This window comes from Tateyamaria sp. (assembly GCF_039945315.1).
Lineage (GTDB): Bacteria > Pseudomonadota > Alphaproteobacteria > Rhodobacterales > Rhodobacteraceae > Tateyamaria.
In genome coordinates this window covers 1-57,671 of sequence record NZ_JBDUXB010000059.1, presented here as the reverse complement: position 1 = coordinate 57,671, position 57,671 = coordinate 1, and the positions used below count along the sequence as shown (strand labels likewise).

At 57.8% G+C, this 57,671-nt stretch carries 40 protein-coding genes and 1 pseudogene (1 of these 41 running past the window's edge); 31 read left to right on the top strand and 10 right to left on the bottom strand.

Going from position 1 to position 57,671, the window contains the following annotated elements:
• From ABJD00_RS19510 to ABJD00_RS19500, 3 genes are all read left to right on the top strand, one after another.
• Positions 1-1,780, top strand: the 3' portion of a protein-coding gene (locus ABJD00_RS19510) for a hypothetical protein (protein WP_413832121.1). It extends 20 nt beyond the left edge of the window; only the last 1,780 of its 1,800 coding nucleotides appear in the window; its start codon lies beyond the left edge, outside the window; its stop codon occupies positions 1,778-1,780.
• Positions 1,781-1,821: 41 nt separating this feature from the next.
• The gene (locus ABJD00_RS19505) at positions 1,822-2,121 is read left to right on the top strand and encodes a hypothetical protein (RefSeq protein ID WP_413832119.1); all 300 of its coding nucleotides are present in this window, start codon (positions 1,822-1,824) and stop codon (positions 2,119-2,121) included.
• A 129-nt stretch (positions 2,122-2,250) separates the two neighbouring features.
• Positions 2,251-2,811 (top strand): hypothetical protein, encoded by a 561-nt coding sequence (locus ABJD00_RS19500; RefSeq protein WP_413832117.1) that lies wholly within the window; start codon positions 2,251-2,253, stop codon positions 2,809-2,811.
• Positions 2,812-2,817: 6 nt separating this feature from the next.
• Here the strand turns inward: ABJD00_RS19500 and ABJD00_RS19495 are convergent, their stop codons facing one another.
• From ABJD00_RS19495 to repA, 8 genes are all read right to left on the bottom strand, one after another.
• Positions 2,818-5,058 carry a serine/threonine-protein kinase gene (locus ABJD00_RS19495; RefSeq protein WP_413832115.1) on the bottom strand — a complete coding sequence of 747 codons (2,241 nt, stop codon included), beginning with the start codon at positions 5,056-5,058 and terminating at the stop codon, positions 2,818-2,820.
• Complete coding sequence (locus tag ABJD00_RS19490; protein ID WP_413832113.1) at positions 5,055-5,867, bottom strand: PP2C family protein-serine/threonine phosphatase; 813 nt, start codon at positions 5,865-5,867, stop codon at positions 5,055-5,057. Before ABJD00_RS19490 ends, ABJD00_RS19495 begins: the two co-directional genes overlap by 4 nt.
• Positions 5,868-5,869: 2 nt before the next feature.
• Positions 5,870-6,583, bottom strand: coding sequence for a type VI secretion system-associated protein TagF (gene tagF / locus ABJD00_RS19485; protein WP_413832111.1), 714 nt, complete (start codon positions 6,581-6,583; stop codon positions 5,870-5,872).
• A gap of 4 nt (positions 6,584-6,587) precedes the next feature.
• A complete protein-coding gene (tssM, locus tag ABJD00_RS19480; protein WP_413832109.1) occupies positions 6,588-9,797 on the bottom strand; it encodes a type VI secretion system membrane subunit TssM in 3,210 nt (1,069 codons plus the stop codon).
• Positions 9,797-11,536 (bottom strand): type IVB secretion system protein IcmH/DotU, encoded by a 1,740-nt coding sequence (gene icmH, locus ABJD00_RS19475; protein ID WP_413832107.1) that lies wholly within the window; start codon positions 11,534-11,536, stop codon positions 9,797-9,799. Before icmH (ABJD00_RS19475) ends, tssM (ABJD00_RS19480) begins: the two co-directional genes overlap by 1 nt.
• A gap of 252 nt (positions 11,537-11,788) precedes the next feature.
• Positions 11,789-12,991: a plasmid replication protein RepC gene (gene repC, locus ABJD00_RS19470; protein ID WP_413832105.1), complete on the bottom strand. Its 1,203-nt coding sequence runs from the start codon at positions 12,989-12,991 to the stop codon at positions 11,789-11,791.
• A 174-nt stretch (positions 12,992-13,165) separates the two neighbouring features.
• Complete coding sequence (repB, locus tag ABJD00_RS19465) at positions 13,166-14,155, bottom strand: plasmid partitioning protein RepB (RefSeq protein ID WP_413832103.1); 990 nt, start codon at positions 14,153-14,155, stop codon at positions 13,166-13,168.
• On the bottom strand, positions 14,145-15,344 hold the full coding sequence (repA, locus tag ABJD00_RS19460) for a plasmid partitioning protein RepA (RefSeq protein WP_413832101.1): 1,200 nt from the start codon (positions 15,342-15,344) through the stop codon (positions 14,145-14,147). Before repA ends, repB begins: the two co-directional genes overlap by 11 nt.
• 486 nt (positions 15,345-15,830) lie before the next feature.
• On the opposite strand from repA, the gene ABJD00_RS19455 reads away from it, so the two are divergent.
• Entirely contained in the window at positions 15,831-19,796 is a 3,966-nt protein-coding gene (locus tag ABJD00_RS19455; RefSeq protein WP_413832099.1) for a beta strand repeat-containing protein, read from the top strand.
• A 225-nt stretch (positions 19,797-20,021) separates the two neighbouring features.
• Complete coding sequence (locus ABJD00_RS19450) at positions 20,022-20,867, top strand: ABC transporter ATP-binding protein (RefSeq protein WP_413848804.1); 846 nt, start codon at positions 20,022-20,024, stop codon at positions 20,865-20,867.
• A gap of 83 nt (positions 20,868-20,950) precedes the next feature.
• Here the strand turns inward: ABJD00_RS19450 and tagH (ABJD00_RS19445) are convergent, their stop codons facing one another.
• Together tagH (ABJD00_RS19445) and ABJD00_RS19440 are read right to left on the bottom strand one after the other, a co-directional pair.
• Positions 20,951-22,603: a type VI secretion system-associated FHA domain protein TagH gene (gene tagH / locus ABJD00_RS19445; protein WP_413832095.1), complete on the bottom strand. Its 1,653-nt coding sequence runs from the start codon at positions 22,601-22,603 to the stop codon at positions 20,951-20,953.
• 46 nt (positions 22,604-22,649) lie between these two features.
• The gene (locus ABJD00_RS19440; protein ID WP_413832093.1) at positions 22,650-23,243 is read right to left on the bottom strand and encodes a DUF6931 family protein; all 594 of its coding nucleotides are present in this window, start codon (positions 23,241-23,243) and stop codon (positions 22,650-22,652) included.
• A 285-nt stretch (positions 23,244-23,528) separates the two neighbouring features.
• Between ABJD00_RS19440 and tssA the strand changes: the two genes are divergently transcribed.
• The 26 genes and pseudogenes from tssA (at position 23,529) to ABJD00_RS19310 (ending at position 57,347) form a co-directional block, all read left to right on the top strand.
• Entirely contained in the window at positions 23,529-24,557 is a 1,029-nt protein-coding gene (tssA, locus tag ABJD00_RS19435; protein WP_413832091.1) for a type VI secretion system protein TssA, read from the top strand.
• A gap of 73 nt (positions 24,558-24,630) precedes the next feature.
• Positions 24,631-25,143: a type VI secretion system contractile sheath small subunit gene (gene tssB / locus ABJD00_RS19430; RefSeq protein ID WP_413832089.1), complete on the top strand. Its 513-nt coding sequence runs from the start codon at positions 24,631-24,633 to the stop codon at positions 25,141-25,143.
• A 3-nt stretch (positions 25,144-25,146) separates the two neighbouring features.
• Positions 25,147-26,640, top strand: coding sequence for a type VI secretion system contractile sheath large subunit (tssC, locus tag ABJD00_RS19425; protein WP_413832087.1), 1,494 nt, complete (start codon positions 25,147-25,149; stop codon positions 26,638-26,640).
• 57 nt (positions 26,641-26,697) lie between these two features.
• Positions 26,698-27,225 (top strand): Hcp family type VI secretion system effector, encoded by a 528-nt coding sequence (locus ABJD00_RS19420; protein WP_413832085.1) that lies wholly within the window; start codon positions 26,698-26,700, stop codon positions 27,223-27,225.
• An 88-nt stretch (positions 27,226-27,313) separates the two neighbouring features.
• Complete coding sequence (locus tag ABJD00_RS19415; RefSeq protein WP_413832083.1) at positions 27,314-28,153, top strand: type VI secretion system accessory protein TagJ; 840 nt, start codon at positions 27,314-27,316, stop codon at positions 28,151-28,153.
• 3 nt (positions 28,154-28,156) lie between these two features.
• Entirely contained in the window at positions 28,157-28,654 is a 498-nt protein-coding gene (tssE, locus tag ABJD00_RS19410; RefSeq protein ID WP_413832081.1) for a type VI secretion system baseplate subunit TssE, read from the top strand.
• Positions 28,655-28,660: 6 nt separating this feature from the next.
• Positions 28,661-30,538 carry a type VI secretion system baseplate subunit TssF gene (gene tssF, locus ABJD00_RS19405; protein WP_413832079.1) on the top strand — a complete coding sequence of 626 codons (1,878 nt, stop codon included), beginning with the start codon at positions 28,661-28,663 and terminating at the stop codon, positions 30,536-30,538.
• Positions 30,502-31,548 (top strand): type VI secretion system baseplate subunit TssG, encoded by a 1,047-nt coding sequence (gene tssG / locus ABJD00_RS19400; RefSeq protein WP_413832077.1) that lies wholly within the window; start codon positions 30,502-30,504, stop codon positions 31,546-31,548. The genes tssF and tssG overlap by 37 nt, the downstream gene beginning before the upstream one ends.
• Positions 31,545-34,280, top strand: a complete 2,736-nt coding sequence (gene tssH, locus ABJD00_RS19395) for a type VI secretion system ATPase TssH (protein WP_413832075.1) — start codon at positions 31,545-31,547, stop codon at positions 34,278-34,280. Before tssG ends, tssH begins: the two co-directional genes overlap by 4 nt.
• A 79-nt stretch (positions 34,281-34,359) precedes the next feature.
• The gene (locus ABJD00_RS19390; protein ID WP_413832073.1) at positions 34,360-35,460 is read left to right on the top strand and encodes a hypothetical protein; all 1,101 of its coding nucleotides are present in this window, start codon (positions 34,360-34,362) and stop codon (positions 35,458-35,460) included.
• 214 nt (positions 35,461-35,674) lie between these two features.
• On the top strand, positions 35,675-36,613 hold the full coding sequence (locus ABJD00_RS19385) for a hypothetical protein (protein WP_413832071.1): 939 nt from the start codon (positions 35,675-35,677) through the stop codon (positions 36,611-36,613).
• A 27-nt stretch (positions 36,614-36,640) separates the two neighbouring features.
• Positions 36,641-37,519 (top strand): ion transporter, encoded by an 879-nt coding sequence (locus ABJD00_RS19380; RefSeq protein ID WP_413832069.1) that lies wholly within the window; start codon positions 36,641-36,643, stop codon positions 37,517-37,519.
• Positions 37,516-37,983 (top strand): annotated as a pseudogene (gene tssB, locus ABJD00_RS19375) (type VI secretion system contractile sheath small subunit); the annotation flags it as partial. The gene ABJD00_RS19380 and the pseudogene tssB (ABJD00_RS19375), both read left to right, overlap by 4 nt.
• A 1,593-nt stretch (positions 37,984-39,576) precedes the next feature.
• Entirely contained in the window at positions 39,577-41,760 is a 2,184-nt protein-coding gene (locus tag ABJD00_RS19370) for a type VI secretion system contractile sheath domain-containing protein (RefSeq protein ID WP_413832165.1), read from the top strand.
• Positions 41,761-42,060: a hypothetical protein gene (locus tag ABJD00_RS19365; RefSeq protein WP_413832067.1), complete on the top strand. Its 300-nt coding sequence runs from the start codon at positions 41,761-41,763 to the stop codon at positions 42,058-42,060. It begins immediately after the preceding gene.
• A 31-nt stretch (positions 42,061-42,091) separates the two neighbouring features.
• Positions 42,092-44,209, top strand: coding sequence for a type VI secretion system Vgr family protein (locus ABJD00_RS19360; RefSeq protein ID WP_413832065.1), 2,118 nt, complete (start codon positions 42,092-42,094; stop codon positions 44,207-44,209).
• Positions 44,210-44,217: 8 nt separating this feature from the next.
• Positions 44,218-44,829: a DUF6931 family protein gene (locus tag ABJD00_RS19355; RefSeq protein ID WP_413832063.1), complete on the top strand. Its 612-nt coding sequence runs from the start codon at positions 44,218-44,220 to the stop codon at positions 44,827-44,829.
• Positions 44,829-45,134, top strand: a complete 306-nt coding sequence (locus tag ABJD00_RS19350; protein WP_413832061.1) for a PAAR domain-containing protein — start codon at positions 44,829-44,831, stop codon at positions 45,132-45,134. The genes ABJD00_RS19355 and ABJD00_RS19350 overlap by 1 nt, the downstream gene beginning before the upstream one ends.
• A gap of 7 nt (positions 45,135-45,141) precedes the next feature.
• Complete coding sequence (tagH, locus tag ABJD00_RS19345; RefSeq protein WP_413832059.1) at positions 45,142-46,605, top strand: type VI secretion system-associated FHA domain protein TagH; 1,464 nt, start codon at positions 45,142-45,144, stop codon at positions 46,603-46,605.
• Between the two features lie 28 nt (positions 46,606-46,633).
• Complete coding sequence (tssK, locus tag ABJD00_RS19340; protein ID WP_413832057.1) at positions 46,634-47,974, top strand: type VI secretion system baseplate subunit TssK; 1,341 nt, start codon at positions 46,634-46,636, stop codon at positions 47,972-47,974.
• Positions 47,975-48,001: 27 nt separating this feature from the next.
• The gene (gene icmH, locus ABJD00_RS19335) at positions 48,002-49,417 is read left to right on the top strand and encodes a type IVB secretion system protein IcmH/DotU (RefSeq protein ID WP_413832055.1); all 1,416 of its coding nucleotides are present in this window, start codon (positions 48,002-48,004) and stop codon (positions 49,415-49,417) included.
• Complete coding sequence (gene tssM / locus ABJD00_RS19330) at positions 49,414-53,001, top strand: type VI secretion system membrane subunit TssM (protein ID WP_413832053.1); 3,588 nt, start codon at positions 49,414-49,416, stop codon at positions 52,999-53,001. The genes icmH (ABJD00_RS19335) and tssM (ABJD00_RS19330) overlap by 4 nt, the downstream gene beginning before the upstream one ends.
• Positions 53,001-53,669 (top strand): type VI secretion system-associated protein TagF, encoded by a 669-nt coding sequence (gene tagF / locus ABJD00_RS19325; RefSeq protein WP_108838520.1) that lies wholly within the window; start codon positions 53,001-53,003, stop codon positions 53,667-53,669. The genes tssM (ABJD00_RS19330) and tagF (ABJD00_RS19325) overlap by 1 nt, the downstream gene beginning before the upstream one ends.
• Positions 53,666-54,379, top strand: coding sequence for a PP2C family protein-serine/threonine phosphatase (locus ABJD00_RS19320; RefSeq protein WP_108838521.1), 714 nt, complete (start codon positions 53,666-53,668; stop codon positions 54,377-54,379). Before tagF (ABJD00_RS19325) ends, ABJD00_RS19320 begins: the two co-directional genes overlap by 4 nt.
• A 16-nt stretch (positions 54,380-54,395) precedes the next feature.
• On the top strand, positions 54,396-55,268 hold the full coding sequence (locus ABJD00_RS19315) for a M15 family metallopeptidase (RefSeq protein WP_413832050.1): 873 nt from the start codon (positions 54,396-54,398) through the stop codon (positions 55,266-55,268).
• A 222-nt stretch (positions 55,269-55,490) separates the two neighbouring features.
• Positions 55,491-57,347, top strand: coding sequence for a glycerophosphodiester phosphodiesterase family protein (locus tag ABJD00_RS19310; RefSeq protein ID WP_413832048.1), 1,857 nt, complete (start codon positions 55,491-55,493; stop codon positions 57,345-57,347).
• The last annotated feature ends 324 nt before the right edge of the window (positions 57,348-57,671 follow it).

Below are 57,671 nucleotides of genomic sequence, written 5' to 3'. Positions count from 1 at the left end.
AGCCCCCCGCGCTGTGCCGTGGTATGGGTCGTTCCTCGCTTCATTTTTGGGGCACGTGGGCCTTGTGTCTTTCGTGCTGTTTGGCGGAGTGATCGTGCTGGTTCCGACACCTCCAGAACCGGACGAACCTGAAATCACCGTCAGCCTCGAAATCCTCGACGCCGCCTTTGTGGAGGAACTGGAGCCGGTGGATGACACCAATCTGGTGCCAGAGGACGCAGAGGTCACGGAACCCGACGCGCTTGAGGCGGAAACACCTGACGATTTAGCTGCCCTTTCGCCAGAAGATCAGGAACTGCTCGCCCCGGAAGAAGACCTGCTGGTACCCCAAGAGGACCTCATCGAACCGGAACCCGAGCTTGCAGAACCGGAGACTGTCGAACCAGAGCCTCTGGAACCGGAAGTGACCGAGCCGGAGGTTATCGAACCAGAGCCCGTCGAACCAGAAGTCGCGGAACCCGAAGTGGTTGAACCAGAACCTCTGCCGGAACCAGAGCCTGAGGTGGTCGAAGCCGAAGTCATCGAACCGGAACCAGTGGAACCCGAGGTCACGGAACCCGAAGTGATCGAACCCGAACCGGTCGAGCCTGAAGTGGCAGAACCGGCAGTCATTGAACCTGAACCCCTACCGGAACCAGAGCCAGAGATCGCAGAAGTCCCAGAACTGCCCGAGCCAACCCCGCTGGCACCAGAACCTGCGGCACCCGTAATCGACGATCTGCTTGCGATTGACGATGGGGTGGTAAACCCGCTGGCAGAAGGCGGAAGCGCCACCTTGCCACCTGATGACGTGATTCCGCTCGAGGAAGATTTTGCAGCACTGGTTCCCGAAGAAACCAGCGAGCCAGAACCGACCATCGTGCCCGAAGTCGTAGAAGAGGCAGCACCCATCGTGCTGCCTCAGGAAGAGCCGGAAGAAGCCCCCGCCGCACCCGAAGTGGCGGCCCTCGAGCCCGAACCCACGCCTGAACCAGAGCCCGAACCCGTCGCAGAACCTGAGCCGGAGCCAACAGCAGAGCCCGAACCAGCGCCCGAGCCGGAACCTGAACCAACGGTCGAACCTGAGCCTGAGCCAGCGGCGGAACCTGAGCCAGAAGTCGCAGAAGAACCTGCAGAGCCCGCCGCCCCGGCACGCACGCCTCTGGCCAACCCGACCGCCTCAGACGTGGCCATCGGCCAGCTCTTGCGCCGCATCCGCGCCACGCCGCAGGAACAGTGCACGCTCGCCCTGCCCCGCCGTGCCAGCGGTGACACTCTGGCAGGTCTGGCCATGATCGGCGCTGACGAAGCCGTTCTGGATGCCCAAGCCGAAGCAATCCTGGCGGATCTCGAATTTTCACCCATTCAAACCCGCGAGCTGCTTGATCCACGCCAATGCGCGACACTTGATGCCTTGCGCCAAAGCGACAGCTATCCTGCCAATCGCATCGGGCTGTCACTGGACGTGACCAACCTGCTCAGCGGTGATTTTCTGACAGGCCGCATTCTTGGAGCCGGAGGGCTGTACGTGACCCTGTTGTTGGTCGATGACAACGGCGTCGTGCAGGATCTCGCCCCCTTCGTAACCCTCGATGGCAACACGCCCGTTTTCGAGGCTCCTGTGGCCCGTTCAGGCCCTTCACGCGCCACACGGCAGGTGTTGCTGGCCATCGGAACCCAAGGCGCACCGCTTGACCTGTCCGGCGATATTGGGCGCGAGGCTCAGGACGTCTTTGGCCCGATCCCAGCAGAGACTCTGCAAACAATGGTGTTTGGCGTGGCGACCTTCGACGTGCAATAATCGCTCCAAACTTCAGAACCCTCTGACCCGGAGCGCATACCATGAAACCTGCCATACTGTTGACTTGCGCCGTTTCAGCCATCGTCCTCATGGGGTGCGCCACAGTTGGATACACGCCGCCCGAAGACTCCAGCCTGATCGGCGAGCGACCCTACCCCAATGCAGACGACGTCTGTGTGGCGATTGGGGAAAACGAGCTGACCCAAGAGTATCTGGATGACAGCGCAACCCTGATAGGCTGCCCAACCCAAGAACGCGGCGCCATAAGTGACCGCATCAATGCCGGCGGCATCACTCTGGAAACCATCGGCGGCTGGGTCCTGCTCTCCGTTCCGGACTAGACGGGCCAAACCTACAAAAACGGGCACATTACCGCCGAGAACTACGGTAAACGTCAGCCCGCTGTGACGGATACTGACATCGAGTTACCCTGACCTTTTAAGGTCCCTGGGGCGCAAATTGCAGCAGGGGTGAAAGGATATTTCATTTTTCCGACTGCCGTATTGAACGCCATCACACCCGTCCTGATGGCGATGCCCATCAACAAACACCTCGAGGCCGCCTGTAAGGAGGCTGCCAAGGAAATACAGAAAAAAGCCAAGTCCACGCCCGCCAAGAAACTTTTGCAGATGGCAGACGGGATCGCGTGCAAACAGGCGGGAAAAGCGACCCAAACCGCGACAAAGGTGTTCACTGGCCTTGGTAAAAAACAACTCGATAAGATCAAGAAAGACGCCGAAAAGGACATCAAAAAGAAGGGGGCAGACACGTCTGCGGGCGTGGCACTGACCGGTCTGCGGGACGAGGCAGAAAAGTCGAAAAAGCAAAAGGAAGCGCTGGAGCAGGGCAAGCCAATGAAGCTGCCCAGACCCATGGGCGGCGGAACGCACGTCCCGATCAAATTCAGGGTGCTGACCCGTGACAAAATCGATGTCGACCTCGAACTTGTGTTCGGCGTCGACATCAAACAGATTCCTAAAGGAAAGCTGCAGTTCACCTACGGAGTCTTCGGCCCCGCCATCCGGTTTTGACCCGCCTTACCGCGTCAACTCCAGAAACGCGATGTCCACAGCCCCCTGCCCGTCCAAGGCCAGCTCTCGGGTCATCAGCGGCAGGATAACGTCTGCTGTTGTCCCGTCCTGCATCGCACCAGCACGCACAAGAGCCGCATCAGAGGCCACTGCAATCACCATCCAGATACCGGGTGCGGCCGTAGCTAGACGGAAGTCAAAACGACGCTCGTCCCCGATCGGATCATCCAATTGCTTCATCAGAGAAAACACTTGACCGTCTGGATTCACCAGCGCCAGCCAGTTCTGACGACTTGCACTACCGTGGATCGTGCCCAACACGCCGGCAGACCGAGTCATAGAGTTGTCCGACAAGGCAATCTCGATACCGCTGCCACGGGTGCCCTGGAACGCACGTGCGAAATCCAGCACCGCACATTGCGCGGCCGAAATGCCACGCGGAACCATTTGCGGGTTGCTGCCGAACTGAGCGCCAAAAGTAGAACTCAGGCCCTGCAAAGAGGTCAGATCATTGGCAAAACCCTCAATCAGACCCGCATTGGGGCCATGGGCGCGCAAACCGGCAAAGGCACAATTCTCAGGCACTGCAGTCGCCAGAAACGCCGCGCGTGTGCCCTCGACCCGAGTCAGACCCTCTTCAACGGTCTCTGCCGCTGCGGTTTCTTCGCCGCCCGCATTTCCAAGACCTGACAGAGCATCTCCACCCAGGAAGTATGCAGCAGCCCCAGCAGCGGCGATCACCAACGCGCCAATCCCAAGGATCAGCCCCTTGCCACCAGACTTTTCTTCGACCCGAGGGGTGATCGGAGGCATCGTGCTGGGCGCGCCCGTTGGCGCTCCTTTTGCGGCCGATGGCACCGATTGCAGACCCGGCACAACCCGGTCAGCCACGGGCGGTATGGTAAAGCGCAGGCGTGATCCACCCAGACCCGTTTCACCCTTCAGTACCCGCAGCTCTTCAATCACAGCCGCCATACTGGGCATGCGATCCTTGGGATCAGGCTGCAACATGTGAGCGACAAGGCCCTGAAATTCTTCCGGAAGGAAGGACAGGTCGGGCACTGTCTGACGCTTTTGTACGGCTTCGACAAAATTTGTGCCCATGGGCATCGGCGTCCCGGTCAACATCCCGATCATCAACAGACCTAAGGAATAGACGTCACTGGGCCCTTCAGCCTGCCCGCCAAAGGCACCCATCTGCTCGGGTGAGACATATTTCAGCTTGCCCGCGAATTCGTTGCCAATGGTGGCTTCCTTGACGTTGTCAGAGCGAGAAATACCAAAGTCGATCAGAACCGGCTTCGTCAGATCCCCATCCTGCAGCATCACGTTATCAGGCGACAAATCGCGGTGGATCACTCCGATATTGTGGGCGCGGTCCAGGCCATCAGCCAGCTTCATAGTCAGATCAATGACCTGATCTTGCGTCAGCGCGCCCTTTTCCTTGAGGGTGTCTGACAGCTTGGTGCCTTCGATGAACCCCATGATGATGGCGTGTAGATTCAGGGTCTGGTTCGGCGGCACATAGGCGAAATAGCGCACGATCGCATCGTGATGCAGCTGGCGCATGGTTCGCGCCTCACGCTTGAACATGGCCGTCACTTTGTCGTCTTCAGCCATTTCGGGCAGGATCACCTTGATGGCCACGTTCTCGCCGGTGCTGATCTCGCTGCCGCGGAAAACAGAGCCCATGCCGCCCTGATCAAGGCGCTCTTCGACCTTGTACATGTTGTTGATGACGGTACCCGGCTCCAGCGAGCTCAGGGGCGTCGGGGCCGCGCCGGGCACGGGCGGAGCAACGCTCAACGTGTCGGTGTGGGTTTGCGGACCCGGACCCGCGGCGGTCCCTGTCGTCGGGGGTGGCTGGGTTACGGCAGGCGCTTCTTCAGGGCGGGCCGTGCCACGGCGCACGTCGGTAACAACCACGGTGCGGTCATCATCATCTTCACCACCGGGTGCCGCCGGGGCCGCTGTTGGCGGCGGCGGCGCGGTAGGAGGCGGTGGAGCAGTCGGGACTGGGGCCGCCTCCGCAGGAGCCTCGGCGGCAGGTGCAGGCGCCTCAGGTGGCGGCGTGGAGCCTCCCGTCACTGCATCAAAATCATCAGGAATGATGTTCGGGTCCTGCCCATCATCAGCAGGTGCAGCGTCCGTTTCGGGAATAGGCTGAAACAGAACCGTTTTCTCATCATCATCATCTGACTCTGGCGGCGGCGCGTTACCCGGGCTCTGGTCTTTCTTGTCGTTCATAACTCGCCCCTGAATTCGGGATATTCGCCTTCAATCGCAAACGGCGGGAAACCGGCCTTGTGACAGCGCACCATGATCACGGATACGTTGTCCTTGCCACCCCGCAACAGCGCCATGGATATCAGCTGATCGCACAACGGTTCTAACGAGCCGTGAAGGCCCGTGTACAGCACATCTGCCAGTTCGGCGTCCTCAAAATACTCGGTGAGTCCATCCGAGCACAAAAGAAAGACATCCCCTTCCAGCAATGCCCCCTCAACCATGTCACATTCAGGCAGTTTGGTCACACCAATGGCGCGGGTGATCACGTTCTTGCGAGGGAAGTTTTCAGCTTCCTCCGGCGTGATGGCGCCGGTGTCTAGCAGGGCCTGCAGTTCAGTGTGATCGCGGGTCACGCGGGTCAACTGATCACCGCGCATGCGGTAGATGCGGCTGTCGCCGGACCAGATACAGGCAAAGTGGTCCTGCTGGATCAAGAGGGCTACTACCGTTGACCCGATAGTACCGCTGCCAAGTTCGGCAGCCTTGTTCTGAATGCGGGTGTTGGCCGCCGTCAGGCGGGACATGAACCGGGCGCGCAGGTCCATGGCACCGGTGGGCAGGCCGACAGTGTCCATTTCTGCACAGATGGTCTGACTGGCGAAATCACCGGCGGTGTGCCCACCCATGCCGTCTGCGACCACCCAAAGGCCGGCCTCCGGGGTGGCCATCACACTGTCTTCGTTCAGCGTGCGAACACAGCCTACATCGGTGCGCAGTGTCGTCTCGAATGACATCATCTCGTCTGCGGCCATCACCTGTTTCTTCATAGTTACGTCCCACTCCCTGCATCTTCTTGTTGCGACGTCTCTGCGTCGGTCGTCTCGTTCAAGCGCACGCGTTCCGCCAGTAACCAACGCAGCGCCTGTGCGTCAGGCAACCCATTCACCGACAGCCAGCCTGCCTCCCGTGCAGGCGTGCCCTCGTGCCACCAATGACTACGCCCATATTGCGCGCAATACGCATCTGCCTCACTCGCATCCGCAAACAGGCGGGACAGATCATCGTCCCCCCGCATTCCCCATAGCATACCTGCCTGCTCCGCGTCATACGGAGTTCCGCTCAGTGCCACTTCGTCAAAATCAGTGATCAGGCTCTGCACCCCGCCCTGCCCTGCCGTGTGGTTTTCGATCTCTGCCAGGTGGGCCGCTAGGTCAATGAAAGGGGATGGATCGTGCGCGGCATGCACAGGCGGTGGTGACACCCCTCCTGTGAGGCCCAGCATCAACGGATAACGCCGACCAACCCGATCTGCACTGGCGCGCCAGATGCCGGACAGAGGCAAACCCAGCACATCCGGTCCAATCCAGAACCGCAAATCTGGGGCCGTGTCCCATACACCTTCCCAGACCGTGCCCAGCATTTCGCGCGTTTGGGGCATCACATCCTGCACCCAAGCCTCCAATCGGTCGTGCACATCCCGATCCATTCCCCATGACAGGAAATCCCCGAACCCGGGATGTTTGCCATAAAGCATCACGCTCATGAGGCTATTCCAAGGCGTTTGAGCACATAATCTCCTTAAAGCTCTCGCTCAAAAATGGAACATCAGCCCCCTCGAACTCAAGCCTAAACGTCGCCGTATAAGGTCCAATGCGGTGGACAACCTGCGCAAGAGAGCCACGGGTCTGCAACGCCTCTCCACTCAAAAGGGTCAGCATAGACCAGTCGCCCCCCACCACATCGAGCGTAGGCTGGTCAGGTACGGCCAGCGTGACGGCTGAGGCATTCGTCCAGACCGCGGGCACCGCAGGACCCGCAGGGGTCAGCTCCAACAGTTGCGCGCCAAAACCAACGGTTACAGGCGAGATCGAGGGAGTCACTGTCATCAGGCGCATGGTAAAGGGCACAACTGGACCCGCAATGCCCGGCGTAAAGAAGGCCGCGCGGACCGTCTCAGATGCAGCCAACCGCTTTGTCGCGCGGGCCGATACGGGGCCTGTGACCTCCGCGGCCACCTGCTCCATCCGCCCGCCATAGCCAAACACAGACGCAAACCCAGCTCCCACAACCGGAGCACCGGGCACACATCGTGCACGATCACCCGCGACCAGTTGCGCGTCAACAAAGCTCGGCGACAGTGCCTCCTGCACCTGCCCGACCAGACGGGGTATTGGCGAAGGCACACCAACCGGCATGGCCAAGGTATCCCGCAACGACCCCTGCCCGCTTGCCGCGACGACGCCGGCGCGGCCCAGAGCGGTCAAAATAGTATCCAGCGGTCGGCCGCCCTGCGGGCCCTGAAGCAACGCGTGCCACGGTACAAAAGGACGTTCCACCAAACCGGCCTGAACTAGCATATTGGAATTTGGTGAAATTTTTTCTTTATTTTTCAATGTTTTATTTGAAATTTCGGTCAATCGGGTCTCACGATCGATCGCTCCAGCCAATGCAACCAACGGGGACGCTCCAGGATCAGCCAGCAAGGCCAAATTAGCCGCCGGATCCCCAAAGGCCACCCGGTCCAGCATCAACGACCACGCACGCTCAAAATCGCTGGCATAAAGGGCATGAACCTCTGCGGTCAACTCTGCATCCGAGGCCAAAGGCTGGGTGTCAGCAGCACCCAAAACCCAGGCATCCGCCTCCAGCTGAGCGGCGGCATCCACGATTGCGGCCTCAAAGAACCCCCAATAGCCCTCAAAGGTGAAAAGGCCCGGTACCGCCAATGTGGCGGGAGGGCGGTCATCCACTGTACCCAACGCAGTGTCCGGCAAAGCCTCCGCCAAGCGCCACGCCGGCAATGTGCCTGCCTGCGACCGGATTGCGCCATAGGCCCGGGCCGACGGGGGCACATCGGCAATGGCCTCGCGCACGCGGTCGATCAAGGCGCCATTCGCGCCGACCAGTGGCTTGACCCGTCCGTCCAGTTCCAACATAGCCGCAAGATGAGCGTTGATGGCGCGATACTCGTTGTCTGCGCCCGCGTATTCTTTGGCCCAACTCCGAGCGAAATAAGATTGAATGGCCAAATCGTCTTCGCGACCATCCTGTTCCTTGGCCAGTAGGATATAGACCTTGAGGGCGCGATAGGCATCGATCTTGCTATCCCTTGCCAAAAACCTCGCCAGATCTCTTTCCACCTGCAACATCATGCGTGGACGCAGCAACTGCTCCAGACTGTCGGAATAGGCCTGCACAGCAGCGCCGCGCAGAGCATCGCGTCGCGACAGCCCGACATCCTGCAGGAACTCCTGTGGGCGTGGGTTGGCATAGCCTGCAGGCAAAGCACGTACGGTGTTTAACGCGGGCAACAAGGCCATGGTCGCCGGGTTCTCGATGCGCTGCGTGTCGAGGAAGGACGCGGCACGCTGCTTGTAAGCCTCCGTTTGGCCCGCCACATCACGGACCAGCGTCGCGTTGCTCCAGAAGCTATAAGCCAAAATGCCCATGACAGCGCCACTTGCAACGCCAATTGCTACCTTGCCAAACCCGCGTGCAATGGCGCGGCGCATTACGCGGCCGCGGTCATATCCAACCCAGTCCCGCTCGGCAAAAACCACCTTTTTGAGCAGGTCGTGCAAAAAATAGCTGCGCCCCTTTCCGGACAGGAATCCGGTGGTCATGCCCCCTGCCCCTTCGCCACCCATCGCGCCCAGCACCTGATCAATCGGCGTGCCGTCCTGTGTACCGGAGGTAAAGTAAAACCCCCGCAAAATTGCCCGGATAGACTGTGGTTTCTCAAACACCGCGCTCAGGAACGCGGTCACATTACGTTCGAGCAGTGCCATCTGTTCGGGAAAATCAAAGATGGCGATGCGCGTCGCACTATCCTTCTCTTCGACCAGCAAGTCTGTGACTTCGTCCGACAGGCGCGACACCATTTGATCAAAGGCACGGGAGACCTCGCGATGCGTCTCTTCCTTCCGGTTCCGGGTCTGGAATGTGTGGCCCCAAACGGCCTTGCGCCGCTTTTCGTCAAAGCCTCCGAAATACTCTCGAAAGCCAGAAACCATATCCGCTTTGGTAAAGATCACATAGACAGGAACATGGGTTTTGAACGCCTCATTCAGCTCTGCCAAGCGCGCCCGCACCGTCTCTGCATGGCGTTTCAGGCCCTCAGGCGTCTCGGTCATCATGTCCGAGCACGCAAAGGCCAGAATGACCCCGTTGATGGGCTGGTCAGGACGCGCAGACTTCAGTTGCCCCAGGAAGGACGTCCAGCTGTTGCGGTCCGCCATCTCGTCACTGTCCTGGGTGGTGTAGCGACCTGCAGTGTCGATCATCACGGCCTCTTCAGCGAACCAGAAATCACAGTTCTTGGTGCCGCCAAAACCAGTAATAGAGGCGGCATGTTCGCCCGGAAATTCCAAACCAGAATGGACAAGCGCTGTGGTTTTTCCAGCTCCCGGAGGCCCAATCAGTATGTACCACGGCAGATCATACAGGGCCGCGGAACCGCCTATTTTCTTAAGACGCATCAGTGCCGCGCGCATCCGTTCTGCCAGCAACGGCCCATCGCCTGCCTGAGTGGCAAGCAAACTTTCTTCGAGTTCAGCGGCCGCCTTGCGCCGTGCCCTCCAACGAACAATCGCACCCAGAACCAGCAGTGTCAGAATGCCCGCAATCAGCCCGGCACGCACCTCGACTGTTGCCAGCCAGTCGATACCCGAAATGGGCAAGCCAAACCAGATCGCCGCACACAAGGATATCACACCCAGCGTGGTGATGAGTGCCGACAACCATGTGAAAATCTTCATCAAAGCTGCTGCTCCTTGCGCAACAGGATATCGACCCTGCGATTCTTGGCGCGCGCCTCTGGAGTATTGGCCGGATCAAGCGGTTTAGACGGTCCAACGCCAATGACGGAAAGGCGCGTTGGCTCTGTCAGGTAAGGCGCAAGCACATCTGCAACGGCCGCAGCGCGCGCCTCTGATAAGGCCTCGTTGGTCTTGAATTGCCCGCGCCCGTTCAGAGGGATGTTGTCGCTATGCCCCTCAACGATGATCCCGCCCGGCTCAGCCTCCAGAACGGTGGCGATCCGTGCGAGCAGCGGACTTTCAGAATCCAGTGTCGGTGCCCCAGATCCAAAGCTGAGCGCATCGCCAAGGCGGATTGCGATAAAATCGCCCTCTTCCTGTACCGTGGTCAGTCCCTGAGAAATGAGATCTTCCAGTTGGTTCTTGATCCGGTCAGATTGCCCTGTCGGTGGTGCTTCGTAGACGATGACCTCGACCACTTCGGGCAATTGCACCCGCGCGATGTCGACCGGTGGCACGGGACGGTGCAGGCTTATGATATTGTCTTGGGTGGCTTGTGCCTCGTTTGTGAGGACCCATGCCAACGAAGTAAAGAGCGCCACGACCATGCCTGCCGCCACACCAGCCACGATCCACAGCGGCAAGAGCGGGCGCAATCGACGACCACGAACCACAACGGGCGTCCACTTTTTGGACAGGTCCGCCGCAGGGCGCGGCACCGTATTGCGCAGACGCTCGTACCCGGCGGTGCGCAGTGTTGTGAGCGCGCGCGGGCCGTCAGACGCGCCGCGATAGTCGCCCTCAAATCCCAGCGAAAGGCAGGCCAGCATGAGTTCCAGAAGCTGCGTGCGCTTGCTCGGGTTGGTCAGGAGATACTCGTAGCGATCAAAAAAGCCGGCGCTTGAATTCGTGTCGTCGAACAGGGTTTTGACCAGCGCGTTTTCTTTCCATAAAACAGGGTCAGAGCCGGGCAGGGTGGCCGCGATATCGTCGCACGTGGCTGCAAGTGCATAGCGCCCATCTTCGATATCGTCAGGATCGTTTTTCGCGTCTTCACAACGTTCCGCAAAAGTCTGAATCTCCACGCGTAGGTGGTCGCGCAGCGGGGCGCCGTGCATTTCGACCCGACCTGTGCGCAAACGGCCGAGAAGACCCAGAATATCGCTGGCCGCCGCAAGCATCGGGTTGGCGCCCTTACCAACAGCCCGCCCAGAGTTCCGCGTGGCGGCAAGCAGCGATACTTTGTTTTCCTCTGGCGGTTTTTTGCGCAGCTTGGCTTGCCGTTTCAGCTCGGACGGCAGCAGTGGCTTGGGGGCAGGGGGCTTTGGTTCAGGAAGCTTTGCCCCGATGATCGTGCTTTCATCAGATGGCTCTGGGGCGCGGACCTGATGCAAAGGAGTCTGGACCGGCTGCGGACGGGCAGGGACGGGCGCTTCGGGAAGTTTTTGGCCAAAAACCGTGCGCTCTGCGTCATCCTCTTGTAGCGCAGAAGGTGCGGGTTTGGGCGCGACTGGCGGTGCTGGAGGAGGCCGCGCAGGCGCTGCCTCACGGGGCCGACCAATTATTGTTTTGTCGCCGTCGTCCTGAACTGGCATCGGGCGTCCGATCACCGTTCTATCGCTTTCATCCTGTATCGGCATTGGGCGCCCAATGATGGTACGATCACCGTCATCCGCAACAGGGCGTCCAATGATCGTGCGATCGCTGTCGTCATCTTTGGGAGAGTCAGTGCCGGCCATGACAACTCCTGAGCAGGATGGGTCCCAAGCCTGGATGCTGCCGTCCTATCTGCACGTGCGTGACCATTCCGCTCAGCCCTTTTGTCTGCCAGCTTAGCCCCATATTTTCATGGTGGGGTGGCGACTTATCTCCCATTTGCCGCACTGTGCGGCTTTCGTTCCCTTGGGTCAAGTTTTGAGGGGAAATCAGCGCCCTTGAGAAAAGTTGACAGCTGTCAACTTTCCCCCGGTTTTCCAGAAAGTTGACAGCTGTCAACTTTCTCGCCCCGCCACTGGTGGAGATTGAATTAATGCCATGACCACTCGGGCCACAGAGTATTTACCGATCTGTGCCTGTTCGGTCAGTTTGCGCAAGTACCCACCGGGTGCACGGATGTCATCGATGCGTTGAAGCAAGCAACACACGGTAATCCCAGCCACTTCGGCGCCCATCGCATCAACCGCGTCTTGCCATGCTGACGGGCTGATCCCGATCATACCGCGCAGGAATGCGCCCAATCGCGCGAGGTCTGCGAAGCTATTGATAGAACCTTGGGCATATTCCAAAGCCTCTGGCACAGCACGAAGGACCAGACCAAGAGGGATGGGTACCTCAGGCTTGCCGCTAGTGGTGTCCTCAGCCTTTTGAGTATCCACGTCCACCGCCCTGCTTTTTTCTAAGCAAGGTTCAAGATCAGAAGTATCTGTATTTGAATTCTGATAGTGGCGCTCAGATACAACGTCATTGCCGCTCATTTCTTCTGCTTCAGAGATAAAATGCAGGACCTGATCGAGAAGTTCTGATACATGGACGCAGACCTCCTCCAGCTCGGCCAGGGATAGCTTGCGGCGCATCAGGCGGGTCACATCCAGCAGATCAACAAGGAGGTCCTCCCATGGCCCAATGTGACCCTGTTCCTGTCCGTAGAGAGCCATTTTCTGTGCATCGCGCTTTTGCAGAGACACTTCTTCGCGCAAAGTCCGAAGCCGTTCTGCGGCCACATGCGCGACCTCGGCGGCCTGAGAGATCTCGGGCGCACGCACCAGCAGGGGGCTCAGATCAAAACCGAAGGCGCGCAGGACTTCTCCGTCCGCATCGCGACGGGCGTAGCGTTTGCCGTTGGGGCTGTCGTGGCGCAGGATCAGGCCTGCATCGACTAGACTGGCGAGGTGACGGCGCAGGGTACTTTCCGCCATGCCGTGACACCGCTCCATGAGCGCGCGGTTGGAGGGGAAAACCACCATGTCGGCGTTACCGCCCAGCAGCTTTTCAGGATGAAAGCTTAGCAGCGCTTCAAGCACACCAATTTCACGGTCCGTGATTCCAAAGGCGGCGCGTGCGGTGCACAAAGTGCGCAGCAGTTCCCATTTGTCGACGTGGGGCAGGGTGGGCGCATCATTTGCCCGCGCTGCAGCCTTGAGCAGGCCAGCCGTCATCGGCCGCTGCCCGAAGGGCGTCGTTACAAGTCGTTCCATAAGCTGTTCACAAGGCAAAAAAGTGCCGTTCACCCGCCAGGTGTTGTTGACAGCCGACTCATAGGAAGCGTAGATTCGGAGGTGCTAGAACCAAATCGGAGCCTCTCGGGTCGTTATGATCTGGGGGGCTTTGTATTTATCCGGCTATGCCTGTCTCGTGCCTCCTGTTGTTAACTACTGCTCTTGCTCATCATCAGCCCGGGTTTTGACCCAGTGCTGGTGAAGATCGGAAAGGTGTTCGACAAGCCAATCCTCGAACCCGCCTTCGCGCGGCAGGGTGAGGACAACCTTGTCATGTCCCAGCATAGCGCGCGCAATCGGAGCGCCTGAAACGGCCCCCATGATCGTGCGGCGGCTGGCCCGGGGTTTCGGCGCGCTATTCGCTTCCGTATGTTTTGGCGTCACTGGTGGGAGCTCATCCCCGGTGCGGATAGCGATTTCAAAGCGGTCATTGCTGTCGCTGTTGGTCCGGGCCCTGGCCGCGACCATGTCGATCATCGTCTCTGCGTCGACGTCGCCGGACTCCAGCTTGCCTGCCAGAGCGCTCCATCGGTCGCGGCCCACATTTGGCGCGGCCCCGATGGTGGTGATCAGATCGGGCCCAATCCGGTCCACAATTTGCAGCATGCGCGACACGACCGTCTTGTCGATGGCCAGGGCGTCGCAGATCGCAGAACGGTCATAGCCCGCATCACGCATCTGGGCGGCAAAGTTTGCTTTTTCAATAAAGCTGAGGCCGCGGCGCGCGTTGTTCTCTTGCCCCTGCGCCATCACAAGGGCGCTGTCGTCGAGCTCGCGCAGCAAAGCCTTGACCGGTTGGCCAAGGTCGCGCATCGCCAGCACCCGGCGGCGGCCGTACACGATCTGATAGCGCTCGGGGTCTTCGGGGTGGGGTCGCACAAGAACGGGCACCTGTTGGCCATAGTCGCGGATCGAGGCGAGAAGGGCAGCGTCTTCGCCGTCGTCAGTTTCCAGCCGGTCTTGCAAACCGCCCGCGTCAATCAGAAACGGGTCGATGTCCAGCAAGGCGCGCGCCTTCAGTGCCTCGATCGATTGGCTGACCGCCCCAATCGCCCCTTTGAGCGGGCGTTTGGCGGCGGGTGTGATGTCGGCGGGTTTGGCCCCTTCGGCCATTAACCCTTCGAGCAGGTTTTTACGTGCCATTGCGCCCCCATGCGGTTTGCACCAGCTGTTCAATCTCACCGTTGACCGCGTTGATAGATTCCATTGCGCGGTCATAGGTCGTGCGGGTGAATTGCCCCTTTTCGACCTCGTATAGAGTCTGTTTTGTGATCCCGGCGTCCGAGATAGCGGTGGATTTCAGCACCGTGTTGTTGAGCACGTGATCACCAAAGAGCGAGCGCATGAACGTCACCATCTGGTTTTGCGGCCCGTCCCCGGGCTCGTAGCGCGTGACCACGTAGCGCAGCCAGTCGTAAGACATGTCACCCCCGGCATCGGCCACGACCCCAAGCAGGTTCGATGTCATCAGCAGAAACTGGCACATCGACATCACGTCGAGCATTTGCGGATGTACCGTGACCAGCACGGCAGTGGCCGCAGAAAGCGCGGACATCGTGAGGAACCCCAGTTGCGGAGGGCAGTCGATGATCACCACGTCGTAATCATTTTGCACCTCTGCCAGCGCCGTGCCGACGCGAGTGAAGAACATCGCCCCTTCGCGCGCGGCCAGCGCCCGCGGCGTTTCGTGTTCGAACTCCATCAGGTCAAGGTTGCCGGGAATGAGGTCGAGATTGGTGAAGTAGGTTTTGTGGATCAGGCTTTGGATCGGGACCGGATCGTCATAGCGGATCGCGTCGTAGATCGTTCCGCCATCAAGCAGATCGAATTCCGGCTGGAACCCATGCAGCGCGGAAAACGACGCTTGTGGATCGAGGTCAATCGCCAGCACGCGGTAGCCGTCCAGCGCCATCTTCTGCGCGAGGTGGGCGGCTGTCGTCGTCTTGCCTGACCCGCCCTTAAAGTTGATCACGGTAATCACTTGCAGGTGGTTGTCGTCCCGACGGCCGGGCAGGTACGTGCCGGGAGATTTCGCCCCTTTTTCCAGCATTTGCCGCAAGCTGAGGATGTCCTGCGGCGTGTAGTGCCGCCGCCCGCCTGCGCGGATTTCAGGTTCCGGACCACGGCCATCCAGGTGCAGTTTACGCAAATATGCGTCCTTGACCCCCAGAAGGTCAGCGACTTCGCCAGACGTGAAGGTGCGCAAGGTCCGTTGCGCGTCGGGCGGGAAGAGTTGTTCGCGGTGCGCCTGAAGGCGCTCAGAGAGCCGCTCTGCATGCGCGCCGACAAGCGTGTCGATGCGGGTTTCGATGGGTGTGACATGCTTTTGCATGCGTATCCTGCCTGTTCCTGTCCGGTTCGGGTGTGGTCCGAACACCTGCCGTGTTTGGGCGTTTTGCCGCCCTTTTATCATTGTGCAGGTTGCCCTGCGGTGTCAGTGTTTCCGCGTTCGCATCCGTCCGTTTGCATCGGTTGGGTTGCGTGAGTTACGCTGGAAGGCGTTTTATTCAGTCTCTAGCGTAAATGGTGTACGGGTTTTTTGATTCCCGCAAGGTTTTTCTAAATGTTGTGTTTTGGCACAGTGTTGCCCCTAGGGCAGTTTGTCCACACGCTAAACGGGTGCATATGCGCAAAGGTCACAGTTTAAATGGTTTTCTTGCCATGAGGGACGCAAAAGATTTGCGGCAATGGGCGCGACATGGTTCTCTGCATTTAACTCAATTCTAATCAAATGCACGTGGGTATTATAATGGCCATCTTTAGCTCCGATCTGATTCAAGCGGGTATTCGCCAACGCAGCCTGCGTAAACACTGTAGGGTGGGACGCGCGACCGAACTGGTTTTTGTGCTGGCGACCGGGGTGATGCTGACCATTGGCGGGACTGCGCAGGCGCAGGTCGTATGGGACGGGGATACCGACGACGATTGGGACGTACCCACCAACTGGGATAGCGATGTGGCGCCCATTGGGACAGACGACGTGGTGATCGACGATGGAACCGCGGGCTCATTAAGTGATAACCCACGCCTGACGTCGACGACAACGGTCGCCACGGTATCCGTCAGTGGGTCTGGCAATTTGGTTGTTTTCAACAGCGGAAATCTGACCGCGAGCACGGTAACTATTGGCGGTGGTGGTGGCACTGACGGCGAGGTCACTATCGGTGCTTCTGGTTCTGTCGGGTCCATAACGGCGGCCACGACGGTAGGGGACGGGGGCTTTCTGGACATTGCTCCCGACGGCACTCACACCGGCAATGTGATCGTCCAATCCGGCGGTGCGATGGTTAGCTCAGGCACTCTCAGCGGGACCTTGAACAACAGCGGCGACTCTCAAATCTCCGGCGGCACATCCGGCGCGGTGACTAACTCAGGCACTGGCACTCTTGGTTTGGATGGCGGCGTAACAGCGTCTGTGACGCAAAGCGCGGGATCCACCATAGTAACCGGCGACGCAACCGTCACCGGCCTGACCGCCATCAACGACGGTTCACTGACCGTAGATGCAACGCGAACGCTAACCGCAACCGGCGGGGTGGACATTGCAAGCGGCGCGACGGGTGCGATCAACGGCACTGTTACGGGTGACGTCACCTCGGCCGGCGACACGGATGTGGCGGGCACAGGCTCGGTCTCGGGCACGTTCACAAACTCCGGCACCGGGTCCAGCAATGCGGGTACCGTCAACGCACTGGACAATGACGGCGGCACCTTCACCAACGACAACTCGGGCACCGTGACCACAACCACAACGGTTGATGATGGCACGGTCACCAACACGGGCACTCTAACCGGAGCAACGACGGTCAGTGGCGGCACTCTGGACGTTGACGGTGGCACCGTGGCTGCCGTGATTGTGAATTCGGGAGCGATTGACGCCGACGGCGGAACCATTGCGACTTTGGATGTGAACGGGGGCACCGCCAGCTCGGTTGCCACTGGTACCACTGTGTCTGGCAGCACAACCGTTGATACGGGTACGCTGGCTCAGGAGGGCGCAACACTGGCCAACGTGACTGTTGGGAATGGAGGCATCTTCAACGCCTCATCAGGTACCGCGACAATTGTGCAAGGCACAGGAACCGCCGACATCAACCTGTCCGGAGATGCCTCCGTCGCCTCCCTTGATCTGGATGGCGGCACCGGACACTCCATCGCCGACACAGCTGAAGTCACAGGCGCGACCACAATCGACAACGCAACCCTTACACAGTCCGGCGGAGAGCTGAACACCGTGACAGTGGGCGCAGGCGGCGCATACACAGTGTCCGGCGACGCAACGGCCAATGGCCTGATTGACATCACAGCGGGCACGATGACCGTCAATGCTGGACAAACACTGACCGCAACAGGCGGCGTCGACATTGCAAACGGTTTGACGGCCACGATCAACGGCACGGTGGAGACGGCGGGTGCGTCGGACATCGCCGGTACGGTGGACGGCTCCGGTACGTTAAGCGTGACCGGAAATACAACAACAGTCGCTGCCACCGGTGACGTCAATACCGACATGAGTATTGCGAGCGGAGCGACCGGGGTGAACGACGGCAACGTCGAAGATGTGGCAAACGCCGGGACCTTCACGAACAATGGTGGTGCTGGCGCGATCACCAACACGGGCGCTCTCACACTCAACGCAAGTACGTCGACAAGTGTCACACAGGACACGGAAGCTGGCGCGACCACCACTGTTGATGGTGCCGCAACTGTGACTGGCTTGACGGACATCGATACTGGATCATTGACCATAAACGATACGCTCACGGCAGAGGGCAACATCGACATCGCCGCGGATGGTGTGCTGACAGTTGCCGGAGGCGGTGCTGTGGCCGCTGGCACTGGCACGGGTTCGATCAACAACGCGAGTACCGCACTGTCGTCGAATGCGGGCACCGTCCTCGACATCACCAACTCGGGCCTGTTCAGCAACAGTAATATTGCGGGTGCGGTTACCAACTCTGGCACCTTTACAAACACTGGCACCGTAGCATCCCTGATCAACTCGGGCGGCGAGTTCACAAATACGGGCGGCATCATTTCTGGCACAGCAAGTGTCACCGGTGGCACGCTGGACATGGACGGCGGCACGGCTGGTGATACGACCAACTCCGGCGGTATTATTGAACTGTCCGGTGGCGCAACCATAGCGAGCCTCACACAGTCTGGTAATTCGATCACCACGATTGATGGTCCAGCCACGGTGTCCGGCGTGACAGGCATCAACGCCGGCACTTTGATCGTTGAGAGTGGCCAGACCCTAACCGCGACGGGCGGGGTGAGTATGGCAGGCGGAACCGCCCTGAATTTGCCGGGGACCATCGCCGGCGATGTGACAAGCGCGGGGATAATCGCAGTCAGCAACGGGGCCGCTGCCACTACCGGGACCGTCACGGGCGATCTGACCAGCACTGGGTCGATTGACCTTTCAGGAAACGTCGGCAACCAGCTGTCCATCGGTGGCAACGGCACACTGTCCGGCCCGGTCACAGTTGATCTTGACGCAACCGGCCCGACGGCCGCGATTGGTAGCATAAGTGCAGGTGGCACGCTGGATGGCAGCGTGGTTCTGTCCTTGGGCAGCAGTGTTGGCACGACAACAAGCCTTGATGGCGTCGTCATTGCGTCAGCCGGTGGGGCCAACACCTTGAGCGGCAGCTTTAGCAATGCCTTCAGATCCTTCCTGAACCCCGGTTTGAACCTGAGTGTCACCAACGACGGTACAAATCTGGTCTTCACTGAAACGGTCAGTAACTCGGTGAACAGCGTCGCGGCGACCGTTGGCCTGACGCAAACGCTCGTCAACACGGTCGTGAACCGTCCCACCAGCCCGTTTGTGGCTGACCTCGCTGCCGGTGCCGAAGAGGATCCGTGCGGAACTGGTGTGTGGACACGGATCACCGGCGGTACCGCCGAAGCGGATGGGACGTTTATTGACGTTCAGGCAAACGAAACCGGGGAGTCTCCGGTTAACCTGAACTATTACGGTATGCAGTTCGGTGGTGACTTTGCCTGCTTTGGTGGTCACTACAATGGTTGGGACCTCGCCTTTGGCGGCATTGGCGGTTTCAACATCGGTGACAGCAAAAGCACCGCACTGGATCAAAACGGTGTTTTGGAAGGCACGCTGTCAAGCGACTTTACGCAACGCTATGCTGGCGTCTATATGACGGCAGCCCGTGGCCGTTTCTTTGCCGACCTCCAATATCGTTATGAGGACACTGAGTTTGAGAGCTCAAACGTTGCGCCACTCGGCAGCAGCCTCGACAGCTTTGAAACTGAGTACGACAACAAGGGCCAGACGCTGTCCGGTGCGGTTGGATATTCCTGGCAGGTTGCGGATAACCCAGGCCTGACATTTGTTTCCTCTGCAGGTTTCTCGTTGTCCCGAAACGAAACGGACGACGTTGTTTTGGGAAGTGGCGGTACGCTGACTTTTGAAGACGGCGACAGCAACGTCGGCTTCCTCAGCGCCTCGATCGCGAACACGGTGATCCGTCCCGACGAGATCAGCCTGCTCAGCTACTTCGGTACCGCGACGCTGTATAATGATTTTGCCAGCGACCGGACGGTAATCTTTGACTCTGGTTCCGGCCCACGCGAACTGGCCATCGAGAACCTGGGTGCGTATGGCGAAGTCAGCCTTGGCGTGAACTACCTCACATTGCTGAGCCCCGGTCAGGCAGGCAACGCGCGTCAGCTGAACGCATCGGTGCGTGTGGATGCGCGGTTCAGCAGCGACATCGAAAGCTATGGCATCACGGGTCAGCTGCGCCTGCAGTGGTGATCAAACAACCATTGAGACAGAATGCGGGGCGTCCGGACAGGGCGCCCCGTTTTTCCTTTGGCACGACATCGTCCAAACAGATGATGGCCAAATTCAGAAATGGATTGCGCTCCTGATTAGTGAAATAATTGCCGTAACCATAACTGAGGATTTCAAGTGATTCAGCTCTATGCTGCCATTTGGCGGGTCAGTGGACCGCGCCAAATAGTTCTTATCCTTCTTTCAGTGGCCATTGCAGCACTTGCGGCTGCGCCATTGAAGTTCCAGCAGGATATCGTGAATCTTCTGACATACGGACCGTTTGAGACATCGAAGCTGTTTCTTCTTGGTGGCGGTATGATGGCCGTGATTTTGGTGAGTTTGGGTCTGAAGTGGGTCATGGGATATCGGTCTCAATTGCTTGGTGAGGATGTTATTCGTCTCATTCGGAGCAGGCTTCTTATCGGCGCCGCCAATGAAGAAAAATCGAGCGGCCGAATTCGTACCGGTACTTTGTCCACAGCAATATCGGCAGAGGCTGAAGAACTCGGGAAATTCACGGGCGGAGCCTTTTCCGAACCTGTGATGCAAGTTGGCACTTTGATCAGTGTTATTGGGTTTGTTGCCTCCACCCAGCCAGGCCTTGGCATTGTAGCACTGTCGATGATCGCGCCTCAGGTCGTCATCGTGCTTTTGACCCAGCGCAAGGTAAATACGTTGCTGGCCGAACGCGTTCGTATTCTGCGTAGTGCGACGGACCAGATCACGGCGACTGAACTAAAAGACGCCGTACAGACCGTTCTTGGGGAATTTGATCAAATCTACAATGTCCGAAGGACGATGTTCCGGTGGAAGGTATCGACCAAGTTTCTTCTCAGTTCCATCAACGGCGCTGGTACTGTTCTAGTCTTCATGCTGGGCGGCGCGTTGGTTATCGATGGGAAAACGGACGTCGGAACGGTGGTCGCTGCCACCTTGGGATTGTCCAGACTTCAGGGGCCGACCACATACCTCATTTCCTTTTATAGGGAAGTCAGTTCAAATAGGGTCAAATTTGAACTGCTGCGGGGATTGAACCTGCATCAAGAATGATCCTCCCGCTTCATTCTGTAAGGCGGGGCGTGTAACCGGACAGGTATAGAGCCATGACGGCGGCCGGTTGATCTGGCCTTGACTTACAGCGAGTCCAGCGCCTGTGCATAGCGCCGCGAGAAGGCGTCGATGAATGCATCCAGCATCCCATTTTCGCCTTGAGCGGCGCGGGCTGCCCAGCGTTTTTCATATTCTTCCCAGGACTTGCGCGCCCCGCTACCCAAACGGCCACCGCCTGCGTCTTTTTCGATTTCTTTTGGTGCCAGCCCTTCGAGCATGTCCGCTAGCGCGGGCTGGATCGCGGCCATCATCGCCTTTTGGTGTTGGCGGATGTCGGCGAGTGCGTTGTCGAACCCATCAGGCCCTGTTTGGTAGCCGTCGCGCGGTTGCACGAACAGCGCCAGAAATGCTTCATCCGGGTCAGCCATGAACTTCATCGGGTTGTTGCCGCTGGCAATCCGCATGGTCCGGTCATCGTTGGCCACAAAGAGTTTCACGGCCGAGCGGTCCTGCAGCATATGCATCATTTCCTGCGTGCCCATTCGCGCGCATTTGCCCAGCATCACGCCAAGGTCGTGCAGGTCAAATCCAAGCTGGTCGGCATCCGGGATCCCGGCGCCTTCCAAGAACCCTTCGAGCAGAGCATTGGTTGCAGGCTCTGGCGGGGGTACGGGGGCAGGGGAGGGTTCTGGTTTGGCTTCTACGGGCGCAGGAGCCGGGGGCTCGGCCGCCAGCGGGGCAGGGCGGGGCGCCGCGGTTTCCGCAAACCGTTCACCCAAACCGCGCGGCGTCAGGTCTGTGCGTTCGACCACGGGCTGGACTGGCGTCTCGATCGGATCCGGAAGGATCATTGGCGCGGCTGTGGGGTCGGTGGGCGCAAAAGGGCTGGTCCGCTCGGGCACCGGCGCTTCACCCATAGGAGTTGGCGCAGGGTCAGTTTGGGACACCGGAGTGACCTCGAATGCCGGGGTTTCGTTGACCTGTGCGGGGGTTGGTTGCACGCCGCCTGCACTAACCGAAGCAGCGGCGGATGGTGTGGGTTCGGGGATCTGAGCTGGCGCGGCAGGTTCTGGCTCTGCCGTTGTTTCCCCACCGGTCAGACCAAGTAAATCATCATCGAAATCGTCAGGGATCTGAGAGGTGGGCAGGGCCGGGTTTGCCATAGGTGGCACGGACATCCCGGGTCTCTGCACGCCAGCAGCGCCCGTGCTTCCGCCCTGAAACCGCGAGAAGTCCGGGGCCTGTGCCCCGCCGCGTCCCGGAGGTATGGAAGAGGCCGCAGGTACATTGCGTGGCGGCATAGACGTGGCGGTGGGCACATTGCGCGGACCCCCTGGCGGCAAACTCACGCCGGCGCCACCTGTGGGCGGGGCCTGCACGCCTTGGGCGCCAGTGATCTGGGGCATTGAGGTTTCTTCGAGCGCGATATCAACCGCCACGATGTAGCTGCCGATACGGATTGTGTCGCCGTTTTCCAGCTTGCGCTTGCCTTCAATCCTCGCCGTGGTTCCGTTGACGAAGGTGCCGTTCGTCGACACGTCCTCGATCATATAGTCGTCACCTTCATAAGTGACCCTGACATGGTAGCCCGAAATAAAACGGGTGTTGTCGGGCAACGACCAGTCGTTTTCCTTTTTGCGCCCGATGCTGACGCCTTTTCCGAGGACAGAAATGTCTTCGGGCAAGTCTCCTGCCACATCCGACCGGTTTTCGATTCGCAATGTCAGCCTGTCCATCGGGTGGTCGTATCCTTTGTTCAGGGTGCGCGGGCCGTGACCTGCGTTAGTTGAGGCGGAACAGCCCTGCGGCCCGATCCAGCACGAAATCAAGGCTTTCGGCCCGGTGTTCGGTGCGCATCTGCCCAACCGCACGCATAACGGCGGAGCTGATTGCGCGAGGCGCGCGCCAAGCTGGCACTGTGACCAGGTCGTTTGGCGCAAGCGGCCCACCAGACCAGCCTACACCAAGACCCAGATACACAACCGGGGACCGGCGCGGCGCGAACATGGCCATTTGTAGAGCATTCCAGCGGTTTTCAGAACTACCGTCATCAACCCAGTCTGAAACGAAGTTCATCAGCTTTGTATCTTCAGGCGCCATGTCGGGGATCAGAGAACTCACACATTCCAACCCCCACTTGATCCCGGCTTTGGCGTCCAGAGCAAAGGCGGTAAACGTCACGGCTTCTTCAGGAGTATTTGAGGCGCGCAGACGTTCAAGAAACCCCCGATAGCCTTCGTCCGCTTCGGGTGCGGTTTCGATAAACTTAGAGATCTCCGGCATTTCTGCAAAGAGATCTCCCACCCTATCAAAGCGAATGGCCCGTGCCGGAGGCAAGGTTTGTTCAGAATTCAGATCGTCCATCGCGGCCGTCATATGAAATATTGCTTAATCACGGAAACAACTGTGCGACGGGCGCGGGCGCAGGTCAATGTTTTGAACACCGATTTGCCGATCAAAAGACAAGGAATGTGATCAATCTGGCGGTTCACGCAGCATTGTTACATAGACAGGCGACAAACGCATTAAAAGGTATGAAATTCCCCCATAAGAATACATGTCCTTTCGCTAGCCATATATATTTTCTGTGATAAGCTGTTTCTTGCTCAAACACTTATGAGCACAGATATTCACAACGGCGCGAGTGACGCTGGGGGAACTATGGACTTAGACGCGCTTCTTCAAAGTCATGGAGACGACGCACCGAGCGGCGAAGATCTGGAGTATGATCCGGTCTTTACCGAGTTAGAGATCGCGGCCACCCACGGCGAAGAACGTCAAATGGGCGACGAGATTCTTCCGCCCGAAGACCCTGACTATAAAGAGGTCGCCGCCAAGGCGCTTGAGATCATGGAACGCAGTCATGATCTGCGCGCTGGCATTTTTCTGGCCGAGGCGCAATTGCGTCTTAAAGGCTTTCCCGGCTTTGCTGATGCGACATCTTATGTTGCGCGCTGTCTGGATGAATACTGGTCGTCCTGCCATCCACAACTGGACCCTGATGACGATGACGATCCAACTATGCGGATCAATGCCATCCTGACCCTGGTTGACGACGCCCGCATCCTGCGTGGTGTGCGCCGGGCGCCTCTAACCCAGAGTCGCACCTTTGGCAGCATCAGTTTGCGCGAGATTGCGGTCGCCGATGGCGAGTCTACTCCGACCTCGGACATGGAGAATGTTGTCGACGCAGGACAGGTCTCTGCCGCGTTTCAGGACACCGACGAAGAGGTGCTGCGGGGGATATCCGAAGCACTCGGCCGAGCGTTGTCGGACGTTACGGCCATCAGCGCCAAATTTGATGAAATGACACCAGGGCAGGGCCCGGATATTGATCCTCTCATAAAGCTGCTCAAGAAAGCCAACGGCAAGATTGCAAGTGCTTTGGGTGAACCCGCTGGCGATGTCGGCGGCGAAGAGGAAGGCGACACGGAAGCCGGCGGCGGCGCTCCCGCGCAGCCCGTAGGTGGCGGCGGAACAGGTGCCATTAACACTCCTACAGATGTTCAGAATGCACTTGACCGCATAATCAGTTACTATGAGCGCGCAGAACCATCGAGTCCTGTCCCGCTTTTGCTGGAACGTGCGAAAAAGCTTGTGGGCGCGGATTTTATGACCATCGTGCGCGACATGGCGTATGACAGCGTAGATCGCGTCAACATGATCGGTGGGATCAGCGACGACGAATAGAACTGAATAAATCTTTGAATCCCAGTGTTAAGGGTTCAAGCAAAGCAAGAAGTTTGCGAAGGAGAAACGGGACATGGCGAGTTCACAGAAATTCATAGCGCGCAACCGCGCACCCAGGGTTCAGATCGAATATGATGTGGAACTGTATGGTGCAGAGAAAAAGGTGCAACTGCCTTTCGTAATGGGCGTCATGTCCGACCTTGCGGGCAAATCCGAAGTGCCACAGCCCGCGATTGCGGACCGCAAGTTCCTTGAAATTGACGTGGACAATTTTGACGAGCGGATGAAGTCGATGGCGCCGCGCGCGGCATTCACCGTTCCCAACACACTCAGCGGCGAAGGCAATATGGCCGTCGACATGACCTTTGAGTCCATGGACGATTTCAGCCCGGCCGCCATCGCGGCCAAGGTGGAGCCGCTGGCCGAACTGCTGGATGCCCGCACACAGCTTAGTAACCTTATGACATATATGGATGGCAAATCCGGAGCCGAAGACTTGATCGCCAAGATCACGCAGGACCCTGCACTGCTCAAAACCCTTGCCGCCCAACCCGCCCCGAAGGCGGACAGTGAAGATCAGGAGTAAACGATGGCCGAACTTGAAACAGAAGCAGCCGGTGGTGAAGAGGCAACAGCCTTTGGCTCCTCCGACTTTGAGAACCTGCTGAAGAAAGAATTCCGTCCCAAATCCGATCAAGCCAAAACGGCTGTGGAACAAGCAGTCAAAACTCTGGCGGAACAGGCGCTGGCCAATACGGCACTGGTGTCGGACGATGCCTTGCGCACAATCGAAAGCATCGTCGCCCAGATCGACCAGAAGCTGACCGAACAGGTCAACGAAATCCTGCACCACCCTGATTTCCAGCAAATGGAAAGCGCGTGGCGCGGTCTGCATTACCTCGTCAACAACACCGAGACTGACGAGATGCTGAAAATCCGGGTCATGAACATCTCCAAAAAGGACATGCACAAGACCCTGCGCAAATACAAAGGCACCGCCTGGGACCAGTCCCCGATCTTCAAGAAGATCTACGAAGAGGAATTTGGCCAGTTCGGTGGTGAGCCTTATGGATCACTTGTCGCTGACTACCACTTTGACCACTCTCCACCGGATGTGGAACTGCTGGGCGAGATGTCCAAGATCGCCGCTGCGGCTCACGCGCCTCTGATCACTGGCGCCAACCCGACCCTGTTCCAGATGGACAGCTGGTCGGAACTGGCCAACCCGCGCGATCTGACCAAGATTTTCCAGACGCCCGAATATGCCTCCTGGCGCTCGCTTCGCGAAAGCGAAGATGCCAAATATGTCGGTCTGGCAATGCCCCGTTTCCTTGGCCGCCTGCCTTATGGATCCAAGACCGACCCGGTGGAGGATTTCGCGTTCGAAGAAGACACGGACGGGTCTGATCACAGCAAGTATGGCTGGGTCAACGCAGCGTACGGTATGGCCGTCAACATCAACCGCTCCTTCAAGGAGTATGGATGGTGTTCGCGGATCCGCGGGATTGAATCCGGCGGTGCTGTCGAAGGTCTTCCAAGCCACACTTTCCCAACAGATGACGGTGGTATCGACCAGAAGTGCCCCACCGAAATCGCGATTTCGGATCGCCGCGAGGCCGAGCTTGCCAACAATGGCATGATGCCTCTGATCCACCGCAAGAATTCGGACCTTGCCGCCTTCATCGGGGCGCAGTCACTGCACAAACCCGCTGAATACGACGATCCGGATGCCACGGCCAACGCAAACCTTGCTGCGCGTTTGCCGTACCTGTTCGCCACCTGCCGGTTCGCCCATTACCTTAAGTGTATGGTGCGGGACAAAGTCGGCTCCTTCAAATCGCGCGGTGCGATGGAGGTCTGGCTGCAGGAATGGATCAACCAATATGTTGATTTCAATTCCGAGTCGTCACCGGAAGAGGTTAAGGCCCGGCAGCCTTTGGCCGCTGCCGAAGTCGTCGTCGAGGATGTCGAAGGAAACCCAGGATATTATACGTCGAAGTTTTTCCTACGGCCCCATTACCAATTGGAAGGTCTCAGCGTCTCGTTGCGCCTGACCTCCAAACTCCCCAGTGAGAAGGGATAATCCTGCTCACTTTTTTCTTAACGACCCGACCCTTAACTCTACGAAAGGTACACTATCATGTTTGACTCATTCTGCTATTTTCTCGCCCCCCCCACTGAATGCAAGGGTGAGACCCAAGATGTGGACATGAAAGCCAAGGGCGCTTTCGAAATTCTGAGCTTTGAAATCGGCGCCGAAAACAACATCAATATCGGTTCTGTGACCGGTGGTGGTGGCGCCGGCAAGGCGACTTTCAAGGAATTGACCATCACTAAAAAGACCGACACTGCCTCTGCCGCAATGTTCAGCTCCCTGTGTAAAGGTGACCACTTTGATGACATGATCATTGAACTGCGCCGCTCGGGTGGTGTGTCCGACACGGGCAAGTCCGGTAAAACATTCCTCAAGTGGGAATTCAAACTGGTCATGATACAGGACATCAGCTGGTCTGGTTCGGATGGTGACGACATCTGCGAAGAGACTGTTGTGCTGCAGTATGGCGCGATGAAAGTGACCTACACAGCGCAGGACAAGCAAGGCAAGGACGGCGGTGTCAAGACGGCCGAATGGAGCCGCGTCAAGAACCAGGCAAACCTCGCCGTCTAAGGTTCGCGCTTTTTGCGACCTCACAAGACATTGGCAGGCCCCGCTGTGGGCCTGCCTTTTCAGGAAAGACCATTGAAGGAGAGCCAGTGTGAGTGCCGAAGATCTATTAAAATCTGGTGATCTGGACGGCGCATTGGCCGCATTGCAGGACAGCATCCGCGCCGATGCCGCAAACCCCGCCCTGCGTATCTTCCTGTTCCAGTTGCTCAGCGTACGTGGCGAATGGAAACGTGCTATAGCACAGTTGAAACTGTCCGCTGAGATGGACGATATCGCCACCCAGATGGCCCAGACCTATCGCGAAGGTATCATTTGCGAGGTCTACCGCGAGAAGGTCTTTTCTGGCGAGAAAGACCCCCTGATTTTTGGCGAACCCGAAGAGTGGATCGCTCTGATGGTTGAGGCGATGAAGGCCAATGTCGCAGGCAACGCAGACCAAGCCGCCACAACCCGCGCCCGCGCGTTCGACGCTGCTCCCTCTGTATCTGGCCGTCTGAACGGCGAGCCGTTCGAGTGGATTGCTGATGCCGATATGCGTCTTGGCCCGCTTCTCGAAATTGTCGTCAACGGCCGGTATTTCTGGATGCCCTTTACATCCATCGCCAAGGCGAAGTTCGAAGATCCGATTGATCTGCGCGATGCCGTTTGGACCCCTGCCGAGATCAAGCTGGCCAATGGCGGCGATATCGTCGCCCTGATCCCGACGCGATATGCGGGCACCGTTGAGGAAGGGAACGACGCCGAAAAACTGGCCCGCGCCACCCGGTGGAAAGACGTTGGCGCTGATACCTATGTCGGTTTGGGCCAGCGTCTGTTGACCACCGATCTGGGGGATACGGCCCTGATGGATGTCCGCTTGCTGGAAATGGATGTCGAGATCCCCGAAGAGGCACAAGCGCCCGAGGCGACCCAAGAGGACGAGGGCTGATCCATGTCTGACCGCATGATCGCCGAACGTCTGCAGCCCTCCTTGTTGGATCGGTTAACGGATGATGACCCGTTTGAGGTCAAGGAAACCCGCGACAGCCGCGTGATCGATCTGCGCCAGTTGCGCGACATCCTGCAGCGTGACCTGAGCTGGCTTCTTAACACCTCAAACAATTCGAACATAATCGACGAGGAAACCCACCCAAACGTCGCCAAGTCGGTGCTGAACTACGGAATCACAGATGTGGCCGGGGACTATTCGACCATCGAACGCGCACAATTGATGCGAAAGTCTATCGTCGCCGCAGTGCAAGCATACGAACCGCGTATCCACCCCGGATCGCTGACCGTCAAACTGCGCGCCGATGAAGTAAACCGCCAGTCTGTTGTGTCCTTTGACATCCGCGCTGACATGTGGGCCCAGCCCCTGCCCATCGAGTTGTATCTGCGCAGTCAGGTCGATGTGACCACAGGAGAGCTTGAGCTGGAAAGGATCGGCTGACCGTTCATGGATACCAGACTGCTGAAACACTACGAAGGCGAACTGGCCTATATGCGCGACATGGGCGCAGAGTTCGCGCAAGCCTTTCCCAAGATCGCATCCCGTCTGGGCATGGACGGCGTCGAAGTGGTCGACCCTTATGTTGAGCGCCTTCTGGAAGGTGTCGCATTTCTGTCCGCCCGTGTGCAGCTTGAGCTGGAGTTGCAATATCCGTCACTGACGTCGCATCTGCTGGAAATCGTCTATCCGCATTACCTGTGCCCGCAGCCGTCCATGATGGTCACGGCGTTTGAGCCGGATATGCAGAACGCGTCCCTTGAAGATGGCTACACGATCGAACGTGGGTCTGAATTGCGCTCTGTTTTGGGCGAGGATGACACCACGCCCTGTGTGTTCCGCACAGCGTCCGACGTCACGATGTGGCCCATCAAGATCACCGAGGCCGAATACATCGATGGCCGCGGCGAACTGGTTGCCGCTGGCGTCGCTCGCGAGACCGAAGCCCGCGCTGGCATTCGCCTGCGTCTGGCCCGTCATGCAGATCAGCCGATTTCCGAACTGTCACTGGACAACCTCGTGCTGTTTCTAAATGGCTCGGAAGGCAAGAACTGGGAATTGCACGAATTGCTGAGTACGCAGGTGACCGGCATCCTTGGTCGGTCAACCGACAGGCGTGCGGACTGGGTCGCTGATCTGCCAAATGGTGCGGTGATCCCGCGCGGCTATGAGCAGGACGAGGCCTTGTTGCCCACGCCTCAACGCAGCTTTGACGGTTACCGATTGTTGCAGGAATATTTCGCAATGCCGGAACGCTATCATTTTGTCGAACTGACGGGCCTGGGCATGGCGATCGACAAGGCAAAAGGCGCGGATGTCGACATCTACATCCTGCTGCGCAATGGCGATCCCGAAATCGCATCGGGCGTGACCCCAGAAGCGTTCACCCTGAATGCGACGCCCGCCATCAACCTGTTTCACAAACGGTGTGACCGCGTTCACATCTCCCCGGCCGTGACCGAACATCACGTTGTCGCGGACCGCACGGCCCCGCTGGATTATGAGATCTTTGCGCTTGAGGGTGTTGTCGGTGTTTCCGGGGAAGGCAAGGACGATGTGCCGTTCCGCCCATTCTATTCCGCCGATGATCTGACGGCCGCCGGAGAAACCCACGCCGCCTATTTCACCCAAACCCGCAAGATGCGTCAGCGCGCCGAAAAAGAGCGTTTGAAGGGTGTGCGTACTTCGTACCTTGGGTCAGAAACCTATGTCACACTAGTGGACGATCAGCAGGCCCCGTTTGATGCGCAACTGGATCAGTTGGCAGTGCAGGCGATGGTAACCAACCGCGATCTTCCATTGTTGTTGCCGACAGGTGCCAAGGATGTGTTTCACTTGCCCGGCGGTGGCCCCGTGTCCCATATCACCACGCCCGTCAGCCCGACGCGGCCACGCCCGTCATTGGGGCAGGGGGATACCGCTTGGCGTCTGATTTCGCATCTTTCGCTCAACTATCTTTCCATTGCAGACAATGATGCCAATAACAGTGGCGCTGCACTGCGCGAGATGATCGGGACCTATGTGCCCGCAGGTGACAAGGTGCTGGAAAAGCAGCTTGAAGGTCTGAGTTCTGTGTCGACCCGCCCGATCGTACGCCGCATGGCCGATGAGGTGTTGTCCACGGCTGTGCGCGGTCTGGAAGTATCGATTACTTTCGACGAAAGCTTTTTCGAGGGCACCAGCGCCTATGCCATGGGCGCCGTGCTTGAACGTTTTTTCCATAAGTATGTCTCGTTGAACAGTTTTACCGAAACGGTGCTTGTCACCCAACAGCGCGGGGAGATTACCCGATGGCGACCGGAAACCGGTCTGGGAAGGATTCTCTGACGCATCTTGAGCGGCTGACAGAGGCTCCTGAAAAGTTTCACTTCTTTCACGCCTTCCGGGTGCTGGAAGCGGCGTATCCAGACTCGGCCCGTATCGGCGAGGCCCGTCGTCCGCGTGAAGAACAGATACGCTTTGGGCAGGACGCTGACCTGCGCTTTGCGCCTTCGGCTATCTCAACCTTCGAACCCCCTAAGGGCAAAAAGCCCGGGCGCATGATCAACCGTTTCTTTGGGCTGTTTGGTCCGAATGGTCCGCTGCCTCTGCACCTGACTGAATTTGCGTCACAGCGCATTCGCCATCACCGCGACCCGACGCTCGTCTCTTTCGCAGACATGCTCACGCACCGCATAACTACGCTGTTTTATCGTGCGTGGCGGTCGGGCCAACCAGCGGCCAGTTTTGATCGTAGCGAACGCGATGATTTTGAGTCCAAGGTTGCCGCTGTCGCAGGCTATCATGCCGAGCAGATGCGGGCCCAGGACGCGATGCCTGATCTGGCCAAGCGCTATTTTGCGGGCCTGTTGTCTCAAGGCGCAAAGAATGCAGAAGGTTTGCAATCCATTCTTCAGGCTTTCTTTGGCGCACGTGTCGAGGTGATCCAATTCGTGGGTTGTTGGCTGGATCTTGAACCGGACGATCGCTGGCAAATGGGCGCCCCTGCACAACTTGGTCGCACTGCCTCGATCGGAGAACGGGTCTGGACCCGTTCAGCTAAGTTCCGCCTGCGCATCGGCCCCCTCAGCTATGATGAATATCAGCGCCTGTTGCCCGGCACCGGGTCACTGGAGCGCTTACGGTCCATCGTGCGCAACTATGTGGGCGACGCGCTGGACTGGGATGTGAACCTTGTGCTGCGCGCCGAAGACGTGCCCGAGCCCAAGCTGGGCGAAACAGTACGGCTTGGTCAGACCAGCTGGGTTGGAAATACAAAAAGAAAAAAGGACGCGGATGAATTGTATCTGGAGCCAAACGCCCAGACCGCGCCGATGATGGAAGGGACAACACCATGACAGAAATCAGCCGCGTTGCACTATTCGGCAAGCTGAACACGCTTGGATACAAGGCCATCGAGGGCGCCACTGTGTTCTGCAAGATGCGGGGCAACCCGTATGTCGAGGTTGTTCACTGGATCCACCAAATTCTGAACAATCAGAACAGCGATGTTCATATGATCATCAGCCATTTCAAGCTGGACCCGGCCAAGATCGCCGAAGAGATCACTGCCGCTTTGGACGCGCTACCCCGTGGCGCAAGTTCGGTCAGCGATCTGTCATCCCATCTGGAAGACGCGATGGAGCGCGCATGGGTCTGGGGTTCCTTGCTTTACTCCTCGAACCAGGTGCGTACGGGTCACATCATTCTGGGCATGTTGGAAACCCCGAGCCTCAAGAACATCCTGACTTCGATTTCTCCGACCCTTGCCAGCATCAAGCCTGACGATCTGGCGGATGACTTCCACAAGATCACCGATGGCTCGCCCGAGGACGCGATGCGCCCGCAGGATGGGTCGGTCACGGGTGGCGGGGCAGAACCCGGCGAAGCCTCGGGCGCTTTGAAGCCCGGCCAGGACGGCGGCGAGGCGCTCGATCAGTTCTGCACGGATCTTACCGAACAGGCCCGTAACGGAGAGATTGACCCTATCGTCGGTCGCGACGAGGAAATCCGCCAGATCGTCGACGTCCTGATGCGCCGCCGTCAGAACAACCCGATACTGACGGGTGAAGCTGGCGTCGGTAAGACGGCTGTCGTCGAAGGTTTTGCTTTGCGCATTGCACGCGGAGATGTTCCACCCGCCTTGCAGGACGTGCGCCTTCTGGTGCTGGATGTAGGACTATTGCAGGCCGGTGCCTCGATGAAGGGCGAGTTTGAGAACCGCCTACGTTCGGTCATTGATGAGGTCCAGGCCTCCACCACGCCCATCGTCATGTTTGTCGATGAAACCCACACATTGGTTGGGGCAGGGGGTGCTGCCGGTACGGGCGATGCCGCCAACTTGCTGAAACCTGCGCTGGCACGTGGTACATTGCGCACCATTGGGGCCACCACATGGGCTGAGTACAAGAAACACATCGAAAAAGACCCTGCCCTGACTCGCCGCTTCCAAGTGGTGCATGTAGAAGAACCCGATATTCCAAAGGCCATCCTGATGATGCGTGGCATCGCGGCTATGTTGGAGAAACACCACAAGGTCCAAGTGCTGGACGAAGGCATCGAGGCTGCCGTTACTCTGTCCGCGCGATATATCCCCGCGCGCCAGTTGCCAGACAAATCCGTCAGCCTGATTGACACGGCCTGCGCCCGTGTGGCCGTCAGCCAGCATGCCGTTCCGGCCCAGGTTGATGACAGCCAACGCCGGATCGAGTCTCTGACCACAGAGCTGGATATAATTGGTCGCGATGAGACCGCCGGTTACGACGTTGGTGAACGCCGTGCTGCTGTTGAAGCGGCCAAGGTCGAGGAAGAAGAGCGTCTTGTTGGTCTCAAGGCCAATTGGGAGGCTGAAAAGACGCTGGTGTCCGAGATCATCGAATTGCGCGCCAAACTGCGTGCCGCGGGTCAGCCCGTAGAGGATACGCACACGCCCGAAGGCATTGCCGCTGATGAGGCCGCTGAAACCGAAGTGCCCGCAGAGGCGGCCATGTCGGATGAGGATCGCGCCGCCATCATGGAAGAGCTGAAAGCGAAGAACGCGGCCCTGATCGAACAACAAGGCGACAATCCTCTAATCCTGCCCATCGTGGATCATCAGGCCGTTGCTTCAGTTGTTGGCGACTGGACAGGTATCCCCGTGGGCCGCATGGTTAAGGACGAGATCGAGGTGGTTTTGAACCTCGAAGAACATCTGGCCAAGCGCGTCATCGGTCAGGACCACGCAATGAAGATGATCGCCAAGCGCATCCAGACATCGCGTGCAGGCCTTGATAACCCCTCCAAACCGATTGGTGTCTTTATGCTCGCAGGGACCTCCGGTGTGGGTAAGACCGAAACAGCACTTGCGCTGGCCGAGGTCCTTTATGGTGGCGAGCAGAACGTCATCACTATCAACATGTCCGAGTATCAAGAGGCGCACACTGTGTCCTCGCTGAAAGGCGCACCTCCGGGGTATGTCGGTTATGGCGAGGGTGGCGTGCTGACCGAAGCGGTCCGCCGCAAACCCTATTCTGTCGTTCTGCTGGATGAGGTTGAAAAGGCCCACCCGGACGTACACGAAATCTTTTTCCAAGTGTTCGACAAGGGTGTGATGGAAGACGGCGAAGGTCGCGTGATCGACTTCAAGAACACGCTGATCCTGCTGACGTCGAATGCGGGGACGGATCTGATCATGGATATGTGTGCTGATCCCGAATTGATGCCTGACCCAGAGTCGATGGCCAAGGCGCTGCGCGAACCGCTACTGAAAGTGTTCCCGCCTGCGCTGCTGGGCCGCTTGGTCGCCATTCCTTACTATCCGCTGTCCCCAGACATGATCGGCAAGATTACCGTGCTCCAACTCAACCGCATCAAAAAGCGGGTCGAGGCCGCACATGGGGTACCGTTCGAGTATTCTCAGGCCGTCGTCGACGAGATCGTGGACCGCTGTCAGGAGCTGGAAAGCGGGGGCCGCATGATTGATGCCATTGTAACAAACACGATGCTGCCTGACATCTCGGCCGAGTTTCTGCGCCGAATGATGGAAGGAGGCACCATCGATAAGGTCGCCATCGATGTGAAGGACAATGTGTTTACCTATGGGTTTGAGTGACGCCCGGGTCTGTCACTGCGCCAAAGGTAATTCCTTTGTACGCAGAGCAAACCACAGATTTTAATGAGGATAAAACAAGATGAAATATGCAATCCAGAACGCCAAAGGGTTTGAAGTAACCGAAGGGTTAAACCTCACCAGCAAGGCGCAATCCCTGACTTTGAAGAGCGATATCAAGTTCACTTGGGTCGATGCCGGACTGTCCAAAGTCCCGCAGGACTCCGCAATGCGGTTTCTCACAACTATTGGGCAGGTCTTTCAGAAAGAGTACAAATCCAGGCTGTCTTCCTGGCAGGACTCGATTCAAAAGGCGTTGAACAAGGCCGAAGAGGCAATCGACAAAAAGACCAAGGTTTTCGAAAAAGCGGGTAAAAAGCCCCCCCCCTCGGGAAAACAGATCGAAGACTTTGTAACGGCCCAGAATAAGCTGCGCATGGAGGCGACGAAGAAAGTCGGCGATGCTGCGGAAGCGAGCTATAAGAAGATGGTCGACGGCCTGATCAAGCCCGTTTTGGCCAAGACCCTCAAGCAAATGTCGGACGTCAGCAAGCTTTTCAAGAATTCAAAAGGATCGCTAGCTTGGGCTGTGATCAAATTCGTCGCCTCTGCTGTGACCCTGACAGCCGCCGCCATCGGCATTGCTGCTACTGGAGGGACAGGTGCAGCCGTCGTATTTGCCGTAGGCGCCGTTGTGGTCAAAAGCCTGAGCATGATCAAGGACACAGGTACAAAGATCAAAAAGTTCTGCAGTGCCTATGAAAAGGCAATGATCAAGGTCGATGCAGAGATCAAAACCGCGTCGACCACAGTAGACAACGCCATCGCCAACATGCGCATCGCTCAAAAGGCCCGTGATGCGCTGGTTGTTCAACTGGGCGACGCCACCCAAAAGCTGGAAGATGCGCAAAAAAAGGCGGCAGGCGACACGTCGCACAAGGATTTGAAAAAGGCGATGAGCGAGCTGAAAAAGATGCAGGCCGCCATAGTCTCTTTTGAGTCGTCCATTGGTGGCAACCCTGACGCCGTACTGAGCCAGCTTGAGAATGCCCGCAAGGCGCTGAAGGATACGTCTGCGCACATTCCCGCCGCGGTCACATCGGGCAAGTCGACCACTACGTTGGGTAAGATTTTTGACAAAATCAACGACACGGTTTCGCAAATCGCGTCATGGGTGGATTAAGTCGTGCCAGCACGCGGAACGATTGTGCCGTGAAACAGTGTGAGACGTCGAGAATAAATGCCACAGGTCGAGTGTTATGAAAAGGAAGGACGGCCCATGGCCAAGAGCACTGCGATGACCCCGGCACCCGGACTGGATTTGGTAGCATCGGTGCGCCACGCGCCAATGGGTCGTCTGACCCCACACGACAAAGGCATTGAAAGGAGTTTCTGACATGGTCGCCGAAGGCAACAAAAAGATGACCGCCAATCTTGAACTCAAATGGCGCGACGAAATGCGTACCGACATCATCAAATGGATCCAGTCGGAAAAAGACATCCTCAAGCTGTTCCCGAAGACGATTACCTATTCGCAAAAGGTCGAACTCAATCCGGCCAAGTGGGACGAAGGGAAATTGAAAAAAGCCTTGCCCAAGATGTTTCGACCAGAGTTGAAGAACCTTGCGAACCGCATGTCAGACGCGATGAAGCTGGCAGAAAAGTCGAAATCTCCAAAAGAGCACAACAAGCTGCTTACCACGATCAAGAAGGCTATCGCGGAAACCGAAAAAGAAATCTACGAGAAGTGTGAAGAACTGCTCGATGATCTGGAAACCGGCGCTGGAGATGCGAAAGCCGGTCTGGCCATGGGCAAAAAAGCGATGGCAGAGGTGAGCAAGCTAGACGCCTCTAAGGTGTTCAGTGCCCCACTGGAAATTGCGATGAAGACCGCGAGGACCATCCATCAGGCTGAAACCAAAGGCAAAGACATTGCCTCTGCTCAAGACAGCGCAAAAAAGGAAATCGAAGACGCAATCAAGTTGTTGGGCGAAACCGGCAAGACCGCGCAGAACGTGGCCAAATACCTTGCTGCCAATGGCAAGAAGTTGTCGGTCAACCCCAAAGGCGAAGTAGCAGCCTTTGGCAAGAAAATTCTGGACAAAAAAGTGCTCTCGCCCCTGCAAGTGCTAGACAAGAATATCGACAAGCTGGACGCGGTCCTGACCCCTTATGCCAAGGGCCTGAAGGACGGCAAGGTCGATGCGCATAAGGCCCAGTTGTTTGAATCCCAATTCGACAAGATGAAGGGGCTGCAAAAGTCTGCGGATGTCGCAGTGGCGGCCATGAAAGACCTGCAAGACGCCTTCAAGAAAGTCCAAAAGGACCTGAAATAGGCCTCAAACCGAACCTACGGAGATCCCATGACCGACGGATCAGGCAAAACCGAAGAGTTGGCAACAGAACCACATGACGGATCTGTGCGAGCGCGGCTGCGTGCCTTCCTCGAGGAAGATCGCGTCGTAAACACCATCATGGCGTTGATCATCTTCAACGCCATTACGCTTGGGATCGGCACATCGGACTGGGCGCAAGCAAACTTTGGCACGTTGCTGAATATCATCGATAAGACAGTGCTGACCATCTTTGTGATCGAGTTGCTGCTCAAGCTGTACGCATATGGTCTGAGCTTTTTCCGCAATTCGTGGAACATCTTTGATCTGTTCGTGGTATCGGTCGGATTGTTGCCGGCGTCGGCGGGTTTGTCTGCCCTGCGTGGTTTGCGCGTCATTCGTGCGCTGCGTCTGTTGTCGGTCATTCCGCAGATGCGGGCTGTGGTTCAGGCCTTGCTGGATGCCCTTCCGGGCATGGGCGCGGTCATCGTCATGATTTCCATCGTGTTCTACGTCTTTGGCGTGATGGCCACGATCATGTACGGCGACGCCTTTGACGAATGGTTCGGAACGCTGGGGCGATCCCTGTATTCGCTGTTTCAGATCATGACCTTGGAATCCTGGTCCATGGGGATTGTCCGACCGGTGATGGTCGAGTTCCCGATGGCGTGGGCCTTTTTCGTCCCCTTCATTGTCATCACCGCCTTTTCAGTTCTCAACCTGTTCATCGGTTTGCTGGTCAACACGATGCAGTCCGCGGTGGAGGCCGATACCGAGGCAGAGTTTGAACAACTGCGCGCCCTCGTGCGCGAAGAAACCGATCAGGTTGATGCCCATGTGCTTGAGCTGAGTGAGCAGCTCAAAGAACTGCGCGAAGAACTGGCCAAGGCCCGGGAGGGTGGTGCATGAGCAGTCAGAAATTTATCGCCCGCAACCGCGCGCCCCGCGTTCAGATCGAATATGACGTGGAACTATATGGCGCGGAAAAGAAGGTGCAGTTGCCCTTCGTCATGGGCGTGATGTCTGATCTGGCGGGCAAGTCCGAGGTGCCCCAGCCTTCGATTTCCGACCGCAAATTCCTTGAGATCGACGTCGACAACTTCGATGAACGGATGAGGTCGATGGCGCCCCGCGCCGCCTTTACCGTGCCCAACACTCTGACGGGCGAGGGCAATCTGGCCGTCGATCTTACCTTTACCAAGATGGACGATTTCAGCCCGGCGGCGATTGCGGCAAATGTGGACAGCCTCAAACCCCTGCTTGAAGCCCGCACCCAACTGTCCAACCTGATGACGTACATGGACGGCAAGGCGGGTGCCGAGGCTCTGATCGAAGAGATCCTGGGCAAGCCTGAACTATTGCAATCCCTGTCCGGTGGGATCAGCGCGGCTGCCGCAACCGAAAAAACGCTGGACGCCCTGCGCGACGCCGCACCCGAGGAAACGCCCGAGGAAGACGTTGCTGCAGATGTGCTGGCCGGGATTGAGCGAGTTGAAGACAAGCCCGAGGAGGATACGACGGCTGACGTCCTTGCAGGAATTGAGCAGGTCGAAGACGCGCCAGAGGAAGACACGACCGCTGACGTTCTCGCAGGCATCGAACAGGTCGAAAACGCGCCAGAGGAAGACACGACCGCTGACGTTCTCGCAGGCATCGAACAGGTCGAAGACGCGCCGGAGGAAGACACGACCGCTGACGTTCTCGCAGGCATCGAACAGGTCGAAAACGCGCCGGAGGAAGAGACAACGGCTGACGTCCTTGCAGGCATTGAGCAGGTCGAAAACGTACCAGAAGAAGATACGACCGCCGACGTACTCGCGGGAATCGAGGAAGTCGCAGAAGCTCCCGAAGAGGACACTGCCGCTGGCGTCCTCGCAGGGATAGAACAAGTCGAAGAGGCCGTTGAGGACGATGACGATCTCGACGACATACTCTCAGGCCTTGATGCGCCCGAAGAGGTTGAAGACGACGCAGATGACGTCGGTGATGTTCTTGCCGGGATTGAGGCTGCAGCTCCGGAACCCGAGGGGGAAGATGATCTGGACGACATCCTGTCTGGTCTTGATGCGCCTGAGGAAGCCGAAGATGACACGGACGGTGTCAGCGACGTGCTGGCCGGGTTGGACGCCGCTGTTCCGGAAGAAGAGGACGGCGACGACCTGGACGATATTCTGTCCGGCCTCGATGCACCCGAGGAAGCGGAAGACGATACTGACGATGTCGGCGACGTGCTGGCTGGATTGGAAGCCGCCACCCCGGAGGAAGAAGAAGGCGATGATCTTGACGACATCCTGTCTGGTCTTGATACGCCTGAAGACACCGACGAAGGCAGCGATGATGTCGGCGATGTGCTTGCCGGAATAGAGGCTGCGACACCCGAGGAAGAGGATAGCGACGATCTGGATGACATCCTGTCCGGTCTTGATGCGCCCGAAGATGACGCGGAAGAGGATGGTGACGATCTTGACGACATTCTGGGCGCGCTAGAAGCGGACGTTTCTGAGCCAGACGCGGAAGGTGATGACGTAGACGCGCTTTTGGCCAGTCTGGATGCACCTGATACCGATAATAAGCCTGCGGATGAGACGGCCGACGTTCTTGCAAGTCTGGAGACTGCAGAAACGGATGCTGCTGACGTCGATGATGATGATCTGGACGATATCCTCGCCGGGTTGGAGACAGCCGATGCCGAGATCGAGAGTGCAGAAGACGATGTGGATGCGCTCCTCGCCGGCCTGGAAACGCCGGAGGAGGAGACAGACGGCACGGACGATCTGGACGACATCCTTGCAGGCCTTGATGGCGATGGTTCCGACGCTGAGGAAAGCGCCGAAGACGACCTCGATGCCGTTCTTGCCGGGTTGGACGACACGACCGAGGATGCCGCAGATGGCGATGATGACCTCGATGCGTTGCTCGCCGGGTTGGGCGATGACGATACCGGCGAAGCGGACGAAGGCGACGATATGGACGCCTTGCTCGCTGGGCTGGAAAGCGGCGACGAAGATGAGAGTTCAGAGGGCGACGACGACCTCGATGCGTTGCTCGCGGATTTGGATAATGACGCTGAAGTGGAATCTGTTGCGGATGACGATCTGGATGCACTCTTGGCCGGCCTGAGCGACGATACCGATGTCGCGAGCGACGAGGGCGACGACGACATGGATGCCCTGCTTGCCGAACTGGACGGCGATGATGGCGACGAAGACGCAGGCGGGGATGATGACCTTGATGCATTGCTCGCGGGACTGGACGACGACGCCGATGAAGACTCCGGTGGAGATGACGATCTGGATACACTCTTGGCAGGTCTGGACGATGATGACGGGGACGCCGACGAGGATGGCAGCACGGATGGCGACAGCGCGGAAGCGGCCGAAGCACCTGCGGAACCGGTAGAACCCGTCCAATCGCCCTTTGGCCTGATCAGCCAACCGCGCCCAAGTCGCGCCGATCTGAACCGGACCAAGTTCCGCATGGCCGTCTTTGGCGACTTCACGGGCCGCGCCGCGCGCGGGTTGATGGAGACCGGAGATGCGCTGGCCAGCCGCAAGGCCATTCCGCTGGATGTGGACACCATCGACGAGATCATTGAAGGCTTTGGCACCACGCTTGTTCTGCCCATCGGTGCAGATGGTGCCGGTGTCGAGGTCAAGCTGGGTGAGATGGACGACCTTCATCCCGACGAGCTTTATGACAATGTTGAGCTATTTGAGGCCATTTCGGGCGTGCGCCGTCAGTTGGGCGTAGGTTCGATGGCGGATCGCGCGGTCGATCAGCTGAAATCCTGGTCAGAAACCTATTCCACCCCGATCAAGCTGCCAAAGACATCGGCAGGGGCATCAATGCCCGCCAACCTCAAGCTAAGTGATTTTCAGGCCTTGATCGGTGACACCCGCGGCACCCTCACCCAAGCGACACCTGCAGATGAAATGATCGCCCGGATCATCGGCCCGCACGTGGTCAAAGCCCCGGATGCGGGCGCCGCCGCCATGCAAGCAGCAGTGGATGAGGCGTTGAGTTCGGCAATGAACCTGATCCTTCATCACCCCGAGTTCCAGGCGATTGAAAGCCAGTGGCGCAGCCTTGACCTGCTTGCGCGGCGGATCGAAACGGATGTGAAGCTGGAAATCGTGCTTTATGATGTGTCCGCCGAGGAATTGGCAGCCGACCTGGCAGCCCAAGAAGATCTGAGTGAAAGCGGGCTCTTCAAGCTGGTCACAGACGTGCTTGAGCCTGAAGAAGGGGCAGGGGGCTTTTCTGCTCTATTCGGTCTTTACACCTTTGAGGAAACCCCGCCCCACGCTGAGCTTCTCGCGCGGATCGGGCAGGTCGGGTTGCATGTGGATGCGCCCTTCTTTTCTGCGATTTCGCCCAGCTATCTCGATACAGCCCCCGAAGATCGCCACCCGCTGGTGGCCAAGACGTGGGACACGCTGCGCCAGATGCCCGAAGCGGCCTATGTCGCGCTCGCAGCCCCACGGTTCCTGCTGCGCCAACCTTATGGTGCCAAATCAGATCCGGTGTACGCGTTCGAATTCGAAGAGTTTTCGCCGCAAGAGGGCTTGAAAGGCATGTTGTGGGCCAACCCCGTCGTACTGATCGCAATATTGCTGGCAGGGACGTACAAGGGCGTTGGTAAGGCCGCCGCTATGGACCTCGGATCGATAATGACCCTTGGGGACCTGCCGTTTTATTACGTTAATGACCGGTACGGCGATCAGGTCGCGCTACCTTGTACGGAACGCAACCTGACAACGGACCCCGCGCAGGCTACACTGACACGTGGGTACATGCCGGTGCTCTGGATGAAAGGGCGCAACGACATTCGCCTTGGATCCTTCCGTTCGCTTGGCGGAGACACGATTGCAGGGCCTTGGCAGGAAGACGTGCCCAAACCGCGCAAATCGCCCAAGTCCGCTGATCTGGATGTTGAGATCGATGTATCCACTGATGACGACGACGTAGACGAGGATACATCGCTTGACGATCTGCTTTCAGGCCTTGAGGATGATGCGTCGGACGACGATGATGATGACATGTCGCTGGACGATCTGCTGGCGGGCTTTGATGACGATGATGCCGACGCGTCGGACGATGACGACGATGAGATGGATCCGGAACTTGCAGCCTTGCTGGAGGGCCTTTGAATGAACGCACTGAACGGAATACCAGGTGACGGCCCCAACGAAGGGGACGAACCCCCGATCATTTTGTTGGGAATCGAAAAACGCAGTTATTACGTGTATAAGGGTGACGAGTTCTTGAACCAGCTTTTGCTGGCGGATGGGGAGTTTCCAACGCCCATCCTATGCGTAAACTTTGAAACAGTTTTCGATGCAAAGCGCGTGATTGGCGAAGATTTTTCGCTGGCGTCCTATTGGGTAATCCACCCAGAAATTATCGCCAGATTGCGTGCCGACAAGTATTTGATTGAAGCGGACGAATAGGGCCCAGTTTTAGGGGCCAAGGAGTAGCACAATGGCAGAAGGTGATCTTGAACTTGAGGGCCGTAAGGTCTGGATGGAGGGCACGTATTCCTCCAAACCGGTCAACCTGAAAAACGCCCGAGTGATCGAAGGTTTGAGCATACTCACCGAGACCACGATTGAATTCCTGTCATCAGACGAAGCGCTGGACTTGCAGGACATACTGGGCTCGACCATCCACTTGTGCCAAAAAGACGAGGAGGACGAGGACCGGTTCTTCACCGGTATGTGTGTCTCTGTTGACTATGTCGGCCTCTATCAAGGCCTGTCCCATTTCGTCGCCCAAGTCCGCCCCTGGTTGTGGTTCCTGACCCGCACTATTGAAAACCGCGTTTTTCAGGAAATGAACGTTCTTGATATCATTCAGGAAGTCATGTCGCCCTACGGGTTCTGGTCAGACGTCAAGAAAGAAACGACAGCAACCTACAAGCCTCGCACTTACTGTGTGCAATACAATGAGACGGATTTCGACTTCATCTCGCGCCTGATGGAAGAAGAAGGGATTTACTACTTCTTCATGCAGGACGAGAAAAAGCTGAAAATGGTGCTGGCCGATGGCATCAGTGCGCACAAACCAACCCCAAAGATCAAGGAAGGCAAAATCGACTTTGCCTTCAAGGAAGGCGGCGAGTACCGCCGCGACAACGACCACGTTTTTGACTGGAGCGAAACCACCGGAGTGACCACAGCAAAGGTCACTCTTGAGGACTACGATTTTGACCAACCAAAGAGCCAACTGAAAAAGGCCAAGTCGATTCCAAAGGGGGATCACTCCAGAAAATCCAAGTTCGAACACTACGTCTATCCCGGTCACAACAGACCGGAGACCCACAATGTGGACGATGCCTTTGTCAAAGTGCGGATGGAATCTGAAGCGGTGCGCCACAAGCTGTCTCGCGGTGCCGGGAACGTGCGCACATTGGGGGTCGGTCAGACATTCAAGTTAAAAGACCATCCGCGCAAATCCAACAACATCGATTATCTGGTCACGCGGGCAGTCCACCATTTGCAGATCGAAACCGACTACGAGGATTCGGAAACCAAAAAACCGCTGTTTCCCAGCACGCTCCCTGTGGATGAGGATAACTCCGACACGTACCGCATCGTCTTTGACGTGATCCCCAAGACCGAGCAATTCCGCGCGCCGCAAGTCACCCCGTGGCCCCGGTCGATGGGCCTGCAAACAGCCGTTGTCACTGGCCCTTCGGGCGAGGAAATCTACACCGATAAATATGGCCGCATCAAAGTGCAGTTCCACTGGGACAGGCTGGGTTCGAAGGACGAAAACACCACCTGCTGGGTACGCTGCGTAATGCCGTGGACAGGCAAGAACTGGGGTATGATCTCTGTCCCCCGCATCGGGCAGGAGGTCGTGATCCAGTTCGAGGAAGGCGACCCTGATCGCCCCATCTGCACAGGAATGTTGTATAATGCAGACACGATGCCGCCTTACGCTCTGGATGCAAACAAGACCCAAACTGGGATCAAGACCCGCTCAAGCAAGGATGGTGCAGCCAGCAACTATAACGAGCTGGTCTTCGAGGACAAAAAGGATGAAGAATTCATCCGTATGCACTCGGAAAAGGACTACTTCCAGACTATCGAGAACAATGCGGTCGTAGAAATCGGGTTGGAAAAGAAGGACCCAGGCGATCTCACTCAGACCATCCACAACAACAAGGTCGAAGTCATCAAGACTGGCGATCACATGTTTACTGTTGAAACGGGCAATCAATGGATTGCAATCAACACCGATCATACAGAAACCGTTGGCGGGGATGCCGATCAGACCATCGATGGTAACTATAGCCAGACCATTACTGGTGGTAATGTCACTCGGGAAGTGTCAAGCGGCAATGAAAGCCATACGCTGCCGTCCGGCGACTATTCCTTAAAAACTACGGCTGGCAAGGTTTCAATTGAAGCCGGGATGGAAATCTCATTGAAGGTGGGAGGCAATTCTATTGTCATCAATACGAGCGGTATCACTATCAAGGGCATGATGGTCAAAGTCCAAGCAAACGCCATGGCCGAAGTCAAATCTCCAATGACCACGGTCAAAGGAGACGGCATGCTGACCCTCAAGGGCGGCGTGACCATGATCAACTGAGGAATAAAATGTCCAAACGGTTTGAAAACCTAAAAAAAATCCCGGATCAGCCTGCCGCGCGGTTGCTCGCGGCGGCCAATGCCAAACTGAAGACAAAGGTGTCCGCACCCGCCAATGCGTCCGTCCAGACTGTTTTGGAAGAACTGGACAAGGCAGATGCACCCGTCGATATGTTGCGCCTGTTGTCTGTGTCTTTGCCGCCGCGTGAATGCGTTTGGTGGAGCTGTGTTGCAGGCCGCGATGTGGTCGCTGCTGAAGGAAAAAGCGAGTGCTTGGCAGCGGCGGAAGCGTGGGTTTTCGAACCAAGCGCCGAAAACCGTGAACACCTGAGACTTGTCCTTGAAAACGAGGCGGTTGACGATGAAGCCACGCCCTGTGCCACTGCGGCCTATTATGCGCCAGGAAACCTCGGCGAGGGCGAGATGGAAGACATTGCTGCTCCAGTTGGGGTTGTTTCCGCGTGCTGCTTCGGTATGAACTTGAAACTCCTTAACGTAGGCGCAACTCCAGAGCGTTGCTTTCAGGTTGCGATCGACCGGGCTGTCGACATTGCACGTGGCGGCAACGGCAAGATAGAATTAGTTGAAAAAGCAGAAGAAACGAAGGAAGGAACAGACTGATGCCAGGCCCTCCTCAAGCCCGTGTAGCCGATTTGCACGTAGGCCCCTGTACCTTGGGGTCGCCAATGCCGATCATGCCGCCCTGTTGCCCGACCGTTCTGGTCGGCAAATTGCCTGCCGCGCGCGTGACAGACCTATGCGTAGGTATGATTGCCCCCCCGGTCGCTAATTTTCCCCCGCATCCGATCGCCAAAGGGTCGATGACTGTATTCATCGGCAAGATGCCTGCCGCCCGCATCGGCGACATGTGTAGCCTTGGCGGTGCGATCGTAAAGGGTGAATTTACAGTTCTGACAGGCGGCTAACACTCATATGGCAATTACACTGCGCTTCCAGTCTACCGGCAGCATACCGGGTAATGGCGACCCCATCGTGATGAACGGCCCAAGCCTGACGCTTGGCCGTGGCAACGAGAACGATGTCGTCTTGCCTGATCCCAACCGCGAGTTGTCCAAACGGCACTGCGCGATTGAGGATCACAACGGTAACGTGATCGTAGTCGACTTTTCGACTAACGGCACTTTCTTAAACTATGGCAAGCTCGCCCTTGGGGCGACGCCTACTCCGCTCAACGACGGCGATATCCTGTCGGTAGGCCCTTATGAAATTCTGGTGAATATCGCCTCGCAGGACACAGGTGATTTTCTGGCTGACCCAGTGGCTGACACGCCCGTGTCGCCGGGCTTTGCCACCAATGCACCCAGCAATGCCGATTTGCTGGACGCGCCCGGCGATGGCGGCGATTTCCTTGACGACCTGCTGGTCGGTCGCGGCGCACCTCAGGGTCCAGGCGTCATGCAGCGGGACGATGTGGGTGACGATGGGCTGTTGCCGCCCCTTGGCGAAGATGATGGCCTTCTTCCTCCAGCCCCTGATCCCTATGCAGGGCAGGGGGCAAGTGCTGGATCCAATCACGCCGCAGGCCAAGATCATTTTTCCGCACCGCGTCATGCTGCGGCGTCGCCTTCTGCGATCCCAGATGATTGGGATGATGATTTCCTGTCGCCGACCCCGCGTGCCGCATCAGCCGTTCCAAACGATCCCTTTGCCGCCCCGATGGAGCCAGCACCAATGCCGCCGGCTGCCCCGCCGCCTGCAGGGCGGGCACATGTCGCCCCGTCGCCGATGCCCGTTTCCCCAATGCAGCCGCCGATGCAGCAACCACCCCATGCCGCACCTGCCGCCATGGGCGGGCCGGACGCCGCGTCGCGTGCGTTCCTGTCAGAACTTGGAGCGGGCAATCTGGGCGTGCAGGATCACGACCTCCCTGCCACAATGGGCAAACTGGGCACTGTGCTGCGTATCGCCATCGAGGGCCTGCGCGAGATCCTGATGACCCGCGAGTCCATCAAGTCCGAATTCCGTATTGAAAAGACCATGTTGCAACTGGGTGGGAACAACCCGCTCAAATTCTCCCGCAGCCCGGATGAGGCGATCGAGGCGATGGTTCTGCCCACGCAACGTGGCTATGTTGAGGCGACCGAGGCGGCGAGCGAGGCCCTGAAAGACATCAAAGCGCACGAAGTAGCAATGCTGACGGGTATGGAGGCCGCCCTCAAAGGCATCCTCAAAAAGCTGGACCCCGCCGTGCTAGAAGACAAAATCAGCGCGGATAAAAGCCTGAGTGGAATGCTAAAAAGCCGGAAAGCCCGTTATTGGGAAATCTACGAAAGCATGTATACAGAAATCTCAGATCAGGCTGAAAACGACTTTCAAGAGCTCTTTGCCAAGGAATTCGCGCGCGCCTACCAAGAGCAGTTGGACAATTTGAAATGAACGACGCCTACGATAAGAGAGATACCTGATGGGTTGGGACAGCAAAGTGCTGTGGACCGAGGGTTTGTTTTTACAGCCCCACCACTTCCAGCAGGCCGACCGCTATACCGAAAGCCTTGTGGCGGGTCTGGCCCGCCGGGTGTCTCCGTACGTCTGGGGAGTCAACAAGCTTGAGATCGATCAGGAAGTTCTGAAGTTTGGCCAGTTCGCCATCACGTCCTGTTCCGGCCTGACGCCGGACGGTACTGTGTTTCGCGTACCCGAGGCAGAAGATCATCCACCTGCACTAGATGTGCCTGAAGGCATCAAGGATTGCGTGGTCTACCTGACCGTGCCGCAACGCCGTCAGGGCGCTCTCGAAGTCGACATGAGCGGGGCTGAACTTTCCGCTGCGCGCCTGCGTCCGGGCGAGTTGGAAGTGACCGATGTCACCTCGTCAGGCAAAAAGGCTGTGACCATGGGCGTCGGCAAGCTGCGCTTGCAGTTTGCTTTAGGTGTGGATGACCTTGCCGATCGGCTGTGCATACCGATTGCCAAAATCATCGAGGTAAAGCCCGACAAAGAGGTGATGCTCGACACGGGCTTCATCCCGTCCTGCCTTGATATTCAAGCTGCCGGACCACTGACTGCCTTTGCACGCGAGTTGGACGGTCTGCTGAACCACCGCAAGAGTGCTTTGTCTGGGCGTATGTCCGAAGGAGGCAACACCAAAGGCGTCGCAGAGATCACCGATTTCCTGCTGCTTATGTGCGTGAACCGGATGCAGCCGGTCATCCAACACATGGCCGGCATCGAAAACGTGCACCCTGAAGAGATGTATCGCACCTGCATTGGGCTTGCGGGTGAGTTGGCGACCTTCATGGCAAACGATAAGGCGGCACCCGAATTTCCGCCTTACGCCCACGATGACCTGACCGAGACGTTCAAGCCGGTGATCCGTATCCTGCGTCAGTACCTGTCTTCGGTTCTTGAGCAGACGGCAATCTCCATTCCGCTTGATCCTCGCAAATACGGCATCAGCGTCGGGATCATTGCGGATCGCAAGCTGCTGTCCAACGCAGGTTTCGTTCTGGCCGTTCAAGCTGACATTCCAGCTGAAAACGTGCGCCGTCACTTCCAGAACCAGGCCAAGATTGGTCCAGTCGAGGAAATCCGCCAGTTGGTCAACTCGGCCTTGCCGGGTATTCCACTGCGCCCGCTGCCTGTTGCTCCGCGCCAAATCCCCTATCACGCAGGTGTCGTCTATTTCGAACTGGATGGTGACAGCACCCATTGGGGCAAAATGTCGACCTCGGGCGGCATCGCCGTTCATGTATCCGGGGAATTCCCCGGCCTGAAAATGGAATTGTGGGCCATTAGGCAGGGCTAAGCGCCAACAAACTGGGGAACCTCACGGATGTCCGACAACGACCCATTTGCAGAACCAGATGACGCCGACCGCACGGTCATTCGGCCCAATCCCGGTGGCCGTCGCAATGTGGCGCCCACGCCCACTGCGACACCTGCACCCAGTTACGCCGATCCGATGGCCCCGCCGGCAGCACAACAGCCCGCCGCTCAACCTATGGGCATTCCTGCCTCGCAAGCACGCGAAGCCAGCCTGACGGAACCCAGCGTCGAACAGGGCATGACCGGCATGAACCGGATCAATGCCGCCGGAGCCACGCTGTTTTCGCTGGTCAGCCGTATCCGCAACCGCGCCCAGCACATGGACCCGGAAAAACTGCGCCGCTCAGTTGTGGCCGAGGTACGCGAGTTCGAAAACCGCGCTCTGCAAACCGGTGTCGATGCTCAGGACGTCAAAATCGCACGCTACGCCATTTGCGCCACGCTCGATGACGTGGTGCTAAACACACCGTGGGGTGGTCAGTCGATCTGGGCCCAGCAATCCATGGTCGGCACTTTCCATAAGGAAACTGTGGGCGGGGATCGGTTCTTCGACCTGCTGGCCCGGCTTGAAAAAGAGCCCGCCAACAATATCGATCTGCTCGAATTCCTCTATATGTGCCTTTCGTTGGGATTCGAGGGACGTTTGCGCGTTGAACAACGCGGCACCGAAAAGCATCTGGAAATCCGCGCAGGGCTTGCCCGCATCATTCGCGGCCAACGTGGTATCGTTGAAAAGGACCTGTCGCCCCACTGGAAGGGCGAGGACAAGCCGCACAAGGTGCTGTCGATCTGGAAACCGCTCTGGATCACATCCGCCACCGTCGCACTGATCCTGCTGACTGTGTTCCTGTCCCTAAGCTGGGTATTGAACCGGTCCACCGACCGCGTTCTGGGCCAATTGTCAGTGCTCGATTCCGGCACTGTGGCCGAGCTGTTCCGCCGCGCGCCCCCACCACCGCCACCGCCACCCCCGCCGGTAGAGCAGTTGAACCGGGTCATTGGTTTCCTTGAAGACGAAATCGAAGAAGGGATTGTCGAAGCGTTTCAGGATCAGCAGACGATCACGGTGCGCCTTGCTGGGTCAGGCATGTTTGGCTCGGGCTCAGATTCCTTGCAAGATTCCTTCCGCGAACCGCTGGAAAAAGTTGCCGCCGCTCTGAACGACACCGGTGGTCCAATCATCATCGTGGGGCATTCTGACAACGTGCCGATCCGCTCGTCGCGCTTTCCCTCAAACCAAAGCTTGTCGCTGGCACGGGCCGAGGCCGTTATGAACAAACTGGCGGATCAGCTTGCAGATCCCGACCGCCTCACTGCTGAGGGGGTGGCCGACAAGAGTCCCATCGCAGACAACGCCACGGCCGAAGGCCGGGCCAAGAACCGCCGGATTGAGATCGTTCTCATTCGGGAGGATGCCACATGATTCTTCGCAGACTTTTCCAATTTGGCGCAGGTATCAACATCACCCTGTTCGTCGCCATTGCCTTTGGTCTTTTGGTCTGGTTCGCCGGACCGTTCCTGACCTTGGGCGAAAGCACACCATTTGCCAGCGTGCTTTCCCGTCTGATCACCATTGCCATCATCATGCTGCTAGCGCTGACCACGATCCTTTTGATCATTATGCGCCGCGCCAAGCGTGAAAAGCAGATGGCAGAGGATATCGTTGAATCTGTTGACGATGATGATGACGACGAAAACGAACTGGTCAAAGCCGAGTTGGGCGAGCTGAAAGGCAAGATGCGCGAAGCGCTCGCAGCTTTGCGCAAGTCCAAACTTGGTAAACGCTCGCTTTATGAATTGCCGTGGTATGTGATAATTGGCCCACCCGGCGCGGGCAAGACGACTGCGCTGGTGAACTCGGGGCTGAACTTTCCACTGGCGAAATCCACCGGCAAGGCCAGCATTGGCGGGGTCGGGGGCACACGCAATTGCGACTGGTGGTTCACCAATGACGCCGTTCTGATCGATACCGCGGGCCGCTACACCACCCAAGACAGTGGCGAGTCAGAGGATAACGCAGGCTGGCTTGGCTTTCTCAAGATGCTCAAGAAGCACCGCAAACGTCAGCCGATCAACGGCGCGATTGTGGCCGTATCTCTATCCGATCTGTCCTTGCAGGACGAAGACAGCCAGAAAAGCCACGCCGCCGCCATCCGCCGCCGCCTGCATGAATTGCGCGAAAAACTGGGCGTACGTTTTCCTGTCTACATTATGTTCACCAAGTCCGACCTGATCGCTGGCTTTACCGAGTTTTTTGACAATCTGGGTAAGGAAGAGCGCGAACAGGTCTGGGGCTTTACCTTGCCTCTCCCGAAAAAAACCAAGGCCGAAGTTTCTCCTGTCGCCGCCTTTGACGAGGAATTTAGCGGGCTGCTTGCACAGTTGAACTCGCAGTCTCTCGAGCGGATGCAGCAGGAAACGGACCACCAGCGCCGCGCACTGATTTCCAGCTTTCCGGCTCAATTTGCATCGGTCCGCCAGACCGCCCGCGTGTTCCTGAGCGAGGTGTTTCAGGACAATCGTTTCGAAAAACGGCACCTGCTGCGCGGCGTATATTTCGCCTCAGGTACACAAGAAGGCACGCCCATTGACCGTCTGATGATGGGTATGGCGCGCACCTTTGGTATTGGACGTCAGGCCATTGGTACGGGGCGGGGCACAGGGCGCTCATTCTTCCTCACCCGGCTGTTTCAGGGGGTGATGTTCCCCGAGGCCGGGCTTGTCAGCGCTGATGACAAGGTCGAACGCCGATACAAGTGGACCAAACGCGTTGCCATCACAGCCGCCCTTCTGGGCGGCGTTGGCATGACAACCGTCTGGGCGCGCAGCTATATCGGCAACGCCGAATTGCTGCGAAACGCATCTGAAAGCGTCGAAAACTACCGTGCCGCTGCATCGCAAATTCCCGGCAGCCCGATTCAGGACAGCGACCTGCCCAGCATCGTACCCGCTTTGGATATCCTGCGCGCCATGCCCGCAAACCCCGCCGCTGGCGATCCAGAGCCCGAACGCTCGCTCACTTGGGGGCTGTATCAGGGCAAAAATATCGGCAATCAGGCCAAACAAACCTACAAGGCCGCGCTGAACGAACACCTGTTGCCCCGCCTGCTTTTGCGTCTCGAAGATCAGATGCAGGCCAACATGAACAACACTGACTTTCTCTACGAAAGTCTCAAAATCTACCTGATGCTCGGCCAGCAAGGGCCAATGAACACGGACCTGATCAAAGAGTGGATGGCGCTTGACTGGTCTGTCGCGTTTCAGGGCAGCACACGCGATCCACTGCGCAACAGCCTGACCTTGCATCTTGAGGCGATGCTGGAAGCGCCACTGGACCAAATCGCGCTGAACGGTCCGTTGGTTGAGCAGATTCAGGGCGTGCTGTCTGAAATGCCTCTGGCGCAGCGGGTCTATAACTCGATCATCAATTCGCCCCGCGCGTCGGCCTTGCCGCAATGGCGTCTGACAGACATTGGCGGCCCTGCGATCAGCCGCGTGATCGTGCGTTCTTCGGGCAAGCCGCTCAATGATGGGGTCGAAGGCATCTTTACCCATGACGGGTTCAACAACGTGTTCCTCGATGAGGCCCTTGGCGTCGCGCAACGACTGCAAAGCGAAAGCTGGGTGCTGGGTGCACGCGGCGAAGCGGAGCAAACCGAAATCGCCCTAGTGGCGATGAGCCGCGATGTGCTGGACCTCTATTACACCGATTTCATCTCGCGCTATGATCAGATCCTCGGGGACATCGACATCATTCCCATGGAAAGCCTGAGTCACGCGGTTGAAGTCACCAACGTTCTGTCCGGACCGACCTCGCCACTGGTCAACATTCTGAACGCGATTTCGGATGAGACCAAGCTGACAGAGCCGCGCGGCGTCGGTCTTGATACATCCGGTCTTGCCGAAGGGGCCGCGAGTGTTGGTGCACTGGAAGCGCAGTCCTTGCTGTCCAGCCGTGCCCAATTGCTGCTTGGCACCTTGCAATCCAGCGTCAGCACGGGTGGCGATGCAGGCCCACCACCCGCAGCACCCGGCGAGTTTGTCGAAGAACGGTTTTCGTGGTTGCATGACCTGACCGAAGAAATCGAAGGCCAGCCTTCGCAGCTTTCTGAACTGATCTCGCGCCTGACCGAAGTCTATCAGGAACTGAACAAGCTCAGCTTTGCCGGTGGCGTAGGGGCAGGGGCCGCAGAGGCCAATGCCATTGTACGCTTTCAGGAACTGGCCAACCGTCTTCCCGGCCCGATCCAGCGCTGGTCGACACAAATCTCGTCCGGATCTTCTGGCATCACGGCAGACGGCACGCGCGCTTCCATCAACGCGCAGTGGCAGGCACAGGTCTTGCCCTTCTGCGAACAGGCCCTGACCGACCGGTATCCGTTCACGCGCGGCGCCAAGGCAGACGTGGCCATGGCAGACTTTGCACGCCTGTTTTCGCCCAACGGCCTGATCGACGGATTCTTTAACGAGAACCTGCGCGATTATGTGGACACCCGCGCACGCCCGTGGGCGTGGAAACGGGTGAACGACACCGATCTCGGGATCAGCCCGGCCGTGTTGCAACAACTGCAATACGCCGCCGAAATCCGGGATGCGTTCTTTGCCGGGGGCGCGACACCCGCCGTCAACTTCCAACTCACCCCAGAAGCTTTGGACCCCAAGGCGCAGGAGGTGTTGCTGGACGTCGATGGGACAGAAGTGAAATACGCCCACTCTGCCGCACCCAAACCAGCGGCGATCACATGGCCGGGCGCCGTAGGCTCGGCCCGCATCATCCTGCAACCGGTGGTCGACGGGACGTCAAACGCGATGACACGGGATGGCCCGTGGGCGTGGTTCCGTCTGCTGAGTGCGGCCGAAGTGCGCCGCACCAATGTCAGCGACCGCAACCGTGTCGTGTTCAACGTCGGCGGGCGTATCGCAATCTTCCAACTGCAATCTGGATCGGTTCTGAACCCCTTTGCCCTTCCGGCCCTGGGCAAATTCAGCTGCCCCAAGTCGTTCTGATGACAGTTGGGTTTGGTGCATTTGGCAAGTTTCCGGGCATGGGTGATTTCCTGCGTGTCAACCTTCCTGTCGCCTTTGTGCAGGCTTGGGATACGTGGTTGCAGCAAGGCATGCTGGATGTTCGGGAAAACCTGGGAGCCAGCTGGAACGAAGCCTACATGTCGGCCCCCATCTGGCGCTTTACTCTACCCGCTGGGGCGGCGGGACCTCAGGTGGTGACTGGCATCCTTATGGCCTCGGTTGACAGGGTAGGGCGGGAGTATCCCCTGACGCTCGCGACATGCCATGACGCACCCAACACTGTGGTTTCGCATCTGGCGAACGGACGCACTTTTGATCAGCTTGAAAACGTTGCCCTTGATGCGCTGGAAGACAGCGCGACCCGCGAGAGTGTTACAAGCGCCCTAAGCAATGTTCAGCTGATCCCGACGGGCCAGCCCACGCCTGCCAGCCTGCCTTATGCCGGGCCAATTCCGTTTTCAAAGGCGTTTGCAACGCATGCGCTGACCCAAAGCCACGGGCCCACGCCCGCAATATGGTCCACCATGATGCAAGACGATTTTCGCATGCTGGCCACCTCCGCCTTGCCCGAGGGACGTGACCTGCGCGCGCTCTTCGATCTCTCCCCAGCCCTATGGAGCGCATCAGGCGTCATGGCTCAAGTATGACTTCAATTCGCTATTCCGCATCCACCCATGTGGGTCACAAACGCAAGGTGAACGAGGACAGCATCCTTGCCTTGCCTGACCAGAACATCTGGGTTGTTGCTGATGGTATGGGTGGGCACGCCGGGGGGGATTTTGCATCTCAGACGGTGGTTGATTCCGTGGCCATGATTGATCCCACTCTGGAACCGGTGCAGTTGCTGCACGCCCTGCGGGACATGCTGTCCAAATCCCACCAACGAATTCAGGCAGAGTCCGCAGCACTAGGTGGCGTTACCATTGGTTCAACAGTGGTCACCTTCGCCATCGCTGAGGGCCACTTTGCTGCCTTCTGGGCCGGGGACAGTCGCCTTTACCGTTTGCAAGCGGGCGAGATTGAAATGCTGACCACCGACCATTCCTATGTGGCCGAGCTGGTTTTGGCCGGTGAATTGTCATGGGACGAGGCCGAACAACACCCCCAGTCAAATGCCATTACCCGGGCTGTTGGCGTCGGCGAAGAACTGGAACTGGAAAAGATCCGCGGCCAGATTCTACCCGGCGACAGGTTCCTGCTGTGCTCGGACGGTCTGACCAAATACGCGACCTTTAACACGCTGAAAAAGATACTCAGCTCTGAGCCAATCGAAACCGTGGCCGAGACACTATTGCACCTTGCGCTTGAAGGCGGTGGGGCGGACAATATCTCGATCATCGTGATCGATATTAACTAGGGCGCACGCAGGCATAATGGAAAAGGGTGTCATACCAATCATTCTGGGTGTCATGGGCGTTGTCGTCGTTGGCCTTGGTGTGCTCGTATACTTGCAACTGCGCCCGGCGCCGGACGTACCACGCTATGCCTCGGATGGAGATGCCGAGTTCGCAGGTCCCGCCATCGACAGTGGTGCACGTATCGAAATCGAAGTCCTGCGCGCCCAGATCGAGGCGCTCGGGGTTCAGATTGAGCGCCTTGAACAGAGGATCGCTGAGAACCGTGGCCCCACCAGCACTGGCCCGGCTGATGGGGTACAAGAGCAGGGCCAGTTCATCACCGATGGCAATGACTCGATCAGTGGATCACATGCGCAGGTCGTTCTGATCGCCAACCGGCGCAACCTGAACGAGGGACTGCGAATCGCTTCTCCGTCTTACCTCGAAAGCGTATTTGGCAGGCCGCGCGAAAACCTGACCTCGACCTGCCAGGGCATGACGAACGAACGTCTGGCCTCCAAGCTAAAGACGCAACAGGTCGGCCCAGTACGTGTGCGGATGCTACAACCGGCACTGGATTCTCTTGGCCGTGTGTTTGATCAGATCCAAGCGACCGATCCGAACCTCTATTCTCGGATCAATACCGCGGGCGCACTGTGCGTGCGACATATCCGTGGAGCCCCGGGGCGTACATCCACGCATGCCTTTGGCCTGTCACTGGACCTGAACATTGATGGCAAGCTGGATCGACTGGGCGACGGCAAAACGCAACTTGGCCTGACCATCATCAAAGACTTCTTTCTGGCCGAAGGCTGGTACTGGGGCGCAGGCTTTAGCAGAGAAGACAGCATGCATTTCGAAGTCAGCCGCGATCTGGTCGAAAAGTGGATTGCGGAAGGCTTACTATAACGTGCTTGGGACGGCCAGATTATCTGAATAGTCCCTGCTCTGAGCGCCTTGTATGTCTTTTCCTGGCCGATCCATTTCCTAGGAACAGGGTACTTGGGACAACACATGCGATGCACCCAGTTTACTCCTCAAAACTATTGCCTTTGAGCATGAGCGGAACGATTGTGTTGGTCTGAAGACTGTTCATCACGAACCAATCGGGACAAGCGACAGAGTAGAAATATGATCTTTCAAGATGTTCTTCACAGTTACCGCACTGCACTTGCACGGTGGCTCCCGTTCCTTGCGGCACATCTTTTCATTCGCCTGATCGTGACGTCCCTAATGGTGCCATTGATCGCGGTCGCGCTTACGGCGACCCTGATGTTTTCTGACCAAACGTCATTGACAGATCAGGACATTGCAAAGTTCTTGTTCACCCCTGCGGGTATTATCGGGGCTTTCGTCATTCTCTGCCTGCTGATCACGGCACTGGTTCTCGACGTGGTTGTCGCCACAGGAATACTGCGGCAACACTCTCGAAATCCCATTGACGCGCTCAGGCTGGCCACGGGTTTCGTTCTGCATTCCGTTCCGCGACTATTTCCGTTCATCTTCCAGTTTCTGGTTCGGCTTTTGATTATCATTGTACCCTTCCTTCTGGTTGGGGGCGCAATTGCGTTCTTCCTCATCACTGAGCACGACATCAATTTTTACCTCACACAAAGGCCACCCGAATTTCTGACGGCTGTGGCGCTGATCGGAATTGTCGTTGTCGCGCTGGCCTTTATCTTGCTCCAGAAACTTAGCGGATGGGCGGTCGCGCTGCATTTGTCATTGTTTGACAAGATGGCTGCGTCGCAGTCTTTCGACGCAAGCACCCAACACATGAAAACCAGACGCCTCGCCCTGATCGGGCGACTATTGGGGTGGTTCGCCCTGCGCTTGGCTGCGTTGGCCGTAGCAGGTACACTGGCCGCTCTTGTCATGACGTGGATATTGAACAAGCAACCAGACAGCCTTCGCGTGCTTGCGGCATCCATGATGGCCAGCGGCATTGTCTATTCGATCTGCCTCGCATTTGTGAACGCTGTCTCAAACGGTGCACTGGCCGATCTTCTGAACGAAGAGTTCGAGGAGGTTTTGCAAGGACGCAAACCTGCACTTGATGTCTCAGAAATCAAAGACAGCGCCCGGACACGAGGGCTCACACGCATCGCAGTCGCCGTTCTGGGGATTGCGTCGCTTGTGGGGATTGGAACGGGTGGACTTCTCGTGGAACGCGCCAAGCAGGACGCCGAGGCAGAAATCATAGCCCATCGTGGCGCGGCCGCCGTAGCACCGGAAAACACAATGGCCTCGGTCATGCGCGCCATCGAAGACGGGGCCGACTGGATCGAAATTGACGTTCAGGAAAGTGCGGACGGCGAAGTGATCGTGGCCCATGACAGTGATTTCATGAAAGCCTCCAAAGTGCCCACCAAAGTTTGGGATGTAACGGCCGCCGAACTTGAAGAAATTGACATCGGCAGCTGGTTTGATCAGACGTTTTCCCAAGAGCGTGTTCCGCTTCTTGAAGACGTTCTGCTGGCGGCCCGCGACAAGGCCAATGTTCTCATCGAGCTGAAGTATTACGGCCATGACGAGGATCTGGAACGCCGGGTGGCCCAGATCGTAGAAGACGCTGGCATGACAGATCAGATTGCGACCATGTCGCTAAAATACCCTGCCGTTCAAAAAATGCTTGCACTTCGCCCTGATTGGGAAACCGGCGTTTTGGCGGCGACTTCCATAGGGGACATGAGCGGACTTGAGGGCGATTTTCTTGCGCTCAATCAGGCACGGATTAACCCGATTTTGGTTGAGAGGGCCAATTCGGCGGGGAAGGACGTCTATGCATGGACAGTCAACGACCCGGTTACAATTGTGCGCATGCTCTGGATCGGCGTGAACGGGCTGATTACCGATGATCCGGCGCGCGCGCGCGAGGTTATGGACAAGTACAACGAGCTTTCTGTCGGCGAGCGCGTGATTTTGGCGCTCAGCGATCGGGTGCGCAGCACAATCGATCTTGGTAAGGTTGAGGAATTGCGACCTTGACACAATCAGAGTAGCGCGCACCGTCGCATTAACGCAGTCACAGATATGTGGAATAGTGGCAGTTCCATGACTCGTCTCCATTCTTAAACCAGCTTGATGCCGAAGGTCAGTTCAACAAAAAATTTGATGACATAGACGACGACGGCTACCTCGTGCAGCCGGTGAAATTGAGCTCGAATGACCTTGTCGGTCGTCAGAGTTTTTGGAACCAATGGCGACCTAAACTAAGAGAGAGTTTGGCTCATCTTGTTGGTTTGATTATGCGGCGCGTTGTCTGTGTTGCAAGCGGCGCGCTTCGAGCGTCTTTCGTTTGATCCTTTCCCT

Excerpts from the sequence above, each read along its gene's own strand:
- repB (WP_413832103.1), bottom strand. The coding sequence starts at position 14,155 with ATGGCACGTAAAAACCTGCTCGAAGGGTTAATGGCCGAAGGGGCCAAA.
- tssC (WP_413832087.1), top strand. The coding sequence starts at position 25,147 with ATGGCCGAACTTGAAACAGAAGCAGCCGGTGGTGAAGAGGCAACAGCC.
- tssF (WP_413832079.1), top strand. The coding sequence starts at position 28,661 with ATGGATACCAGACTGCTGAAACACTACGAAGGCGAACTGGCCTATATG.
- tagH (WP_413832095.1), bottom strand. The coding sequence starts at position 22,603 with ATGGACAGGCTGACATTGCGAATCGAAAACCGGTCGGATGTGGCAGGA.
- ABJD00_RS19350 (WP_413832061.1), top strand. The coding sequence starts at position 44,829 with ATGCCAGGCCCTCCTCAAGCCCGTGTAGCCGATTTGCACGTAGGCCCC.
- tagH (WP_413832059.1), top strand. The coding sequence starts at position 45,142 with ATGGCAATTACACTGCGCTTCCAGTCTACCGGCAGCATACCGGGTAAT.
- repA (WP_413832101.1), bottom strand. The coding sequence starts at position 15,344 with ATGCAAAAGCATGTCACACCCATCGAAACCCGCATCGACACGCTTGTC.
- ABJD00_RS19420 (WP_413832085.1), top strand. The coding sequence starts at position 26,698 with ATGTTTGACTCATTCTGCTATTTTCTCGCCCCCCCCACTGAATGCAAG.
- icmH (WP_413832055.1), top strand. The coding sequence starts at position 48,002 with ATGTCCGACAACGACCCATTTGCAGAACCAGATGACGCCGACCGCACG.
- ABJD00_RS19315 (WP_413832050.1), top strand. The coding sequence starts at position 54,396 with ATGGAAAAGGGTGTCATACCAATCATTCTGGGTGTCATGGGCGTTGTC.
- ABJD00_RS19380 (WP_413832069.1), top strand. The coding sequence starts at position 36,641 with ATGACCGACGGATCAGGCAAAACCGAAGAGTTGGCAACAGAACCACAT.
- tssM (WP_413832109.1), bottom strand. The coding sequence starts at position 9,797 with ATGAAGATTTTCACATGGTTGTCGGCACTCATCACCACGCTGGGTGTG.
- tssK (WP_413832057.1), top strand. The coding sequence starts at position 46,634 with ATGGGTTGGGACAGCAAAGTGCTGTGGACCGAGGGTTTGTTTTTACAG.
- ABJD00_RS19440 (WP_413832093.1), bottom strand. The coding sequence starts at position 23,243 with ATGACGGCCGCGATGGACGATCTGAATTCTGAACAAACCTTGCCTCCG.
- ABJD00_RS19355 (WP_413832063.1), top strand. The coding sequence starts at position 44,218 with ATGTCCAAACGGTTTGAAAACCTAAAAAAAATCCCGGATCAGCCTGCC.
- tssH (WP_413832075.1), top strand. The coding sequence starts at position 31,545 with ATGACAGAAATCAGCCGCGTTGCACTATTCGGCAAGCTGAACACGCTT.
- ABJD00_RS19365 (WP_413832067.1), top strand. The coding sequence starts at position 41,761 with ATGAACGCACTGAACGGAATACCAGGTGACGGCCCCAACGAAGGGGAC.
- ABJD00_RS19385 (WP_413832071.1), top strand. The coding sequence starts at position 35,675 with ATGGTCGCCGAAGGCAACAAAAAGATGACCGCCAATCTTGAACTCAAA.
- tssB (WP_413832089.1), top strand. The coding sequence starts at position 24,631 with ATGGCGAGTTCACAGAAATTCATAGCGCGCAACCGCGCACCCAGGGTT.
- ABJD00_RS19310 (WP_413832048.1), top strand. The coding sequence starts at position 55,491 with ATGATCTTTCAAGATGTTCTTCACAGTTACCGCACTGCACTTGCACGG.
- ABJD00_RS19495 (WP_413832115.1), bottom strand. The coding sequence starts at position 5,058 with ATGAACGACAAGAAAGACCAGAGCCCGGGTAACGCGCCGCCGCCAGAG.
- ABJD00_RS19490 (WP_413832113.1), bottom strand. The coding sequence starts at position 5,867 with ATGAAGAAACAGGTGATGGCCGCAGACGAGATGATGTCATTCGAGACG.
- icmH (WP_413832107.1), bottom strand. The coding sequence starts at position 11,536 with ATGGCCGGCACTGACTCTCCCAAAGATGACGACAGCGATCGCACGATC.
- ABJD00_RS19320 (WP_108838521.1), top strand. The coding sequence starts at position 53,666 with ATGACTTCAATTCGCTATTCCGCATCCACCCATGTGGGTCACAAACGC.
- tagF (WP_108838520.1), top strand. The coding sequence starts at position 53,001 with ATGACAGTTGGGTTTGGTGCATTTGGCAAGTTTCCGGGCATGGGTGAT.
- tagF (WP_413832111.1), bottom strand. The coding sequence starts at position 6,583 with ATGAGCGTGATGCTTTATGGCAAACATCCCGGGTTCGGGGATTTCCTG.
- ABJD00_RS19505 (WP_413832119.1), top strand. The coding sequence starts at position 1,822 with ATGAAACCTGCCATACTGTTGACTTGCGCCGTTTCAGCCATCGTCCTC.
- ABJD00_RS19370 (WP_413832165.1), top strand. The coding sequence starts at position 39,577 with ATGGACGCCTTGCTCGCTGGGCTGGAAAGCGGCGACGAAGATGAGAGT.
- tssM (WP_413832053.1), top strand. The coding sequence starts at position 49,414 with ATGATTCTTCGCAGACTTTTCCAATTTGGCGCAGGTATCAACATCACC.
- tssE (WP_413832081.1), top strand. The coding sequence starts at position 28,157 with ATGTCTGACCGCATGATCGCCGAACGTCTGCAGCCCTCCTTGTTGGAT.
- tssA (WP_413832091.1), top strand. The coding sequence starts at position 23,529 with ATGGACTTAGACGCGCTTCTTCAAAGTCATGGAGACGACGCACCGAGC.
- ABJD00_RS19360 (WP_413832065.1), top strand. The coding sequence starts at position 42,092 with ATGGCAGAAGGTGATCTTGAACTTGAGGGCCGTAAGGTCTGGATGGAG.
- ABJD00_RS19390 (WP_413832073.1), top strand. The coding sequence starts at position 34,360 with ATGAAATATGCAATCCAGAACGCCAAAGGGTTTGAAGTAACCGAAGGG.
- tssG (WP_413832077.1), top strand. The coding sequence starts at position 30,502 with ATGGCGACCGGAAACCGGTCTGGGAAGGATTCTCTGACGCATCTTGAG.
- repC (WP_413832105.1), bottom strand. The coding sequence starts at position 12,991 with ATGGAACGACTTGTAACGACGCCCTTCGGGCAGCGGCCGATGACGGCT.